Below are 46972 nucleotides of genomic sequence, written 5' to 3' on the forward strand. Positions count from 1 at the left end.
TCAGCGAGTCGTCCCGCTTGTTGGCCACCAGCTTGACCATGCCCGTCGCCTGCTCCATCGCCTTGGCGCGGCCGTTGGGGGCGAAGGGGAAGGTGCCGACCTTGTAGTCGATGCCTGCTTCCTTCGCCTGGGCCTCGGTCTTGCCGACCCAGGCGATCTCGGGCGCGGTGTAGATCACCGAGGGGATCACGTCGTAATTGACCTCGGCGATCTTGCCGGCGATCAGGTCGGCGGCCATGACGCCTTCCTCGGTGGCCTTGTGCGCGAGCATCGGCCCGCGCACGAGGTCGCCGACGGCCCAGGTATTCTTCACGCCGGTCCGGCACTCGTGATCCACCTTCACGAAGCCGCGCTCGTCAACTTCGACCCCGGTGCCCTCGGCCAGCAGGCCCGCTGAGCAGGGGCGGCGCCCCACGCAGACGATGACCTTGTCGAACTTGAGCTCATGGGTCCCTTGCTGATCCTCGTAGCTCAGGGTCACGCCGTTCTTGCCCGCTTTCGCCCCCTGGACTTTCGCGCCCAGGCGGATATCGAGGCCCTGCTTCTTGAACTGGCGCTGGGCCTCGCGGGCGATCTGCTCGTCCGCCATCCAGAGGAACTTGTCCATCGCTTCGAGGATGACCACCTCGGCGCCGAGCCGCTGCCAGACGCTGCCGAGCTCCAGGCCGATGACGCCGGCGCCGATCACCCCGAGCTTGCCCGGCACGGCGTCGAACTCCAGCGCCCCCCAGGAGTCCACGATGCGCTCGCCGTCAAACGGCACGCTCTTGAGCTCGATGGGCTGCGAGCCCGCAGCCAGGATCACGTGCTTCGCCGTGAGGGTCTGCTGCTTGCCGTCGGGGTCGGTGAATTCCACCTTGCCGTCGCCGAGGAAGCGGCCCCGACCCTGCATCCCGGTGACCCTGTTGGCCTTGAACAGCTGCCCGATGCCGCCGGTGAGCTGCTTCACGATCCCGGCCTTGCGCGCCTGCATCTGCGCCAGGTCGAACTCGAGCCCGCCGGTCTTGATGCCGTGGGCGCCGAACTCGCCCTGGGCGCGGTGGTACAGCTCGGATGATTCCAGCAACGCCTTCGACGGAATGCAGCCCGCGTTCAGGCAGGTGCCGCCGAAGGCGCGGCTGCCGTCGTAGTTCTGCCAGTCGTCGATGCAGGCCGCCTTGAGGCCGTGCTGCGCGGCGCGGATGGCCGCCGGATAACCGGCGGGGCCGCCGCCGATGACGATGACGTCGAAGCTGTCGCTCATGCTTGCACCTTTGTCAAAGCTGGATCAGCAGCCGCGCCGGATCCTCGAGGCTTTCCTTGATGCTGACCAGGGTCTGCACCGCCTCGCGCCCGTCGATGATGCGGTGATCATAGGTGAGCGCGATGTACATCATCGGGCGCGCCTTGATCTCGCCGTTCACCACCATCGGGCGCTCCTGGATCTTGTGCATCCCGAGGATCGCGCTTTGCGGCGGGTTGATGATCGGGGTCGACATCAGCGAGCCGAACACGCCGCCGTTGGTGATGGTGAAGGTGCCGCCCGTGAGCTCGTCCACGCCGATCTTGCCCTCCCGGGCGCGCCCGGCGAAATCGCCGATGTTGCGCTCGATATCGGCGAAGCCCATCAGGTCGGCGTCCCGCAGCACCGGCACCAGCAGGCCGCGCTCGGTCGACACCGCCACGCCGATGTCGTAGTAGTCGTGGTAGATGATGTCGCCGTCCTCGACCGAGGCGTTGACCACCGGGAACTTGCGCAGGGCCTCGATCGCGGCCTTGACGAAGAAGCTCATGAAACCGAGCTTCACGCCGTGCTTCTGCTCGAAGCTGTCGCGGTAGCGCTTGCGGATGTCCATCACGGCGCCGAGGTCCACCTCGTTGAAGGAGGTGAGCATGGCCGCCGTCGCCTGGGCATCGACGAGCCGCTCGGCGATGCGGGCGCGCATGCGCGTCATGGGCACGCGCCGCTCCTCGCGCGCGCCGCGCGCGGCAGGCGCAGTCGCGGCTGCCGGCGCCGCCGGGGCCGCCTTGCCGCCCTCGCCCTGGCGCTCCAGGTACTCCATTACATCGCCCTTGGAGATGCGGCCGTCGCGCCCGCTGCCGGGAATCTCCGCCGGGTCCAGGCCATGCTCCTCGACCAGCCGGCGCACCGAGGGGCTCAGCCGGCCCGCGGCCTTGCCCGACTCTTCGGCGGGCTCCTCGGCCGGAGCCGCCTCGGGGGCGGCCTTGGACTCGGGTTCGCCCGGCTCCGGGCCGGCTGCGGACGCCCCGGCGCCCTCTTCCAGGATCGCCAGGATCTCGCCGGCGGTCACGGTGGTGCCATCGGTGATGCGGATTTCCTTCAGGACGCCGGCGGCGGGCGCCGGCACCTCGAGGACGACCTTGTCCGTCTCCAGGTCCGCGAGGTTCTCATCGCGGCTGACAGTGTCGCCGGGCGACTTGTGCCACGCGACGAGCGTCGCGTCCGCCACCGATTCCGGCAGCTGGGGCACCTTCACTTCGATGGTCATGCTTTCTTCCTGGTCGCTTCGTTGCTGTTGCTGGTGACTTTCTTGCCGGTCGCGCCCCGCCCGTGGGTCTTGTTGCCGCTGAGGGCCGCATTCACCAGCGCCTCCTGCTGTTGCTGGTGCAGCTTGTAGTAGCCGGCAGCCGGCGCCGCGGCGCCCTTGCGCCCGGCATAGAACAACTGGTGCCTGGCGTGCAGGGGTTCCTGGAGCCGATGGCGGATCTGGTACCAGGCGCCCTGGTTCTGCGGCTCCTCCTGGCACCACACGACATCCTGCAGGCCGGGGAACTCCTCGATCAGGGCGGCGTAGCGCCGGATCGGGAAGGGATACAGCTGCTCGATCCGCACGATCGCCACATGGTCGAGGCCCTGCGCCCGCCGCGCCTCGAGCAGGTCGAAATACACCTTGCCGCTGCAGAGCACCAGCCGGCTCACGGCCTCGGGCGCAATCTCGTCCACTTCGGGAATGATGCGCAGGAAACGCTCTTCCGACAGCGCCTGCAGCGGCGAAACCGAGAGCTTGTGCCGCAGCAGGCTCTTCGGCGTCAGCACGATGGTCGGCTTGCGGAAAGGCCGCAGCATCTGGCGCCGGATCAGGTGGAACATCTGCGCCGGCGTGGACGGCACCACGACGGACATGTTGTGCTCGGCGCACAGCTGCAGGAAGCGCTCCAGCCGCGCCGAGGAATGCTCCGGCCCCTGCCCCTCGTAGCCGTGAGGCAGGAACAGCATCAAGCCGCAATAGCGGCCCCACTTGGTCTCGCCGGAGCTGATGAACTGGTCGATCACCACCTGGGCGCCGTTGGCGAAGTCGCCGAACTGGGCCTCCCAGATCACCAGCGTGTCCGGGTTGGTGGTGGCATAGCCGTACTCGAAACCCAGCACGGCTTCCTCGGACAACAGCGAGTCGGTGACGACGAAACGCTTCTGGTCTGGCGTCACGTGCTGGAGCGGCACCCAGGGCTCGCGGCCCTGCTGGTCGTGCAGCACGGCGTGGCGGTGAAAGAAAGTGCCGCGCCCGCTGTCCTGGCCCGTGAGGCGGACGTCGTAGCCGTCCGCCAGCAGGCCCGCATAGGCCATTGTCTCGGCGAAGCCCCAGTCCATCGGAATCTCGCCCGCGGCCATGCGGCGCCGGTCGGCCATGATGCGCTCGACGCGGGGGTGCAGCTTGTGGTCTGCCGGCACGTGGGTGATGGCGGCCGCATACTCGGCGACGTGCTCGGGACTGAGGCGCGTCCGGATGGGCTGGCTGAAGTTGACTTCGTCGAAACGGGTCCAGTCGACGGTGAACTTGTTGCCGACGAAGCCGACCGAGGCCGACACCACGCGGCCCTCGTCGAGGCCCTGCCGATAGGTCTCCACCATCTGCTCGGCCTCGCCCGCCCCGATCACGCCGTCGGCCTGCAGGCGGTCGGCATACAGCTTGCGGGTGGTCGGGTGGTTGCGCACCACGCCGTACATGGTCGGCTGCGTGGCGGCCGGTTCGTCGGCCTCGTTGTGGCCGTGGCGCCGGTAGCAGACCAGGTCGATGACCACGTCCTTGCGGAACTTCATCCGGTAGTCGAACGCCAGCCGGCCGACCAGCGCCACCGCGTCCGGGTCGTCCCCGTTCACGTGGAAGATCGGGGCTTCGATCATCTTGGCGACGTCGCTGCAGTACGGCGTGGAGCGCGCGTCCTCCGGATGGCTGGTGGTGAAGCCCACCTGGTTGTTGCAGATCACGTGCACGGTCCCGCCGGTGGCGAAACCGCGCGTCTGCGACATCTGAAAGGTCTCCATCACCACGCCCTGGCCGGCAAAGGCGGCGTCACCGTGGATCAGCACGGGCAGCACCGTGGAGCCCGTCCGGTCCCCGCGCCGGTCCTGGCGCGCCCGCACCGAGCCCGTGACCACCGGGTTGACGATCTCGAGGTGCGAGGGATTGAAGGCCAGCGCGACGTGGATGTTGCCGCCCGGCGTGCTGATGTCGGAGGAGAAGCCGAGGTGGTACTTGACGTCGCCGGAGCGGCGCTGCAGCGGATCGTAGGACGCGCCCTCGAACTCCGAGAACAGGTCCTTGGGGGGCTTGCCGAGCACGTTCACCAGGACGTTGAGACGGCCCCGGTGGGCCATGCCGATCATCACCTCTTCCATGCCCTGCGCGCCGGCCTGCTGGATGAAGTCGCCGAGCAGCGGGATCATGCTCTCGCCGCCTTCCAGCGAGAACCGCTTCTGGCCGACGTAGCGCGTGTGGAGGTAGCGCTCGATGCCCTCCGCGCCGGTCAGGCGCTCGAGAACGTGCCGGCGCTCGGCCGCCTCCAGCCGGCCGCCGGCGGCGGCGGCCTCGAAGCGGCGCTGCAGCCAGAGCCGTTCCTCGGTGTCGGTGATATGGCCGAGCTCGGCCGCAATGGTGCCCGTGTACACCTGGCGGAGCTTCGCCCGAATCTCGCTGAACCGGAGCCGCTCCGCGCCGCCGAATCCCGCCGTGGCGAACACCGTGTCGTCGTCGCCGGCACCGAGGCCGTGGAACGCCGGGTCCAGCTCCGGCAGTGGCTGGGGCCGGGCCAGCCCGAGCGGGTCGAGCTGCGCCATGCGATGGCCGCGGAGCCGGTAAGCCTCGATCAGCCGCAGCACCGCGGCCTGCTTGTCGAGCGCCGCATCCGGTAACGCCGCGGCCGCCGCGGCGCGCGGCTGCCGGGCCCGGTCCGCGAAGTCCCGCTCGATCGGGCCGCGCGGCACCTCGGCGGCGCCGTTGGCGATGCCGTCGAACCACTGCCGGATCGCGGGCTCGACCGACCGGGGATCCTCGAGGTACTGCTCGTAAAGGGCTTCGACGTAGGGGGCGTTGCCGCCAAACAGGGGACTGGAGGCGTAGCGTTCCTGCAGGGACTTGCTCATGGCGCGGAGCGGGACACTCGTGGCGGGTCAGTAATTTTACGCATTCTAAGCCATGTCACCCGTGGTTGGAACGCGAACCACGTCTAGTTGCGGGGGCCGCCGCGCCTGCCTAGCATGCAGGGTAACGCCTCGAGGACCGCGCCATGCTGCAACGGACCCGATTCCTGGCCCTCCTGCTCCTCGCCTGGAGCGGGGCCTTCGCCCAGGACTTCCTGCCCCTGGATCACGGGCTCGGCTACACCGGCAAGGAAGGGATTCGCCCGGTGCAGGTCGAAATCACCCTGCGGGAGCAGCTCGACGGCACCCTCGAGTATGTCGAGTGGACGATCCCGCGGGGCTGGGCCCGCTGGGTGACGGGCACCCGGGTCCGCCGCGCCACGCTGGCTTACGACGACGGACAGCTCCGACCAGTGGCCTTCGACCCGGGCGACGGGGCCGTGGCGGCGCCTGCCGACCTGCCTGCCGGGACCCTGGACGAGCTCTCGGTCCGGCTGCGCGCCCGGGCGGACATCGCGCAGGGCCGGCGCTCGGCCGAGTACCCGGTCTGGCGGGCCGACGGCACCGTCGAGCGCTGGACGCTGGAACTGGGCGAGGCGGACACCATCACCACGCCCGACGGCAACTACCAGGCGCTGCGCTTTCGCCTGGGCACCGCGGACGAATGGCTGGATGGCTGGTCGGTCCCCTTGCTGGTGTTCCATTTCGCGCAGCTCGAGCACTGGCGCGACGGTGAACGCGTGAGTGCGCTGGCGCTGGAGGAGAAAGAGCTCTAGGCCCGGCGCAGGCGCTCGAGCTCGATCATGTCGCCCGGCCCGGGCAACGTCACCCGGGCCCCGGCGGCGCGCCGGAGCTGCCGGCCCAGCGCCGCCCGCGCCTCGTCCTCGCCATGCACCAGCCACACCGGCGGCGAGCCGCGGATCGCCCGGTACCAGTCCACCAGGCCCTGCTGGTCGGCATGCGCGGAAAACCCGCCGAGGGTATGGACGGTCGCCTTGACGCGGACCGGCTCGCCCCACAGCGACACGTAAGCGGCGCCGTCCACCAGCTTGCGGCCGGTCGTGCCACGTGCCTGGAAGCCGACGATGATCACGTGGGTGCGGGGTCGCCACAACAGGTTCTTGAGGTGGTGACGGACCCGCCCCCCCTCGCACATGCCGCTGGCCGCAATGATGACGAGGCCGGAGCGCGCCCGGTTCAGCGCCCGCGACTGCTGCGGCGTGCGGATCATCTCGAGCTTGGCGGCGAGCCGCAGGCCGGCCTCGCGCTGCAGCTGCAGCGTCTCCCGGTCGTAGAGCTCCTCGTGCTTCCCATAGACCTCCGTGGCCCGGATGGCCATCGGGCTGTCGAGGCATATGCGCCAGTGGTCGAGGCCCCAGTCGTCGTAGTGGCGGGCGAACTGGTACAGCAGCTCCTGCGTGCGGCCCACGGCGAAAGCCGGAATCAGGATGTTGCCGCCCTCGGCATGGGCAGCCGCGAACACCTCGCCCAGCTCAGCGATGCTGTCGTCGCGGGAGCGATGCAGCCGGTCGCCGTAGGTGGACTCCAGCAGCACGGCGTCGGCCTCCTCCACCACCGCCGGGTCACGCAGGATGGGCGTGCCGCGCAGGCCCAAATCACCCGAGAACACCACTTTCCGGCTGCGATCCTGTTCGCGCAACCAAAGCTCCACGATAGCCGAGCCGAGGATATGGCCCGCGTCCCGCAGCCGGAGCTCGATGCCGGGCAGGATTTCCGTGCGCGCGTCGTAGGCGAGCGGCCTGAATTGCCGCAGCGCCCGCTCGGCATCGCGCATGGTGTAGAGCGGTTTGAGCCGGCGCAGGCCGCGCCGGGCCCGCTTGCGGTTCTCGGTCTCGCTGTCTTTTTCCTGCAGGTACGCAGCATCGCGCAGCATGATGTCGCACAGGTCGACCGTCGCGCGGTGGGTATAGATCGGGCCGTCATAGCCCGCCGCGACCAGCATTGGGATGCGTCCCGAATGATCGATGTGCGCGTGGCTGAGGACGACCGCATCCAGCGATCCGGCCGGCACCGGAAATGGCGCACGGTTGGCCTGGCGCGCGTCGTCGCCGCCCTGGACCAGGCCGCACTCGAGCAGGACGCGTCGCGCCCCGCATTCCAGCAGATAGCAGCTGCCGGTGACCCCGCCTACCGCGCCGTGAAAGCCAAGGCGCATCGAGCCGGCCTATTCGGCGGGCAGCGGCGCCGCGGCCGGACCCGAGTAGAACTCGGCCAGGGCGTCCAGCTGTTCCGGGGTGAAGCCCCGGATCGGTTCTTCCATGGCCGGGATGCCGATGACGCGGCGCCCCTGGTGGAAGTCCTCCAGCGCGGTACGCAGGTAGACCTTGCGCTGCCCGCGCAGCATGCTCGCGTCGTCCCGCGGGTCGGAGCCGAGCCGGGTGTGGCAGATCTCGCACTCCCGATCGTGCAGCTCGCGGCCGATCGCCGCCAGCTCTGCGTCATAAGGGTCCTGGTGCGGGGGAAACGGCTGCCCGCCGTACCAGTCGGCCAGCTCTTCCATCTGCTCGTCGTCCATGGCAGCGACGATGTCGCACATGCTCATGTCCGGACAGCGGCCGTCCTTCGAGCAGGCGGAGACCCGGCAGGGCCGGTAACCATCGCGATAGTCCGTCAGTGACGCCAGGATCACGCCTGCCGGCAGGCCATGGATCGTGGGGACGCCGAGGAAGGGGCTCGGGCCGGTGTCACCGTGACATACGCTGCAAAGCCCGATGATCGCGGGTGGCCCGTCCTCGTCCGCGCCGGCGGCCTGTGCCGCGAGCAGGCCAAGCAGGATCGCCCAACAATATCGCCCTGCTCGCATCGGTCCACTCCCCTCGTTGGCGAACCTGGTCAGTCGCGCGGGCTGAGGTAGAACTCCACCAGCGCAGCCACCTCCTCCGCGGAAAGTTCCTGCAGCATCACGTGCATCTCGGCGACGGCGATGCGGCGTTCCTGACGGAAGTCCCCGATAGCGTTGACCAGGTAGTCCCTGGGCTGCCCGCGCAGGATGCTGGCCTGGTCCTGGGGCCGGCTGCCGCCGCCCCCGTGGCAGTTCTCACAGCGCGCGGCATGCAGCAGCGCACCACGCGCCGCCAGGCCCGGGTCGTACTCCTGCGGCAGCGGGACGTACTCGCGGCCGGCGTACCACTCCGCCAGCACGGCGATGTCCTGATCCGAGAGCCCGGCGACGATGCTGCAGAAATCGAGCGGCGGGCAATCGGAGGGTTCGTCGCAGCCCGGCTTGCGGCAGGGGCGGATGGTCGCGCGGTAATCGTACAAGGCGTTCTCGATCACCAGCTGGGGCATGCCGTGGATCGTGGGCACCCCCGGCAGGAGACTGGGCGCCTCGACGCCGTGGCAGGCGCTGCAGGACGCGGCCTGGGCCGGCGGATCGGCGGCGGGGAGCTCGGCAGCGCCGAGCAGCAGCACGGTGGCGGCAGCCACCAGAAGCGCGCTCCTGAACATGAGCCTTCTCCTTGTGACAAGCCGAAAATATCACAGCGGGAAGGGTCGTGCTCGGCGGCTCCGAGCAAGGTGGCGCCCCGGGCAGGAATCGAACCTGCGACCTACCGCTTAGGAGGCGGTCGCTCTATCCCCTGAGCTACCGGGGCATGACTTGGCTAGCCGGGAATTGAGAAGTATGGTGGAGCCGATCGGAGTCGAACCGACGACCTCCTGGGTGCGATCCAGGCGCTCTCCCAACTGAGCTACGGCCCCACGAGAAGCCGAGAATTCTATTGCATGGACATACTCGTTCGCAATGCCGAGGCGACCGACTGGGCGACGATCGCCGAATTCAACCGCGCCTTGGCCGCCGAGACCGAGGACAAGGCCCTCGACTGGGCAGTGCTGAGCGCCGGCGTCCGCCGCCTGCTCGCGGACCCGGCCAAGGGTCGCTACTTCGTCGCCGAGACCGGCGGCCGGATCGTCGGCACCACCATGATCACCTACGAGTGGAGTGACTGGCGGGACGGCTGGATCTGGTGGATCCAGAGCGTCTACGTCCATCCCGACCTGCGCGGCCGCGGCGTCTTCGGCCGGCTGTACCGTCATGTCGTGGGGCTGGCCGATAGCGAGAATGTGCGCGCCGTGCGTCTGTACGTACTGAAGAGCAACGAGCGGGCGCGCGCTACTTACCTCAAGCTGGGCATGCAAGAGACCGGCTACACCGTCCTGGAAGCTGGGGACAGTCCCCAGGGAGCGAACGATGCTTGACCGTGGCGACCGCGCCCCCGATTTCACCCTCCCCGACCAGGACGGCCGCGAGGTTTCCTTCCACGCCCTGCTGCGCGAGGGACCCGTGGTGCTCTATTTTTACCCGGCGGACTTCACGCCCGGCTGCACCAAGGAGGCCTGCTCGATCCGCGACATGCACGACGAGATCGCCGCCGCCGGGATGCGGGTGGTCGGCGTCAGCCCGCAGGACGCGGACAGCCACGCGCGCTTCCGCGACAAGCATGGCCTGCCCTTCACGCTGGTGGCCGATCCGGACAAGGTCGCGGTCAAGGCCTACGGCGTCGACGGCCCGCTCGGCATCGGCGTCCGGCGCGCCACCTTCCTGATCGGGCCGGACGGAGTGATCCGCGACGCGGTCGTGGCCGATCTGCGGGTCGGGCGCCACGAGGATTTCATCCGCCGGGCGATCGCGGCGGCGGGCCAGTCAGGCACCTGAAAGACTCAGCACGACGCCCGCCCCGACCGCCAGCCCCAGCACCGCCAGCATGCTCCAGCCGCGCCAGGCCAGCAGCGCCAGCGCCACCACCGCAAAGGCGAGCGCCGCGAGGTCCAGCGTGGCGGGATCCGGGAGCAGCAGGCGGACGGGACCCGCATACGAGGCCTCGATGCTGCGGAACAGCACGTGCAGCCCGAACCACAGCGACAGGTTCAGCACCGCGCCGACCACCGCCGCGCCGACACCGGCCATCGCCCCGGCCAGCCGCGGCTGGTAGAGGAGCCGCTCGATCCACGGCGCCCCGGTGAAGACCCAGAGGAAACACGGGACGAAAGTCACCCAGGTGGCCACGATACTGGCCAGGAGCCCGGCCAGCAGCGGGTCGAAGGGCACAGCGTCGCGCCAGGCGGCGAGAAAAGCCACGAACTGCAATACCTGGATCAGCGGTCCCGGGGTGGTCTCGGCCAGCCCGAGCCCGTCCACCATCTCGGCAGGGCTGAGCCAGCCCTGTGCCTCGACCGCATGCTGGGCGACGTAGGCCAGCACCGCGTAGGCGCCGCCGAAACTCACCACCGCCACCTGGCTGAAGAACAGGCCGACCTGGCTCAGCACATGGGCGGGCCCCAGCCAGAAGACGATCATCCCGAGGGGCAGGAACCAGGCCGCCAGTCCGACCGCCGCAGTGGCGGCCGACCGCCGGATCCCGCCGGGGGATGCCGCCGGCGCGGGCGGGGCCTGCCGGCCCCGCACCTGCCACAGGCCCAGCGCCGCCGCAGCGAGAATCACCAGCGGGAACGGCAGCCGCAGGAAGAACATCGCGACGAAGGCCCCGAGGGCGATGGCAACGCGAAACCCGTCGCGAAGTATCCGCCGGCGCAGCTGGTTGACGGCCACCAGCACGATCGCGAGGACGGCGGCCTGCAGGCCGAACAGCATCCCCGCGACGGCCGGCGTGTCGCCGAGCAGCACGTAGACATAGGACAGCGCCAGGATCGAGAGAAAGCCCGGCAGGACAAACAGCGTGCCGGCGATCAGCCCGCCCCGCAGCCCGTGCGTCATCCAGCCGACGTAGGTCGCCAGCTGCATCGCTTCCGGGCCGGGCAGCAGCATGCAGAAGTTGAGCGCATTGAGGAACCGCCGCTCGTCGATCCAGCCCTTCTCCTCCACCAGCACGCGGTGCATCACGGCGATCTGGGCCGCCGGCCCGCCGAAAGACAGCAGGGCGATGCGGGTCCAGGCCCACAGGGCCTCGCCGAAGGCCGGCGCGGGCTGGCTCAAGCGCCTTGCACCGTGACCGTGATGCGGCGGCGGTGCGGAGCGTGCCGGTGCTCGTAGAGATAGATTCCCTGCCAGGTGCCCAGGGCGAGCCGGCCGCCGGTCACCGGCACCGACAGACTGCAGCCGGTCAGCATGCTCCGGACATGCGCCGGCATGTCGTCCGGGCCCTCGGCGTCGTGCTCGAATTCCGGGTCGCCGTCAGGCGCCAGTCGCGCCAGTACCCGCTCGAGATCGCGGTGCACCGCCGGGTCGGCGTTCTCGGTGATCAGCAGCGAGGCGCTGGTATGGTGGACGAAGACATGTGCGATCCCGGTGCTGACGGCCGCCTCCCGCGCCGCCTCGGTGACCTGGCCGGTGAGCTCCAGCAGCCCGCGGCCGCGGGTGGCGATCTCGTAACTGGCCTGGTACATCGCGCCCCTCCCAGTGCGGCTGCCGGAAGCCATCAGTGTAGCGTCCGGCTGGGCTGCCTTGGGAAAACCCGCATGGCCGCGCCGGCGCCCGCAGGGCAGGATGGAAACATGGGGAAATCTATGGAGACGCCGGCATGACTTCCGTACTCGTGCTGTACATGAGCCAGGGGGGACACACCGCCCGCATCGCCCGCCGCATCTGCGAGAGCATCGAGCGGACCGGCGCCAAGGCCGACATGATGAACCTGGTCGAAGCCACCAAGGAAGGCGTGGACTGGGCCAGGTATGACGTGGTCGCCTTCGGCGCGCCGGTCTACTACGGCACCTACCAGAAGCCGGTGTTCGAATTCATCGAGGATCACAAGGCGGAACTGGCGGCCAAGCCCAACAGCTTCTTCAACGTCTCGGTCGTCGCCCGCACGCCGGAGAAGGCGACGGTCGAGGGCAACCGCTACATGCAGAAGTTCCTCGAGCTCTCGCCCTGGAAACCCAGGGACCTGAAGGTCATCGCCGGCAAGGTGGACTACCCGTCGTGGGGCTGGCTGGACACGATCATGATCCAGATGATCATGAAATTCACCAACGGCCCCACCGACCGCAAGACCGTGATCGATTACACCGACTGGGACGACGTGGCGGAATACGGGCGGCACCTGCTGACCCTCGCCAACCAGGCTCAGGCGTAACCGATCCGCACCGCGACCACGAGGGCCAGCGCGCCCGCCGCCATCAGCTTCAGGAACAGCGGCCAGGCGAAACGCATCCAGCGGTCGTAGGGCACGCCGACGACCCCGAGGATCGCCATCAGCACCACGTTGGTCGGCACCACCAGGTTCGCGAAGCCATCCCCGAACTGGAAGGCCAGCACGGCCACCTGGCGGCTCACGCCTACGAGGTCGCCCACCGGCGCCATGATCGGCATGGTGACGAAGGCCTGGCCGCTGCCGGACGGCACGAAGAGATTGATCACGGCCTGCACCAGCATCATGCCGACGGCGGACAGCTCCGGGCCGAGCTGCTGCAGCGGCAGCGAGATACCGTGCACGATGGTATGCAGCACCCGGCCGTCTTCGAGAATGACCCCGATGCCGCGGGCGAAACCGACCAGCAGCGCCACTACGGCCAGCGATGCAGCGCCGGCCGCGAAGTTCCGGGCCGTCCCGTCGGCGCCGAGTCGGCCGAGCACCCCCGCCGCCAGCGCGAGGCCCAGCCACACGCCGCCCACTTCCACCAGGTACCAGCCCCGCGCCAGGATGCCGTAGACCATGCCGCCCAGGGCCAGCGCCGTGAGCCCGAGGATCGCCCAGTGGCGTGGCTCGACCGGCGGATAGGCCGGCGGCGGCGCCGGCTGCGCCTCCGGGATGTCGGCCACCAGGCTGTCGGCCGGCGCCCGGCGCACCCGCTGGGCGTAGCGCCAGGTGTGGTGGACGCCGATGGCCACGAAGGGGAGGAACAGGGCCAGGCGATAGCCGATGCCCGAGGCCGGCGGCAGCTCCGCGATCCCCTGGGCGACGAGCACGGTGTAGGGATTGAGGGCCGCCACGCCGTAGCCGATGCAGTAGCCGCCGATCATGATTCCCATGGCCGTCATGGCATCCAGGCGCATGGCCACGCACAGGGCCACCAGCATGGCGGCGAAGGGGATGTACTCGGTGGATACGCCGAGCGTGCCCGAGCCGAGCGCGAACAGCGCCAGCCCGATGCCGATGAGCAGCGCCGGGCTGTGGCCGATGCGCCGCAGGATGGCGCCCAGCAGGGCGTCCATGGCGCCCGTCGCCTGCAGCACCGCGATCGTCCCGCCGACGATGAAGAGGAAAAAGATGATCACCTGGGCATCGGCCAGGGCCCGCGGCACGGCGGTGAAGATGGCCCAGGGCGGCAGCCAGACGCGCTCCTCGGCGAGCGTGAAGGTTCCCGGGACGACCATTGCCCGGCCCTGGTCGTTCAGCGCGGTCGCGAACTCGCCCTGCGGCAGCGTCCAGGTCATCACCAGCGCCAGCACCATCATCGCGAACAGCAGCGCGAGGGTATGGGGCACGCGCATGGCTAGTAGCGGAGTGCGAGCAGTCGCGTCCCGCGCAGGCGGGAGTACGTGATCACCCAGAGACCGGAATATTCCTCGGCCTCGATGACACCGATCGGCGCCCCCAGCCCATCGGCGATCAGCGGCACGGTGTTGCTGTGCCCGACCACCAGCACGACATCGCCGCGATGGCGCCATTTCAGCCGGCGCACGAGCCGCCCATGCCGCGCCGCCGGCATCACCTCTGCTTCCACGCCCGTCCGGCTGGCCACCGGCGCCGCCGTCTGCTGGGTCCGCCGGGTCTCGCTGGCGTAAATCGCGTCCAGCCCGGTGCCCTCCAGCATGTCCGCCAGGCGCTCGGCGCGGGTCTGCCCAGCGGGGGAAAGATCCGCATCGCGCGACTCGCTGACGCGTTCCGCATGCCGCACGAGGATCACCGTGGTCGTGCCCCAGGAGGCCACCAGCCAGGCCCCGAGGACCAGGGCGACCAGCACCGAGACCACCACGATGCCCAGCGGGGTATAGAGCGGCCGGCGCCGGAGGCCGCGATGGTCCTTCTTGAGTGCCGTCACCTAGCCATTCTCTCCATCCGGGCGCTGGCCGTCAGGGCGCTGGGGGTCCCGCCGTCCCTCGCTCATCACACGGTACTCGCCCTCGATGACATCCTCGCTACCCCGCTCGCCGGGTCGTCGCGCTGTCGGCTGCTCGCCCCGGCGCATGGCGGCTTCCATCTGCCGGCGAAGCCACCACAGGCGGATGGACACGACAATGGTCGCAATGACGAAAAAGCCCAGCGCGGCGAGGAAGAACACGGCGCCCAGGAAAGCAGCCGAGGCCAGCACGATGACCGCCACGATGCTCAGGAGAATGCGGGCCAGCAGGCCCGGCGGCTTGCCCGGCCCTCCCCCTGGTCCCTGGATCTGGATACGTACCTGTTGCATGCGGCGTGGCGGCGGTTGGTTCGGCTCGACTCCCCGCCATCATACCGGGCCATGCGGCTTCCCGCGCGCCGGCCGCGACCCGGTTGCTTGCAGCGGCCCCGGGCACCCATGGACAATGCCGCCCTCGGAGAGGTGGCAGAGCGGTTGAATGCACCGGTCTTGAAAACCGGCAAGGTGGCGACACCTTCGAGGGTTCGAATCCCTCCCTCTCCGCCACCCCAGAGCCACGGGGCTAGCCAGGATTCGAACCCTCGAAGTAATGAATGATGGGTTCGAAGCCGAAGGCGGCGGTGCGAAGCGCCGCCTCATCCCTCCCTCTCCGCCAGATTCCAACCCCGTACCCGGCCGGGGATTCGAACCCCCGAACCAATAAATAGCGGGTTCGAAATCGGAGCCGGCGCCCGCCGGCGGAGATGCCGTCCCGCAGGGACGGCCCATCCCCCCCTCTCCGCCACCTGGAACTGCACCGGCGCCGGCGCGAAGCGCCACCGAATAGCCACAATGCCGCAACAATCGCCGCCTATAAGGTGGGACATGAAAGCTTCGAGATCCCGCCGCCTGGCGCTCGCTTCGGCGGCGCAGAACCGCAGGCTGAGGCTCAACCGCGCGGCCCGCTCCGTGCACTCGCGTCGCTGCGCGAGCATTCCCCTGCCGGCGCCGCGCCAGTAAAGCAGGCCGCCGGTGGTCGCTCGGGGATATACGAACGGAACTTCAGGCTTCCCGCCTGGTCTGGTAGACTGAGTCCAGTTTTCACCAGCCATCATTCCGGAGAGGCCGAAACGCTATGGAACCTGTTCGCACGACCTACACCTCGATCGCCCAGCCGGGCGTGCTCGAGACCAACAAGGTCCTCAAGAACACCTACCTGCTGCTCGCCGCGACGCTGCTGTTCAGCGCCGCCACGGCCGGCATCGCCATGTTCACGGGCATGCGGCCCCTGAATCCCTTTATCGTGCTGGCGGTGTACTTCGGCCTGCTCTTCGCCACGGCCAAGACGCGCAACAGCGCCATGGGCCTGCTGTGGGTGTTCGCCCTGACCGGCTTCATGGGCCTGACGCTCGGGCCGATCATCAGCCTGTATCTCACCGTCGTGCCGAACGGCAGCCAGGTGGTGATGACGGCGCTGGGCACCACGGGTGCCGTGTTCCTCGGCCTGTCGGCTTACGCCGTCAAGTCCAAGCGCGACTTCAGCTTCATGGGCGGGTTCCTGTTCGTCGGCATCCTCGGCGCCTTCATCCTCGGCATCGTGGCGCTGCTGTTCAACATGCCGACGCTGTCGCTGGCCGTCTCGGCGATGTTCGTGCTGGCCATGGGCGGCCTGATCCTCTACCAGACCAGCGAGATCGTGCGCGGCGGCGAGGACAACTACATCATGGCCACCGTCACGCTGTACGTCAGCATCTACAACCTGTTCACCAGCCTGCTGCACCTGCTCGGGGTGTTCAGCGACGAATAGGTCAGCGCGGTCCCGATAAGGAAGGGGCGCACCCTCCGGGGCGCGCCCCTTTTGTTTGCGGCATAGCGCCGTCGCTACTTGTTCAGGCCCTTCTTGCCGTTATTGCTCTTTGGTGCCTTCGGCTTGCCACCGCCGCCGCCGCCGCCGGCCACCGCCTGCACGTCCACGTAGCTGAGATTGAGATCGTGGTCCACCACCGGCGTCGCCGCACCCTCGTCGCCATCGTCCGACTCGGCCGCCGCCGGTTCTTCGGGCGGCACGACGCCGAAGTCGCCGTAGTTGCCGATCGCCGCCGTCGCAAGGCTCATGCTCGTCTCGACAGGGCTGTAGAAGGTGATGCGGTAGAACCCGGCGCTGGCCGGCTTCCAGCCGCCCTGGGACCCGCCGAAGATCAGCTTGCCCCCGACGTTCAGCTCGACGGCGAAGGAGATCGGCACGTCGGCGCAGGAGCTCGCCGGTGACAACCACATGCTGGTCGCGGTATCCCAGTAAAGATCGCCGGGCACCTCGCTGCCGCAATACTGCACCCGCAGCTTCCACAGGTCGGACACGACCGTGGCGAAGTTCCCTTCGTAGGTCGCTGTATTGGTGCCCTGCAGCTCGTTCGCGCTGCTCGGGTACTCGAGTTCGGCCATGACGTAGCCCGTCATGGTCATGCCTTCCTCGATTTCGGCCAGCCGCTTGTAGAGCTGGATTTCCAGCCGGAAGGGCCGGCGAACCTTGGGATCGACGGCCTCGATATTGTCGCCCCAGTCGACGTAAGACACCTCGACTGGCAGCCCGACGAAATACTCGGCCTGCCAGGTATTGCCTTCCGTCTTCTGGGCGTACCAGGGACCCCCGGCTTCGCGCTCGGCGATTTCTTCCGGTGTCAGGCCGGGGTACTCGCCGCTGTATACGACGTCGAAAGTGGTTGTCTCGACCTCGGCGATTGCATAGCCATCCACCGCGAAAGCCGGGAACGACAGGTTGTTGCCCTGTGTTTCTTCACCGCCTGGTGGCCGGTTGCCACCGCCACCGCCAACGCCCGCCGGGGGCGCTGCCCAAACCATCGCGCTGAAGAGCATGGCGCAGCCGAGCAGCACCATCCTGCCCATTGTTTTCATCATGATGTTCATGGCCTGCCTCCTTGAGGCTCAGGATCAGTCCGTCCACTCCGAAGAACTGCCAGCAGCGATAAGAACATCGCGCAGGGCCATCGGAACGGTGCCAGGGGTAAAATCCACCCCTGTCATCAGGCTAGTCGCCTCATGTCAGAGTTAAATGGGGCGAACGCCCTATGCCAACGGACCCGGGAGCAACATGGACCGCTTCACCCGCAAGGAACTCAAGCATGCGCCCGCGCCGCGCCCCGACGGCTCGGCGCTGGCCGAAACGCCCTGGCGCCGGGACGAGCGCCGCGAGCGTTTCGCCAATCCCTATTTCAGGATCTTCGAAGACCAGGCCTGGAACGGCCGGGCCGGGCGGCATTTCGATTACGGGATCATCGCCTTCCGCAACCGCGCCGTCGGCATCCTGCCGCTGGAGCCGGACGGCCGGGTCTGGCTGGTAGGCCAGCACCGCTATGCCGTCGACGAATTCACCTGGGAGCTGCCGATGGGCGGCGTGCCGCTCGAGGCCAACCTGCTCGAGGGCGCCCAGCGGGAGCTCCGCGAGGAGACCGGGCTGACGGCGGCGCACTGGGAGCTGCTGCTGCCCGAGGTCCAGCTCTCCAATTCGGTCACCGACGAAGTCGGGACCGTGCTGCTCGCGCGGGAGCTCACGCCGGGCGCCATGGCGCCCGAGGCCAGCGAGGAGCTGTGGGTGATCACCGTGCCGTGGCAGGAAGCGGCCTGGGCGGCGCTCGACGGCCGGATCACCGATTCACTGACAGTCGCCGGCCTACTCGCGCTGGCGGCCCGGGCCGAAGACTTCGGCCTGGCACCGCTGGCGGGCGGGGCCGGCGGCGGGCCGGGTTAGCGGCGCCAGCAGTCGTTCCCCAGCGAGCCGGTCGCCGTCTGGACGCCGGCCTGGGTCAGCGAGAAACTGGTGCAGCGCGTGTCCCCGGCCTGCACGCCGCCCGCTACCGGCGTCGCCGTCAGCGTGAACTGCGTGGCGTTGCGCACCGGGGCCGTGATCTCGTAGTGCCCCTCCGGCGAGTTCTGCGGAAACGCCACCCCGCAGTTGGCATTGTTGTAGGCCGCGAACTGCGTGAAACAGCGCTCGAGCTGCTGTGACACATTGAGCAGCCCCGCGGTCGCATCCGCCCGCCGCGCCTGCCGGACCTGTTCCGTATACGCCGGGAAAGCGATGCTGGCGAGGATCGCGATCACGACCACCACGATCATCACCTCGATCAGGGTGAAGCCGCGCATGCCGGCGCCGGCAGTGGCCTTGGCCTTGATGCTGTTACTCATTTGTCTGCTCCGCATCGACGGGCGCCTCACCGCAACTGCTGCCATGACTGGCGTCCACCGAGCCCTTCCTCACCGAGGCCGCGCACGAACTCGCCCTCGCCGGTATAGATGAACTCGGGCGGCTCGCCAGCGGCATCGGCGGGCGTAAGCGTCAGTGCCCGCTCCCCCTGGCCCCAGTTCAGCCCCGAAATGACGTCACCGCCGAGCTTGTCCAGGTCGTCGTACATGCTGTCGCGGTTCAGGTCGAACACCGCGTACTGCGTCCGCCCGCCAGCCACGATATCCAGGTCCATGATGAAACCCCGGCGCCCAGTGCCGCAGGGATCGTAGTCCGGGATCAGTGTACTGAACCGCACGCGCCGCTGCTGCGGGCCCGTCGGGAAAGTGGCCTCGCTGATCACGCGTTCTCCATCCTCGAAGTCCAGGTCGATATACCAGCCGTCGTGCAGCGAACGGTCGAACACGTTCTCGGACACCACGCGCACGACCACAGGCTCACCGCCGAAAGTCTCGAGCGACTGGGACTCGATCTCCTGCTCCAGGAGGTCGCCGCGCAGCACGCCCGGCGTACCCGCCACGGTGTCAACGATGCCATACAGGCTCTGCACCGGCGCGCCCGGCATGTCCTGGTCTCCGACCCGGAAGTAGCTGCCGGTCCCGAAGGACAGGATTACTTCGTCCTCGTTGATCGGGCTCAAAGCGATAATGGGCTTCGACGTGATCGGTTGGGGGTTGCCCATGGGCCCGGTCGCCGCAAACATCCGGGTGATATTGGTTGCGTTGTTCCAGGTGCCGGGCGAGCCGCCGATATTGAAGCGCCACATGTTGCCCAGGAGGTCACCGGCGTAGACGCGGTTGGCTCGCAGATTGCTGACCGGCCAATCGGTGACGATCGGGGCGGCCAGGCCATTGGGTGTTGCGCCTGAGCCTTCGCCCGTATCGATCTTCTCGATCAGCGTACCCGTCTCCAGGTCAACAACGAACAGCATGGCGCGGTCGTTGTCCGAACTGTAGCCATTGCCGAACACGGCCGCGACCCGGCCGTCGCTGATCTTGACGATCGCCGGCTGGCCCACGTTGTAACCCAGGTCCGGATCGGTGAACTCCCACAGCACATCCGCGGTACCGAAACTGGCCGGGTTGCTGACGTCCAGCGCAAAAACTGTCCGTCCACCCGCGCCCATGGTGCCCACCAGCACGGTCCGGTCCACCCCCATGAAGCTGAGGTCCTCGACGGCCACGGTACCGTCCATGAAATAGCGATGGGCATAGTTAGGATCCGGCAGGCGCGACAGCGGCGCGAAATCCTGGCCGGGCTCGGGCTGCAGCAGCATGCTCGGGATATAGGCAAACAGTTCTTCGCCGGTCGCGGCATCAAAAGCATGCAGCATCCCGTCGTTCGCCCCGACGTAAAGAACACCCTGCTCGAACTGCGGATTCGAACTCACGATGTCGCCGAGCAGCCGCGGGCTGCCGGTGGAAGAACGATCCCGGAAGGAGGCATGGGCGCTCTCATCGCCCTTCAGCCAATCCACGCGCTGTGCACCCAGGCCGTCCGATGTACCGTCCGGCGCGTAGTCGAGCGCATTTTGCTGCGCGACGCTGAGATTGGTGAAGCTGAAGCTGACCGCTGTCCCGTCCTCACGACTGGTGAAAATATTCCGTGTGTACGGATTGCGCAGGGCCAGCTTGCTCTCTGCATCCCACGCCAGGATTCCGAGTGAGCCGTCGGCGTTGACGACGCGCGCATCCAGCCGCCCCGACCAGTCGGTGCTGCGGAAACCTGCAGTGTAGAGCAGCGTATCCGTCTGCAGCACCGCCGAGCTCGTCGCCGCCGACGTCGCGGAAGCTTCTATCCTGGCGCCGATCGAGGCCAGCACCTCGCCGAAACGCTGGCCCAGCAGGGCCGGCACCTCGACATCCAGCAGCTCGCCCCGGCTGTTCAGCGTCGCGTGCCACAGGTCGTCGACGTTGACGGGATTGCGCTGCGGGAACGCGGTAGGCCAGCTCGGCGGGTTGGTGTAGGGGTCGTCGGTGGCATCCTGGTCGATCTTGAATATCGTGCCGGGCGCTCCAAGCGTCACGGCAAACAGGTTGGCATGCAGGTCGGTGTTGCAGTCCAGCCGCGGGTCCGGATTCGGGCTGTTGCAGCCTGACGGCACGGGAACCTGGCCGACCGGGAGGTCCGGACGCAAGTTGGTCAGGTACATGGCCGCCGCGATATCGGCCATGGTATTCGACACGGAGTCGGCAAACGGGGATCCCATCCCGCCGTCGGCGTTGCCCACACCGGGGTTGTAGGGATTCGAGTAACCGTCGGTAAACAGCACGCCGAAGTTCATCTGGCAGGACTGGATGATCGGCGCCCCCGAGTCGGTGCGCTGGAATTGCCCAATCATGTGCTGCACGGCCTGCTTGTTGGGCGTGCCGCCGGCGTTGATGAAGTTGGTATAGATGTCGAAGAAAAAGTCGTCGCGATCCGCGCTCACCAACAAGTCCCGCATATTCACATTGATGCGGTTGTTGATGCGATAAGCACCGACCCGGAAGCCCTCCAGCGGCGCGAAGGCTTCGCCGATGGCGCCGCGCGCAGCAATGTGGCGCTTCCGGTAATAGGTGAACCAGTTGGCGAAATTCTGGATGGCCCGGTCGTAGGCCTCGGGCGTGACGAAGTTGCCCGGCTGGATCTCGTAGCGGACCAGCGGCGAGCCGTCCGGGGCCTCACCGTCGATAATGACGTCCGGCCCGCCTTCCATGCGCGCCGGGTCGTAGCCGAAATCCGGCGGCAGCGGCGTACCCACCGGGAGATAGAACGTAGCGGGGAAGTAGCTGATCGGCACGCCAATACCACCGTTGTTGTCGTCCACCCCCGTGACCACGATATCGCTGGCCGCGGTGGTCCAGGTGCTGGTGTTCCAGTCCCGGTAACGCGTGCCCGCCGGGATCACCATGCCGTTGAAGAAACGGAACACCTGGTTGGCGCCGGTGCGCTCCTGGAGAACCGTCAGGTTTAATACCTCGCTGCCCCGCGTTGGGTCGGTAGGTGCCGCCGTGGGGTCGGAGTCGGTGAACGTATAACCCCCGAGATCGAGCCAGGGATCGTAAGTGATGGCCGGATCGAAATAACTGAAGTTGAATGCCGGCGACCGTACATACGCGTATGGCCCGACCGGCGGAACCGCGAAATGATCGTGGCGGGAGTCGGCGTAAGCCCGGCGGCCGTTCGTGAGCCCCGTTCCATTGGGGAAAAGATAGACGAACTTCTTCCACGTGTTGTTGGCGCCACCGTTGATGTTGAAGTTGATAGCCCCGAACTCAACCGCATCGCTCTGGTTGCGCCCGGTGAAGGACTGGTCGCCGGTGTTCCACCAGGCAGCGCCATCGTTGGCGCGCATCAGGATCTCGGAATCCATTGAGCCGGAGTCGTCCACCGCCAGCAGCAGCGCCGGCGTCACCGGCTGCAGTACGAACAGCGGCGAGGTCGCGATGTTGACATCTGCCTGTGCGGTGCTCGCAGCAAACAGTGCCAGGGCGAAGGCGCTCACGCCGGAGACGGTGCGCTGCTTCCATTTGCGAAGGGTGTTCATTGCGTTCATTCCACTATCCTCGGCGCCATCGGCGGGCATCAGGCCGAAAGCCGGTTTGGGTTCGCCACTCACTGCGGCGGCTCGAAAGTCGACTGCAACACCACGACCGAAACGTCGGAGGCGCCTTCGCCACGCGCGGTCACGGGATAGATGCGCCGGAAGTCCGGCGGCAGCTGGATGCCGACCCGCCGCAGGCTGGGCGGGCCGACGTAAAAGTCGGGGTCATCGGCCAGCTGGGCGTCCAGCGCCGGGACAGTGCCTGTCGGCACCGGCGCCGTGCCGTCCCAGTTGGCCGGGTTTACGGTGTCGGTGATCGGGTTGTTCAGGTCGGCGGCCTGCTGGTTGGCCAGCCCCAGCAGCCAGGTTTCCCCGGCCCGCAGCGCCGCCTCCGCCGACTGGAAAGCCATGTTGCGGTCCCGCAGGTTGCCGGCCATGCGCTCCTGCATGTTGCTGCCGCGCATTGCGGAGACGCCCAGCAGGGTCATCAGCAGCAGGAAAATCAGCGCGATGGCCAGCGCCGAGCCACGCTGGCGCGACCTTGCGATCGACTTTTGGTGAATCGTGTTCGTCATGCCTTGGAGCCTCATGGAAGTCTGTTGCGCAGGCCGATCGTGGTGGTCAGCACCTGCCGGTACCGGCCGTCCGCCGGCGCCACGGCCGCGCCGCGGAAGTCCACTGGCTGGGGCCCGCCGGTGACGTTGTCCTCGTTGCTCACCAGCAGCAGGGCGATGCGCACGCTGCGGATCCGGCTCCAGTCGATGACGGCGCCCGCATCGACATACGCGTCCGGCGCACCGTCATTGTCGAGATCCTCGCCGTAGCGCACCCACAGGTCCTCGACCCCGTCGACCAGCTCCGTGTCGACGCCGTCGTCGCGCCGCCAGAGGGCGAGGTCGCCGCTCGCGCCGGGCGCGACGAAATAAGTCACTTCGCGGTACCGGCTCAGCTCGGCCCCGGTCACGTAGGCGACGCGCAGGGGCGCGTTCGGCGTCACCGTGACAGGGCCCGCGCCGGCAACGGCGTTGACGGTGAAGAGGTCGACGTTATTACAGTCCGCCACGCCCACCACGTCACCGACCTGCACGCCCTGCAGGTTGGCCGGGACAGTGACGACATCGCCGGGGTTCAGCATGTCGACATTCAGGCGCATCGTCGCCGGCTCCAGCATCCGCAGGGTCAGGCTGTCGGTGCCCGGCGCCTGGGTCGCCGGCGCGCCGCCGGTCGGCACGGCCGCGATATAGGTGTCGCGCGTGTAGTCGACGGCCAGCGGCGGCACCGGGTTCGGCGTCACGCTGATCAGGGTGGTGCAGCCCACGAAGCCGGCCAGCCGCACGTCGCGGCTGATGGTCTCGGCCGCGAAGCGCCCGTTCTCCTGCACCCGCGCCAGGGCGTCCTGGAAGCGGTAGGTCTGGCGGGTGCCGACGAAAATCTGGATCACGCCGGCGATGAGAATCAGGCTGATGAGGATCGCCACCAGGATCTCCACCAGCGTCAGGCCCTGCTGCCGGGCAGGGCGACCGTGGTCGAACATGCTGCTCATCCTCATAGCACGGTCTCGACGCGGAAGCCCATGGTGCCGCCGCACTCGGCCGGCGCGCCCGCCACGCCCTCGCCGCGCGTGTCGTCCCAGCAGACGATGACCGTCAGGTTGTTATCCACGGCGTTCACCGCGACGCCGCCGGTTCCCGCCGGCAGGCTGTTCTGCAGCGCCGTGCGCCACTCGTTGAGGTCGGTCTCCGCCAGCGTGCCCGCCGCCGGGGTGGCGTCGGCGACGGCCAGGTTGTAGGCCCCGACGTTGATGGCCGCGCGGCGGTTGGCGCGCACGCGGTCCGCCATGTCGTAGGCCAGGTTGGTCGCCTGCGAGCGCAGGTAAGCGCTGTTGTTGAACTGGAGCGCCACGCCCTGCAGGCTCGCCAGCCCGATCAACCCGATCGAGAGCACCAGCACGGCGATCAGCACCTCGACCATGGTGAAGCCGCCCTGCCCCGCACGCGGGGCGGCGGCGCCGTTCGAATTCATGTCCAGACCAGCCATGTCAGCAATCCACCCTGGTGACGAGCGCGCGGCCCGCCTGGTTCACGGTGATGTCCCGGCCCTCGCCAGCCCCACAGGCCGGCAGGCGGTGCTCAAACGGCGCGCCCGGCGGGACGGCATTGATCACGTCGCCCAGCGGCCGGAAGCGCACGTTGACGGGCCCGGTTAGCGCGGCGTTGCCGCCCAGTGGCGCCCAGACCCGGAGCGGGTCGCCGCCGACGACCGGCGGCGACGCGTCGTTGGCCGCAGTGTCGAGGAACACGATCCAGCCGTCGGCCCAGTCCGTCCCGCCGGTGCAGGAGGCCTGGTCGGTCGAAGGACACAGCGAGACCCGGGCACCACGCCGCACCGCCTCGCTGCGCGCGAGACCGAGCGCGGCCACCAGCTCGTTGGACTGGGTCGCCGCGCGGTTGTTGCGGATGATGTCCTGGAAGCCGGGTACGGCCAGGGACAGGATGATCGCCGCCAGCGCCAGCGTGATCATCAGCTCCACGAGGGTAAAGCCACGAGATCGTTTCATGAGCGTGATCCTGGGGAGGTGAGAACGGAAAATCACGGCTTTCCCGACGAACGGCCAGTTTCGGGGGATAACCGGTCGATTTCGGGCCTTGCGCGGCCGCGAATCGCGCTCAGGCAGGCGCGATGACCTCGACATCGCCCATCCAGGGCCGCAGCGCCGCGGGCACCAAGACCGACCCGTCGGCCTGCTGGTAGTTCTCCAGCACGGCCACCAGCGCGCGGCCCGCCGCCAGGCCGGAGCCGTTCAGGGTGTGCACCAGTTCCGGCTTGCCGGTCTCGGGGTTGCGCCACCGCGCGAGCATGCGGCGGGCCTGGTAGTCGCCGCAGTTGGAGCAGGAGGAGATCTCGCGGTAGCGCTGCTGGCCGGGCAGCCAGACTTCCAGGTCGTAGGTCTTCAGCGCGGCCTGGCCGGTGTCGCCGCTGCACAGCAGCATCACCCGGTAGGGAAGCTCCAGCAGCTGCAGCACCCGCTCGGCGTGGCCGGTCAGCTCCTCCAGCGCCGCCATCGAGTCAGCCGGGCGCACTACCTGTACCAGCTCGACTTTCTCGAACTGGTGCTGGCGGATCATGCCCCGCGTGTCCTTGCCGTAGCTGCCGGCCTCGGAGCGGAAGCACGGCGTATGGCCCGTCATGCGCAGCGGCAGCTGGTCGGCCGGCAGGATCTCTTCGCGCACGAGGTTCGTCACCGGCACCTCGGCCGTGGGGATCAGGTAGAAGTCCTGCTCGCCCTCGAGCGCGAACAGGTCGGCGCGGAACTTGGGCAGCTGGCCGGTGCCGACCAGGCTCTGGCCGTTGACGATGTAAGGCGCGTAAATCTCCGTATAGCCATGCTCGCGGGTATGCAGGTCGAGCATGAACTGGATCAGCGCCCGGTGCAGCCGCGCCACCGCCCCCCGCATCACGGCGAAGCGCGCCCCCGAAATCTTGGCCGCTGCCTCGAAATCGAGCAGCCCGAGGTCGACATGATCCTGCGGCGCGAACTCGAAGCTGCGCGGCTCGCCCCAGCGCCGGATTTCCACGTTGGCGCTCTCGTCGGCGCCGTCGGGCACGCTCGCATCCAGCAGGTTCGGCAGGTCGTACAGGGCCGCGTCCAGCTCGGCCTGGACTTCCGCCAGCGCGGCGCCCGCGGTCTTCAGCCGGTCGCCGAGATCGGCCACCTCCGCCAGCAGCGGCGCCACGTCCTGCCCCGCCGCCTTGGCTTGCCCGATCGCCCTGGACCGGGTGTTGCGCTGGTTGCGCAGCTCGTCGGCCTGGACCTGCAGCGCCTTGCGCCGTTCCTCCAGCGCCGCGAAGCGCGCCGTGTCGAGCTCGTAGCCGCGCCGGGCAAGCGCCCGCGCGGTGCCTTCGAGGTCGTTCCGCAACAGCCTGGGATCGAGCATGTCAGTCCTTCTTCTCTTCCGGCGGGCCGCGGCGCCGCAGCGCGGCCGTGGCCGATTCCTTGCGCAGCTTGGCGAGCTTCTCGCCGATCTTCAACTCCAGCCCGCGCGGCGGCGGCTCGTAGTAGCGGCGCGGCGCCATCTCCTCGGGAAAATAGTCTTCGCCCGCCGCGAAGCCGCCGGCCTCGTCGTGGGCATAGCGGTACTCCCGGCCGTAGCCGAGTTCCTTCATCAGCCGGGTCGGGGCGTTGCGCAGGTGCAGCGGCACCGGCAGCGAGCCGAGCTTCTCCGCATCCGCCCGGGCCTCGCCCCAGGCGCGATACACCGCGTTGCTCTTGGGCGCGCAGGCAAGATAGGCCACCGCCTGGGCCAGCGCCAGCTCCCCCTCGGGGCTGCCGAGCCGCTCGTAGGCGTTCCAGGCGTCCAGCGCCAGCGCCAGGCCGCGCGGATCGGCGTTGCCGATGTCCTCGCTGGCCATGCGCAGGACGCGCCGGGCGATGTAGCCGGGATCGCAGCCGCCGTCGAGCATCCGGGCCAGCCAGTACAGCGCCGCGTCGGGGTCCGTGCCGCGCACCGACTTGTGCAGGGCCGAGATCTGGTCGTAGAAGGCCTCGCCCCGCTTGTCGAAGCGCCGGTGGCCGCCCGCCAGCAGCCCGGCGAACGTCGCCTCGTCCAGCGTTTGGGGACTGTCCCCGGGACTGTCCCCACCAGCGAGGTCGGCGGCGAGTTCGAGCAGGTTCAGCGCCCGGCGGGCGTCGCCGTCGGCGGCCTCGGCGATGGCCGCCAGTTGCTCTTCGGTCAGCGCCGGGGCCCGCGCGCCCAGCCCGCGCTCGGCATCGGCCAGCGCCTGGCGCAGGATGGCCAACAGCGCCTCCTGCGACAGCGCCTTGAGCACGTAGACGCGCGCCCGCGACAAGAGCGCGCTGTTGAGTTCGAAGCTGGGATTCTCGGTGGTCGCGCCGATGAAGGTCAGGGTGCCGTCCTCCACCCAGGGCAGGAACGCATCCTGCTGCGCCTTGTTGAAACGATGCACCTCATCAAGGAACAGCACCGTGCGCCGGCCCTCGCCCTGCAGCGCCTGGGCGCGCTCGACCGCGGCGCGGACGTCCTTCACCCCGGCCAGCACCGCCGACAGGGCGATGAACTCGGCCTCGTACTGGCCCGCCACCAGGCGCGCCAGCGTGGTCTTGCCGCTGCCCGGCGGGCCCCACAGCACCATGGAATGCAGGCCGCGCCCCGCCACCGCGTGCGCGAGGGGCCGCCCGTCCCCGACCAGGTGCGCCTGGCCGGCGAACTCGCTGATAGAGCGCGGCCGCATGCGATCGGCCAGCGGCCGCCCTTCAGCCCCCGGCGCGTTCACGGCTCGACCCCCTCCGGCCGGCCCAGCAGCCGGTCCAGCCGCGTGCGCCAGGCATGCGGCACCGCCATCGCGACGACCAGGCCGGTGGCGATACCCCCCAGGTTCGCCGCCAGGTCGACCCACTCCGCGCTACGCTGTCCCGGCAGCCACCATTGCAACAGCTCGATCACCGCGCCGAAGACCGCCAGGCGGGCCGCGATGCCGAGCCAGTGGCGCCGGCTGAAGGCGGCGGTGAACGCCAGGGCGAGCAGCATGTAGCCGAGGAAATGGAGCAGCTTGTCCGACACTGCCACCACCCCCCCCGGCATGCTCGGCAGCAGGCTGCCGACGGCGATCGCGAGCGCCATGCCCCAGGCGAGCAGGCGCCAGGCCAGCACCACGCGGGGATTCACCTCAGGGCCCTTGGTCGCTCAGGACGTCGGCCCCGGGCGGCGGCACGAACTGGAACAGCGCGGGATCCACGGGCCCGTTGACGGTCACGTCGTCGAAGCGGATGACGGTGGTCTGGCCGAGCGCGTCGACCAGCTCCATCGCTGCCAGCCGCTCCGCCACGAAGCCGACCCGCACCCCGGCGAAATCGGCGCTGTCGGCCAGCGGCGCGAGCTCCACCCAGTCGAAGCCGTCTTCCTGGTAGGCCGCGCCGATACGGAAGGTATCGTCGAGGGAACCGTCGCCGGACAGCAGCATGGCCGGCGTACTGGAGAGCCCGTCGTCCAGCCGCCGCACCGTGACCTGCTCCAGGTCCGGGTCGTACAGCCAGAGGTGCTCGCCGTCGGCCACCACGAGATGCGTTACCGGCTCCCGGTAGTCCCAGCGGAAGCGCTGCGGGCGGTGCAGGTAGAAGCGCCCGGTGCTGACCTGGGCGTGCGCGCTGTCAGCCTCCAGCAGCACCTGGCTGAAGGACGCCTCGAAGGTCACCGTCTCGGCCAGGAACGCCCGCAGCAGCTCGGGCGCCCGCCCGGTCGCGGCAGGATCCTGCGCCAGCGCCGCGCCCGGCGCGGCCACGCCCAGCGAGGCCAGGGCGAAGAGCCCGGCCATCCAGCAGGAATGCAGGAGACTGCGCATCATTGATTCGACTCCCACCGGCCGGAAAAGCTCCCGGCTCAGTCCTCCGGCGGCGGCGGCGCCAGCACTTCGCGGCTGCCGTTCGATTGCAGCGGCCCGACCAGGCCGGCCTCTTCCATGGTCTCGACCAGCCGCGCGGCGCGGTTGTAGCCGATCTTCAGCCGCCGCTGGACGCCGGAAATGGAGGCCTTGCGGGTCTCGGTGACGATCCGCACGGCCTCGTCGTAGAGCGGGTCCTGCTCGCCGTCGTCGGGCAGGCCGCCGCCCGCCTGCGGCGACAGCCCCGGCACCGGCTGGGAGGGCCCTTCCAGCACCTCATCGAGATACACGGGCGGCCCCGAGGCCTTGAGATGCTTGACCACGCGATGCACCTCGGCGTCCGAGACGAACGCGCCGTGCACACGCTGCGGCACGCCGGTCCCGGGCGGCAGGAACAGCATGTCGCCGTGGCCGAGCAGGCTCTCCGCGCCCATCTGGTCGAGAATTGTGCGGGAATCGACCTTGGCCGAAACCTGGAAGGCAATGCGCGAGGGGATGTTGGCCTTGATCAGCCCGGTGATCACGTCCACCGAGGGGCGCTGGGTGGCGACGATCAGGTGAATCCCCGAGGCCCGCGCCTTCTGCGCCAGCCGCGCGATCAGCTCTTCCACCTTCTTGCCGACCACCATCATCAGGTCGGCCAGCTCGTCGATCACCACCACGATGAACGGCAGCGGCGCCAGCAGCGGTGCCTCGGTCCCCTCGACGTGATCTTCCGGGCGGAACAGCGGGTCGCGCAGCGGCTCGCCGCGCTGCTCCGCCTCCTTCAGCTTCCGGTTGAAGCCGCCGACGTTGCGCACGCCGAGCGTGGCCATCAGGCGGTAGCGCCGCTCCATCTCGCCCACGCACCAGCGCAGCGCGTTCGCGGCCTCGTTCATGTCGGTCACGACCGGCGCCAGCAGGTGCGGGATGCCCTCGTAGACCGAGAGCTCCAGCATCTTCGGATCCACCATGATCAGGCGGACCTGTTCCGGCGTCGCCTTGTAGAGCAGCGACAGCACCATGGCGTTGATGGCGACCGACTTGCCCGAGCCCGTGGTGCCGGCGATCAGCAGGTGCGGCATCCGCGCCAGGTCGGCCACGGTCGGCAGGCCGCCGATGTCCTTGCCCAGCGCCAGCGCCAGCGGCGACTTCATCTCGTCGTAGGCCCGCGAGGTGAGGATCTCGCCGAGCGTCACCAGTTCGCGCACTTCATTGGGGATTTCCAGCCCGACCGTGGGCTTGCCCGGGATCACCTCGACCACGCGCACCGCGATGGCCGACAGGGCCCGGGCGAGGTCCTTGGCGAGGTTGCTGATCTGGCTGACCTTCACCCCCGGGGCCGGCGCCAGCTCGAAGCGGGTCACGACCGGGCCGGGATGCACCGCCACCACTTCGACCTCGACCCCGAAGTCCCGCAGCTTGAGCTCCACCAGCCGCGACATGGCCTCGAGCGCGTCCTCGGAATAGCCGCCGGCCTTCGGCGGCGCCTCGTCCAGCAGGCCGAGCGGCGGGATCTCGCCGGGGGCCGGGGTCTCGAACAGCGGCACCTGCCGCTCCTTTTCCACCCGCTCGCTTTTCTCCATCGGCGCGATCACCGGCTCGATCCGCGGCGGCGACTTGCGCACCACGCTGCGCTTCTTGCGCTCCACGGCCTCCTGGCGGGCCTGGGCCGCCTTGCGGCCGGCCAGCCGGTCACGGAAACTCTCCACCCCCTGCTGGGCCGCCGCGACTGCCGCCAGGGTGAGCCGGCCGACCCGGTCCATCACCGCCAGCCACGACACCCCGGTGAACAGCGACACGCCTGCCAGCCACAAGGCCAGCAGCAGCAGGGTGGCGCCCAGGAAGCTCAGGACGGCGGCCAGGCCCAGCCCCGTCAGCTGGCCGAGAATGCCGCCGGCCGTCTCGGGCAGCCCGTTGCCCGCGAAATGCAGGGTGGCGAGGCCGCAGCTGGCCGCCAGCGTCACCAGGAAGCCGGCGCCACGCAGCGCCAGGACCTTGCTCTCCGGCAGGTCCGAGGCCGAGCCGCCCCGGGAGATGAACCAGCCGGCGCCGGCCAGCAGCACGGGGAACAGGTAGGCCGGATGACCGAACAGGACGTACAGGAAGCTCGCCACCCAGGCGCCGACCGGGCCCGCGGCGTTGCGCACGGTGTCCCCGGCGCCGGTCGAGGCGAAACCCGGATCGGCCGGATGGTAACTGGCCAGCGCCCACAACAGGATCAGCGCCAGGGCCCACCCGATCCAGAGCGCACCCTCCCGTGCGGCCCGTCCCACGGACAGGCCCATCAGGCGGGGCTTGGTCTCAGTCGCCTTGGCCAATCGATGAATCCACGTGAGGTATCAGTTACAACTAATTGTTTTAAAAGCCAGAGACTACTTGAAAAGCGCCGGATGGACAACCTTGCCGCCATCCACGTTGATGCCCTTCACCAGCGACGGCACTTCGCGCCAGTTGCCCGCCGCCAGCCGCATCGCATAGGGCGCGATCGCCGCCGACAGGGCCTGCGACGAGGTCCGGGGCACGGCGCCCGGCATGTTGGTGACGGTGAAGTGCACCACCCCGTGCTCGATGTAGGTGGGGTCTTCCCAGGTCGTCGGCCGGGTCGTCTCCACGCAGCCGCCCTGGTCCACCGAGATGTCGGCGATCACGCTGCCCGGCTGCATCGCCCGCACCATGTCCGCGCTGATCACGTGCGGCGCGCGCTCGCCGGTCACCAGCACCGAGCCGATCACGATGTCGGCCTGGGCCACGGCTTCCCCGACGTCATGGGTGTGGGGGTACAGGCCGGTCACGTTCGGCCCGATGGCGCGGGCCGCGACCAGCTTGTCCCGGTCCATGTCGAAGATGGTGACCTCGGCGCCGAGGCCCGCGGCGATGATCGCCGAGTTGCTGCCGGCCACGCCGCCGCCGAGCACCACCACCTTGCCGCGCTTGGCCGCGGGCACGCCGCCGAGCAGGATGCCCTTCCCGCCCTGGGGCTGGTGCAGCAGGTGGGTGGCGACCTGCATCGACAGCCGGCCGGCGATGTCGCTCATCGGCGCCAGCAGCGGCAGCCGGCCGCGCTCGTCCTCGACGGTCTCGAAAGCGACGGCGGTGCAGCCGATCTGGCACAACCGCTCGGTCAGTTCCGGCAGCGCGGCCAGATGGAGGTAACAGAACAGCAAATGATCCTTGCGCAGGTGCACCAGGTCGCCCTCGATGGGCTCCTTCACCTTGACGATCATCTCGGCCTTGCCGTAGACGGCCGCCGCGTCCGGCAGGATCTCGACCCCGACGGCCGCGAAGGCCTCGTCGGCGTACCCGCTCTTCACGCCGGCCGAGGTCTGGATGAAGACCTCGTGACCTGCCCGCACCAATTCAGCACACGCAGCCGGGATGAGCCCGACGCGGCCCTCCAGCGGCTTGATCTCCCGCGGCACACCGATACGCATGATCGACTCCTGGCTAGTGGCGCTTGCACCCGCCGGCACGCTTGGCCGGGGGCTGTCGCTTCTCATACCATAGGGGAAACTTGCAAGGGCGGAATTATACATGAGCGATCCCAAGCACTGCCGGGTCCTGATCCTGGGTTCCGGCCCCGCCGGCTATAGCGCTGCGGTCTACGCCGCGCGCGCCAACCTGCGTCCCGTCCTGGTCACCGGCGTCGAGCAGGGCGGCCAGCTGATGACCACCACCGACGTGGACAACTGGCCCGGCGACGACGCCGGCGTGCAGGGTCCGGAGCTGATGGAACGCATGCGGCGCCACGCCGAGCGCTTCGACACCGAGGTCGTGTTCGACCACATCCACACGGTGCACCTGCAGCAGCGTCCCTTCCTGCTCGAGGGCGACAGCGGCAGCTATACCTGCGACGCGCTGATCATCGCGACCGGCGCCACCGCCCGGTACCTCGGGCTGCCCTCGGAAGAGAAGTTCAAGGGGCGCGGGGTGTCGGCCTGCGCCACCTGCGACGGCTTCTTCTACCGCAACCAGGCGGTGGCCGTGATCGGCGGGGGCAACACCGCGGTGGAAGAGGCGCTGTACCTGTCCAACCTGGCCTCGCACGTGACCCTGGTGCATCGCCGCGACGCCCTGCGCGCGGAAAAGATCATGCAGCAGAAGCTGTTCGAGAAAGCAGGCCCCGGGGGCAACGTGACGCTGCTCTGGGACCACATCGTGGACGAAGTGCTGGGCGACGACAGCGGCGTCACCGGCGTGCGCGTGCGCAGCACCAAAAGCCCGCAGGAGACCCGGGACCTGGCCGTGACCGGCATGTTCGTCGCCATCGGGCATACGCCCAACACGGGAATTTTCGACGGGCAGCTGGAGATGGAGCACGGCTATATCCAGGTCGTCGGAGGCAGCCGGGGCAACGCCACCGCGACCAGCGTTCCCGGGGTCTTCGCGGCCGGCGACGTCTCCGACCCGATCTATCGCCAGGCCGTCACCTCGGCCGGGTCCGGCTGCATGGCCGCGCTGGATGCCGAGCGCTGGCTCGAGACCGCCGCCGAGGCGCCGCCCGCGGAGGTGGCGAAGGCCGGTTGAGCGCGCCGATGCGGCTGCGCGTGCTGGAATCGCTGCTGGCGGTGGACCAGGCCGACTGGGACGGCCTGGTCCCCGACGGCAATCCCTTTCTCCGTTTCGCTTACCTCGCTGCGCTCGAGCGCAGCGGCGCCGTGAGCGCAGCGACGGGCTGGCACCCCCGGCACCTGCTGCTCGAAGCGGCGGGCCGGCCGGTCGGCGCCCTGCCGCTGTACCTCAAGGACCACTCCTGGGGCGAGTTCGTGTTCGACTTTGCCTGGGCCGATGCCTACCGGCACGCGGGGCTGCCCTACTACCCGAAGCTCGTCGCGGCCGTACCCTTCACGCCGGTTCCCGGCCCGCGGCTGCTCCTCGGCCGGGGCGTCGACCCGGCCGCCGCTGCCCATCGGCTGCTGGACGGCGCGCGGGCGCTGGCCGGGGAGCTCGAGGCCTCCTCGCTGCATGTCCTGCTGCCGCCCGATACCCAGCTCGACGCCCTCGGGGAGGCCGGCCTGAGCCTGCGCCAGGACTGCCAGTTTCACTGGTTCGACGAGGCTTACGGCGATTTCGAGGGTTTTCTCGGCGCCCTCACCGCCGACAAGCGCAAGAAGTTTCGCCGCGAGCGGCGGCGCGTGCGGGAAGCGGGCATCAGTTTCGACTGGCTGCGCGGCGGCGAGATCGATGCGGCGCTGTTCGCGGAGATCTACCGCTTCTATGCCTCGAGCTTCCTGCGCCGCGGGATGGCGCCCTACTTCCCGCCCGCCTTCTGGGAAGAAGTGCTGGCGACGATGCCCGACAGCATCCGGGTGGTGCTGGCGCGCCGCGAGGGCGCGGCGGTGGCCGCGGCCATTTTCTTCCTCGGCGGCGAGGTGCTGTACGGGCGCTACTGGGGCTGCGACGAGGACTACCACAGCCTCCATTTCGAGACCTGCTTCTACCAGGGTATCGAGCTGGCGCTGGCGGAAGGCTGCCGGCGCTTCGAGCCCGGCGCGCAGGGCGAGCACAAGCTGCGTCGCGGCTTCCGGCCGGTGCCGACCTGGTCGGCCCACTGGCTGGCCCATCCCGCCTTTGCCCGGGCCATCGGCGCCTGGCTGGCGCGCGAACGCCAGCATGCGGCCGCCTACCTGGAGGCCGCCCGGCAGCACCTGCCCTTCCGGCAGGACGACGGCGCCCGGTGACGCGCGCCTTGCACTGGCTGGGCCCGGCCGGCAGCCCGATCATGTTCCCGCCCCCGGCGGCGGCGCTGGCCGAGCCGAACGGGCTCTTGGCCGCCGGCGGCGACCTGGCCCCCGAGCGGGTGCTCGCCGCCTATCGCCACGGCATCTTCCCCTGGTACGAGGAGGGCCAGCCGATCCTGTGGTGGTCGCCGGACCCGCGCACCGTGATCCTCCCGGCCGAGCTGCACGTCTCGCGCCGTTTCCGTCGCGAGTTGCGGCGCCGGCCCTTCGAGGCCTCCTTCGATACCGACTTCGCCGCAGTCGTCCGGGGCTGCGCGCGGCTGGACGAGCCGCTCGCCGGCACCTGGATCACGCCCGACATGATGGCCGCGTACCAGCGCCTGCACGAGCTGGGGCACGCGCACTCGCTGGAAATCTGGCAGGCGGGACGCCTGGTCGGCGGGCTCTACGGGGTGGCGCTGGGGCGCGCGTTCTTCGCCGAGTCCATGTACAGCCGCGTCAGCAATGCCTCCAAGGCTGCGCTGGCCCACCTGGCCGGCGTGCTCGGCGCGAACGGCTTCCGGCTGATCGACTGCCAGCTGCCCTCGGCCCATCTCGCCCGCCTGGGCGCCCGCGAGCTGCCGCGGCGGCAATTCCTGGCCCTGCTGCGGGAGGCGGTGGACGCCGGCGCACCCCCCGCGGGGTGCTGGTCGCGGGCCCGCGTCCCGGCGCTGCCGGGGTGCTCAGATTGAAAAGGGACCGGCCTTTCTGCACAATGCGCGCGGTCACCGCACCGGAGTTCCCGATTACCGCATGGCGAAGGAAGACGCAATCCAGATGGAAGGCAAGGTCATCGAGACCCTGCCCAACACCACGTTCAGGGTAGAACTGGACAACGGTCATATCGTGACCGCCCACATCTCCGGCAAGATGCGCAAGCACTACATCCGGATCCTCACCGGCGACAAGGTCACCGTGGAGCTGACGCCCTACGACCTGTCGAAAGGCCGCATCGTCTACCGCGGCCGCTGAAGGGCCCTCCCGCCTAGACGGCCTCTTCGGCCTCCAGCGCCTCGGTCTCCAGCACCAGCTGGTTGCGGTCCGCATCCAGCCGCACGCGGATGTGGCCGCCGGCCACCAGCGAACCGAACAGCAGTTCCTCGGCCAGCGGGCGCTTGATGTGCTCCTGGATCACCCGCGCCATCGGCCGCGCCCCCATCTTCGGGTCGTAGCCCTTGGCGGCGATCCATTCGCGCGCGTCGTCGTCGAGCTCGAGCGTCACCAGTTTGTCCTGCAGCTGGGCTTCCAGCTCGACCACCAGCTTGTCGACCACGCGGCTGATGGTGTTGGCGTCCAGCGCCTGGAACTCGATGATGCCGTCGAGGCGGTTACGGAATTCGGGCGAGAACAGCCGCTTGATCGCCTCCATGCTGTCGGTGGCGTGGTCCTGCTCGGTGAAACCGATGCTGGCCCGGCTCGCCTCCTGGGCACCCGCATTGGTCGTCATCACGATGATGACATTGCGGAAATCCGCCTTGCGGCCGTTGTTGTCGGTCAGCGTGCCGTGGTCCATGACCTGCAACAGCAGGTTGAACACCTCGGGATGGGCCTTTTCGATCTCGTCCAGCAGCAGCACGCAATGCGGCGACTTGGTGACCGCTTCGGTGAGCAGGCCGCCCTGGTCGTAGCCGACGTAGCCCGGCGGCGCGCCGATCAGCCGCGACACGGTATGGCGCTCCATGTACTCCGACATGTCGAAGCGGACCAGTTCGATGCCCAGCGCCATGGCCAGTTGCCGGGTCACCTCGGTCTTGCCGACGCCGGTCGGGCCGGCGAACAGGAAGCTGCCCACCGGCTTGTTTTCGTCACGCAGGCCGGAGCGCGCCATCTTGATCGCGGACGCCAGCGTCTCCACGGCCGGATCCTGGCCGTAAATGACCAGCTTCAGGTTGCGCTCGAGGTTCTTCAGCAGGTCCTTGTCGGAGGCCGAGACGCTCTTGGGCGGGATGCGCGCCATCTTGGCCACGATCTTCTCCACCAGCTCCACGTCCACCACCGCATTGGCCGGGTCGGGCGTCTGCAGGCGCAGGCTGGCGCCGGCCTCGTCGATCACGTCGATGGCCTTGTCCGGCAGGTGGCGGTCGTTGATATGGCGCGCCGACAGCTCCGCGGCGGCCTTGATGGCCTCCTCGGAGTACTTCACCCCGTGATGCTCCTCGAAGCGCGACTGCAGGCCCTTCAGGATCTCTATCGTCTCGGGCACGCTCGGCTCCGGCACGTCGATTTTCTGGAAGCGCCGCGCCAGGGCGTGGTCCTTCTCGAAGATGCCGCGGTATTCCTGGTAGGTGGTCGAGCCGATGCAGCGCAGCTGGCCGTTGGCCAGCACCGGCTTGATCAGGTTGGAGGCGTCCATCACTCCGCCCGAGGCGGCGCCGGCGCCGATCACCGTGTGGATCTCGTCGATGAACAGGATGGCGCCCGGGTTCTTCCGCAGGGCGGCGATCACGGCCTTCAGCCGCTTCTCGAAGTCGCCCCGGTACTTCGTCCCGGCCACCAGCGTGCCCATGTCGAGCGCGTAGATCACGGCGTCGCTGAGCACGTCGGGCACCCGGCCTTCCTCGATCATCAGCGCCAGGCCCTCGGCGAGCGCGGTCTTGCCCACGCCGGCCTCGCCGACATAGAGGGGGTTGTTCTTGCGCCGCCGGCACAGGATCTCGACGGTGCGCTCGATCTCGAGCTGACGGCCGATGAGCGGGTCGATCCGGCCGTCGGCGGCCAGCTTGTTCAGGTTGGTGGCGTACTTCTCGAGCGGGTCGGCGTCCGCCTCCTTCTCGATCTCCGTGCCCTCGGGCGCTTCCTGCTTCTCTTCGGGCTCCTCGCCGCTGCGGGTCAGGCCGTGGGAGATGTAGTTCACCACGTCGAGCCGCGAGATGTCCTGCAGGCCCAGCAGGTAAACGGCATGCGACTGCTTCTCGCCGAAAATCGCCACCAGCACGTTGGCCGCAGTGACTTCCTTGCGGCCGCTGGACTGGACGTGGAACACGGCCCGCTGGAGCACCCGCTGGAAGCCCAGCGTGGGCTGCACGTCCTGCTCTTCATGGTCGCCGAGCCGCGGCGTGGTCTCGTCGATGAACTCGCTGAGCTCTTTCTGCAGCCGCGTCAGATTCGCGCCGCAGGCCTTCAGGATATCGATGGCCGCGGGCACGTCGAGGAGCGCGAGCAGCAGGTGCTCCACGGTCATGAACTCGTGGCGTTGCTCACGGGCGCGGCGGAACGCCTCGTTGAGACAGAATTCCAGTTCGCTGCTCAGCATGTTTCAGGCCTCTTCCAAGGTGCACATCAGCGGGTGCTGATGCTGGCGGGCGTAATCAGTCACCTGGACCACGCGGGTCTCGGCGATGTCGTAGGGGAACACGCCGCAGACGCCGCGTCCCCGGGTATGCACTTCCAGCATGACACGGGTCGCGCGGTTCCGGTCGAGCCCGAAGAACTTCTCCAGCACCTCGACCACGAACTCCATCGGCGTGAAGTCGTCGTTCAGCATGACCACCCGGAACAGCGGCGGCCGCTTGACCTTCGGGCGGGCCTCCTCGAGGGCCGTGCCGTGATCGGGCTTTTCACTGGGGTCAGACATACGATTCGTGCGCTGGGTTCCTGCAAACTGCGTGTTCCTCTGGAGGCTTCGCTTCGACCTCCCCTCCGGCTTCATTTATAGGGACGGCTCGCGGGACTGACAACCCCTTGACTTTCGGCTATCCACGATACCGCCGCAACGACGCGGGCCACCTCCGGCAATTTGCTTGAGACTGGCTCCATCCACCGCGTATTATCGGCCGATGCGCGCAGACACATTAATGTGCCCGCGAACCGGCATCTCCAGTAACGGGGTCTCGTGGCTGCTCTAATCGACCGCGTCAACCAGTGGACACGCCTGCCGCCGGCCCAGCTTTGGGCGGAGGCCTCGCGCGTGCTGCCGCCCTGGGTGGTCCTGTTGCTGGTGGTCGCCATCGGCTGGCAGCTGGCCCGCGTGGGATGGCTGCTGGTGCCGGGGCCGGCGACGCCGGAGCTCCCGCCGGTCGCGGCCCAGGCCCGGACCGCGCAGCCGGCCGCGGGGGGCGCGATCAACGTCGAGCGCGTGATCGATGCCCACCTGTTCGGCGTCCCGCGGGCCGACGACGAGTCCGTCGCGCTGGTCGAGCAGGAGGATGCGCCGGACACGCAGCTCAACCTGGAGCTGCGCGGCACCATCGCCGCCACCGAGGAAGAGCGGGCCCTGGCGATCATCGCCCAGCGGGGCGGCGCCGAGAAAGTGTATTTCGTCGGCGACGCCGTGCCCGGCGGCGCAACCCTGCATGCCGTGCAGTTGGACCGCGTGCTGCTGCGCCGGGCCGGCCGCCTGGAAGCGCTGCGCCTGCCGCGCAGCGAGGACGGCCCGGCGCCGCGCCGCGCCGCCGCCCCGCCGCCGAGCCGCACCCCGTCGCTGTCCCCGCAGGCCGCGACCACGATCCAGCAGGTGGTGAGCCAGAACCCGGCCAGCCTGACCGAGATCATCCGGCCGCAGCCGGTGTTCAAGGACGGGCGCCAGCAGGGCTACCGGGTCTACCCCGGCCGCCAGCGCCAGCAGTTCGCGGAGCTGGGCCTGCGCCCCGGCGACCTGGTCACCCAGATCAACGGCATGGCCCTCGACGACCCCGCCCGAGGGATGGAGATTTTTCGCGGCCTGGCGGACGCGACCTCGGTCACGCTGACGATCGACCGCAACGGCCAGGTCGAAATGCTCACGCTCAATACCTCGGTCCTGCAGCAGAGCCTGCAGAACGCCAACGAAGGGACACCCCCCGATGATTAACTCGAGACCTCCCCGTGGCGCCGGACGGCGCCTGGCGGCACTCGCAGGCGCGCTCGCGCTGGCGCTCGCGGCCACCGTTGCGCCGGCCCAGGAACCGACGATCACGCCGAACTACAAGGAAGCTGACCTGCGGCAGATCATCGAGGCGGTGAGCGCCATCACCGGCCGGAACTTCATCGTCGATCCCCGGGTTCGCGCCCAGGTGACGCTGCTGTCGTCGCAGCCGATGAGCCCGGATGCGTTCTACGAGGCCTTCCTGTCGATCCTCGAGGTCCACGGCTACGTGGCCGCGCCGGCCGGCGACCTGATCAAGATCCTGCCCGATGCCAACGCCCGCCAGGTGCCCGGCCGGGAATCGGCCGCCGGGGCGCCCGGCGGCGCCGACGAAATCGTGACCCAGGTGATCACGGTGCGGAATGTGGGCGCGGCGCAGCTGGTGCCGATCCTGCGGCCGCTGATCCCGCAGTACGGCCACCTGGCGGCGCACCAGGCGTCCAACATGCTGATCATTTCCGACCGGGCCGCGAACGTGAACCGGCTGCTGCGCATCATCCAGCGCATCGACACCGGCGCCGACGCCGAAATCGAGGTGATCCCGCTCGAACACGCGTCGGCGAGCGACGTGGTCCGGGTGGTCACGGCGCTGCAGCAGGCCGCCTCCGGCGGTGAGACCGGCAAGCCGCTGGGGCTGGTGGCGGACGATCGGACCAACAGCGTCCTGATCAGCGGCGACGGCACGGCCCGCCTGCGCATGCGCGCCCTGATCTCGCATCTCGACACCCCGCTGGAAGACGGCGGCAACACCCAGGTGGTCTACCTGCGCTATGCCGACGCCGAGGATCTCGCGCAGCGGCTGCGCGACCAGGCCTCGGCGGCTGCCATGACGACAGCCGGGGGCGAAGGCGCCGGCCAGCCCGGCGCACCGTCCCGGGCCCGCGAGGATGCCGTGATCTGGGCCGACCCCGGCACCAACGCCCTGGTGATCACCGCCCCGGCTGAAGTGATGCGCAGCCTGCGCATGGTGATCGACAAGCTCGACATCCGTCGTGCCCAGGTGATGGTCGAGGCCTTCATCGCCGAGGTGGCCTACAACCGCGCCGCCCAACTGGGGGTGACCTGGGCCATCGACGGCAGCAACGACAACAGCATCATCGGCCTGACCAAGCTCGGCACCGGCGGTATCGTGGACATCGCCGGCGCGGCGCTGGGCGGCGATGCGGCGATCGGCCAGGCGGTGGCCAACCTGCCGCAGGGTATCCTGCTGGCGGGCGGCCGGATCGACAGCGAATCGGGGACTAACTGGGCCGTGGCCTTGCAGGCGCTGCTGAGCGACTCGGACACCAACGTGCTGTCGAACACCTCGATCGTGACCATGGACAACGAGGAAGCCGAGATCAAGATCGGCCAGGAAGTGCCCTTCGTCACCGGCCAGTTCACCAATACCGGCGCCGCCCAGGGCTCGGTCAACCCCTTCCAGACCGTCGAGCGCAAGGACGTCGGCCTGACCCTGAAGGTCACGCCGAAGATCAACGAGGGCGACGCGGTGGTGATGAACGTCTCGATCGAGACCTCGAACATCGCCGGCACCGCCGGCGGCGCCGTGGACCTGATCACCAACCAGCGCACCATCACCCAGCGGGTGCTGATCGAGGACGGCGACCTCCTGGTGCTCGGCGGCCTCGTGTCCGACGACCTGATCCAGTCCGAGCAGAAAGTGCCGCTGCTGGGCGACATCCCATTGCTGGGCCAGCTGTTCCGCTCGCAAAGCGCGACCACCGAGAAGCGCACGCTGATGATTTTCCTGCGCCCGGTGATCCTGCGCGACGGCGTGCAGTCGAGCATGGAGACCAACGCCAAGTACCGGCTGATGCAGGACGCCCAGTCGGAGGCCGCCGGCCGCAACACCCAGTTCCTCAACCGCAACGTGCCGCCACCCGTCATTCCGGACATCGAAGATTTGCGGCCGGCCTCCGAAGGCTACGAGCCGCCGCCGCCGGAGCCGGAGGACCGGGAGCGCGCGTCGGAGCGGCCCGACTGACCATGGCCACCGAGAGCAGCGACATCACTGCGGCCGCGGTCGCCGAGGCAGGCGGGGCGGCGGAGCCGGTCGCACCCCGGACCCGGGGCGGGCGCGGGCGCCTGCTGCCCTTTGCCTTCGCCAAGCGCCACGGCATTCTCATCACCGTGCTCGAGGACGAGCGGGGCGAGGCCGTGTGCCGGCCCGACCTGAAGCCGCTGAGCCTGGCCGAGGCCCGCCGCTTCGCCCGCGTGCCGCTGGCGCTGCGCGAGGTCAGCGAGGAAGAGTTCGACGAGCTGCTGAACCGCGCCTACGAGAGCGGCTCCAACGCCGCGATGCAGATGGCCGAAGGCCTGGAAAGCGAGACCGACCTCTCGCAGGTCGCCCAGGAGCTGCCCGAGCCCTCCGACCTGCTGGAGAGCGAGGACGACGCCCCGATCATCCGCCTGATCAACGCCATCCTGACCCAGGCGGTGAAGGAGAACGCCTCCGACATCCACATCGAGCCCTTCGAGAACCGCCTGGTGGTGCGTTTCCGCATCGACGGCGTGCTGCGCGAAGTGGTGCAGTCCCGCCGCGCCGTGGCGCCGCTGGTGGTCTCCCGCATCAAGGTGATGTCGCGGCTCGACATCGCCGAGAAGCGGGTGCCGCAGGACGGCCGGATCTCGCTCAAGGTCGCGGGCCGCGCGGTGGACGTGCGCGTCTCCACCATCCCCTCGGGTCATGGCGAGCGGGTGGTGATGCGGCTGCTCGACAAGCAGGCCGGCCGGCTGGACCTGTCCAGCCTGGGCATGGATCCGCAGACCGAGAAGCTGATGGGCCACCTCATCCATCGGCCGCACGGCATCATCCTGGTCACCGGCCCCACCGGCTCGGGCAAGACCACGTCCCTGTACGCCGGGCTGGAGCGCATCAACCGCGCCAGCCGCAACATCATGACGGTCGAGGACCCGATCGAGTACTACATCGACGGCATCGGCCAGACCCAGGTGAACACCAAGGTGGGCATGACTTTCGCCCGCGGGCTGCGCGCCATCCTGCGCCAGGACCCGGACGTGGTGATGGTGGGCGAGATCCGCGACCTCGAGACCGCGGAGATCGCGGTGCAGGCCTCCCTGACCGGCCATCTCGTCCTCTCGACCCTCCACACCAATACCGCCGTGGGCGCCGTGGCGCGGCTGCGCGACATGGGCGTGGAGCCCTTCCTGCTGGCCTCCAGCCTGCTCGGCGTGATGGCCCAGCGGCTGGTCCGGGTGCTGTGCACGGACTGCCGCCGGCCCGCCGCACCGAACGAGAGCGAGCGCCGGGTGCTCGGGATCGAGTCCGGGGCCGATGTCAGGATCTACCACGCGGTAGGCTGCCCCAGCTGCAACGCCAGCGGCTACCGCGGCCGCACCGGCATCTACGAACTGATTCCGGTGGACGAGCACATGCAGGCCATGATCCACCAGGGCGAGAGCGAGCAGGCCCTCGAGCGCTACGCCCGCACCCTCAGCCCCGGCATCCGCGACGACGGCGTGCGCAAGGTGCTCGAGGGCGTCACCACCCTGGAAGAGGTCGTGCGCGTGACGCGCGACGACTGAGGCCGCCCAGCCCATGGGAGCTTTCGAATACACCGCGGTCGACCAGGGCGGACGCCAGCACAAGGGCGTGGTCGAGGGCGACACCGCCCGCCAGGTCCGCCAGCTGCTGCGCGACCGCGGCCTGCTGCCGACCCAGGTCAACGAGATCATGGAGCGCCAGCGCCGCAGCGCCGCCGCCGGCCGGACCAGCTTCAGCCTGCGGCGCGGCATCAGCGCCGGCGACCTGGCGCTGGTCACCCGCCAGCTGGCCACGCTGCTGCGCTCCGGCATGCCGCTGGAAGAGACCCTGCTCGCGGTCGGCCAGCAGGCCGAGAAGCCGCGGCTCAAGAGCATCCTGCTCGGCGTGCGCTCGCGGGTCATGGAAGGCCACACCCTGGCCTCGGGCCTGGGCGAGTTCCCGCAGGCCTTCCCCGAGATCTACCGCGCCACCGTGGCGGCGGGCGAGCAGTCCGGCCACCTCGACCCCGTGCTCGAGCGCCTGGCCGACTACACCGAGAACCGCCAGCAGCTGCGCCAGCGCGTCTCCCACGCGCTGATCTACCCCATCATCCTGGTGAGCCTGGCGCTCCTCATCGTCAGCGCCCTGCTGGTCTACGTGGTGCCCAAGGTGGTGGGCGTGTTCGAGAACACCGGCCAGGAGCTCCCGGCGCTGACCCAGGCGCTGATCGCCAGCAGCGACTTCCTGCGCGAATACGGCGTGGTCCTGCTGGCGCTGCTCGGCCTCGGCGTGTTCGTGTTCACCCGCCTGCTCCGCCGCCTCGAGTTCCGCCGGCGCTGGGACCGTTTCCTGCTCCGGCTGCCGCTGGTCGGCAAGCTCACGCGCGGCGTCAACACCGCCCGCTTCACCCGCACGCTCAGCATCCTCGCCGGCAGCGGCGTGCCGGTGCTCGATGCGCTGCGCATCTCCGGCGACGTGGTCGGCAACGTGCCCATGCGCGAGGCGATCGAGGAGACCGCGGTGCGGGTGCGCGAGGGCGCGCCGCTGGGCCGCTCGCTGGGCGCCAGCCGCCTGTTCCCGCCCATGACCATGCACCTGATCTCCAGCGGCGAGGCCAGCGGCGAGCTGGAGAACATGCTCGAGCGCGCCGCCGACAACCAGGAGCGCGAGGTCAACAGCCTGGTCGGCGCCCTGCTCTCCATCCTCGAGCCCGTCCTGATCCTGGTGATGGGCGTGATCGTGCTGGCCATCGTGCTGGCCATCCTGCTGCCGATCTTCCAGCTGAACCAGCTCGTCGCCTGACGGCCGCCGCGCGGCCTCGCTGGCGTTCGCCTGCGGGAACGTGGCGGACCAGCGCATGCCTCCCGCTTGGCTCAGATGCCGGCGCGTGAGACATGCGCTGCCCCCGCCACTGCCACCAGGGTCCCTCCAGCGTCCCGCCCGGCGCCCACACCGGGCCGAGATCCGGGCCTGGCGCCTCCGGGCGTTCGGCGGCCCCGAGACGTAGCCAGGCCGCGGATTGGGAAACTGGGTATTGCTCCGGCCGGCAGGTCGATGTATATGTCGCGCCCTAGGAACCCCCTGCGGGGAATTTTTTGGACCGTCCCTGGCCGGAAGTTATGAAAACGGACACCGACGACACCAACGACGACATCGAAGACTCCTTCGATGCGGAAGAGGACGAAATGGAAGAAGAGGAGTTCCCCAGCCTCCTCGAGGACCTGCCCTCCGGCACCTCCTCGCGGCACGCCGGCGAGAACGCGCGCCGGCGCGTGGAGGAGTACCTGGAAATGAAGCGCGCCGCCAAGGAACTGGCCGACCTGGACAGTTTCGACTTCGAGTGACGGCGCGCGGCAACCTGCCGCCAAACATGCTCAGCAGACCGGGCCGCGAGGCCCGGTTTGCGTTTCAGCCCCGCGCACGGACCCGCCACTTGCCCCGCCCCGGGGACCGCGCCCTGACCTCGGCATGTTCCCTCTTGGCTCAGATGCCTGCGAGTGAACATGCCGAGTCCACGGCGCTGCCAATCAGGATTCCGGCGGGGCTCCGGCGCTGACGCGCAGGTCGATCACCAGGCCGTGGAAATCGCCCGTCGAGGTCTCATTGCCGATTCGGATAGAGGCTTCATCGCGCAAAACTATCCGGGGCTCCGCCAGAATCTCTCCGTTCCGCTCAAGCCTCGTGGCGAGGTCAACAGTTCCGTCATCGAGCTGAACGGCGGTCCATCGCGTATCCCAGGACTGCCCTGCATATTCGAACCTCTCTTCGTGCGGAACCCCTGGGACCACCACGATGCGGATGTCGCGAACGGGCTCCTTTCCCATCTTCACCGCCAGCTCAAGCAGCAGCTTGCCAGGCGGCACTGCAGCCGGATCACCGGGTTGTGTTGCCCATGCCGTCGCGGCCGCTGAAGCGACCAACATTGCGACCGAGAACCAGCCGAAAAGCCGGCGCGCTGGAGAATGCGAGGGGCGGGACAACATGGCAAGTCGCTCCTTGGCCAGATGAAACCCGAACCAGTGACAGCCGAGCGGCAAGGGTTGGTCTGCAAGCTGGGTCTTGAGCAAGGCTCTGGCGTAGCTCTGACGCTGATGCGGGAATCGACGCAACACGGCGGCGTCGCAGGCCAGTTCCTGGTCGTGCCGGAACCAGCGATCGGCAGTGTGCATAACGGGGTTGAACCAGAACAGGCAGCGCAGCAGCACCGCAACCAGGCTCGCTGCGAGATCGCCCCGGCGTAGATGCTCGTGTTCATGCGAGAGCACGAGTTCGCGTTCCAAGGGGCTGTAACGCTGGACGAAATCACCGGGCAGCACGATGCGCGGCCACCAGCCCACCACCGCGGGCAAGCCGCGCGTCGCCACGCTCTGGTAGTAGCCATCCGGGCGCCGGCGCAGCGGACCGAGACCAGCCATGAAACGGTACTGTTGCCAGCTAAGGATGGCGGCCATGGTCATGGCGCCGCTGGCCCAAACCCAGATCAACCACGCGAAGTCGTATCGGCCCTGATCCGGTAAGGATGCCGACGGCGTCATGGCATCAAGCAACTGGGCAGCGCCTCCCTGAGCGGGAAACATCGGCGCGACGGCCGCCGGCAGTAGTACTCCCAGGATCATCAGGGGCACCATCGCCCAAAGACCGTAGGCGACGCCTGCGCCGAAGGCGTGCCGGACAGGGCGTCGCAGTGCCAGGACGAGCAAAACGGCAACGGTCGTCGCCAATGTGGTTTCGGCCAACAGAGACCAACTTTCACCGGCCGTCATCGAGCTTCTCCAGGATTGCACGCAGCTCCGCGAGGTCTTTCTCGGTCAGCCGGCCGCGCTCGCTGAAATGCGCGACCATCGGACCAACTCGTCCACCGAACAATCGATCAAGCAGGTTCTCGCTCTGCTGGGCCAGCCAGGTATCCCGGTCCAGGACCGGGCTGTAGAGAAACCGCCGGCCCTCGCGCCTGGCCTTGATGGCCCCTTTTTTCAGCAGGCGATTCAGCAAGGTCTTCACAGTCGGGGCCTGCCAGTCTTGGTCCTCTGCCACGGCCGTGACGACATCTTCTGCCGTCAAGGGGCTCGACTGCCAAAGAGCCTGCATTACCACGGATTCCGCTTCACTGATCTGCATGTCGATTACACCCGTAATTTTTCTGGAAGATTACGCGTGTAATCGCCAATGTCAAGCCGGTATAAAAGCGCCGGACAGCCGCCCCTGCAGATGGGGCAGGGCCGGCTGCCACCGTCGTGATACTAAACGTGGGCCTGGCGGCTTCGTTTCCCTGATGTAGCGGCAGCGGACGCGCACGCCTCACGCGCCAGGCATCTGAGCCAAGCGGGAGGTGTGCGCGGCCGCTGGCGCGGTCAGGTAAGGGGATCGCAGCAGTCGGTGGTCAGTGAAAGTCCCGCGACCTGACGTCCAGCTGCCCCAGCAGCGCGCTGCGATCCCGCATCCGCTCGGCCACCAGGTGCACCACCTGCCCCTCCCGCTGCACCCGCCCGGTCACTTCCAGCAGCCGCGCGCCGAGCAGCGGCTTGCGCCAGGCCTCGGACACCTGCTGCCACACCACGATGTTGGCCTGGCCGGTCTCGTCCTCGAGGGTCACGAACATCACGCCCCTGGCGCTGCCGGGCCGCTGGCGATTGATCACGATGCCGGCGCAGGCGGCGTGCGCACCGTTCGGCGCCCCATTGAGCTCGCCGGCGCTGACCAGGCCGTCGTCGGCCAGCCGGTCCCGGAGCAGCGCCAGCGGGTGGCGGCCCAGTGTCAGGCCGGTGCTGCGGTAGTCGGCAACGATGTCGCGGCCCTCGGTCGGCGCCCGCAGCAGCGGCAGGCCCTCGCGGATGGGCGCATCCTCGAGCAGCGGCAGCGGCGCCTCGATCCCGGCCACGGCCCAGGCCGCGCGGTGGCGGTGCCCGGCCAGGCCGCGCAGGGCGCCGG

44 protein-coding genes and 3 tRNA genes (1 of these 47 cut by a window edge) are annotated in these 46972 nt (G+C 69.0%); 16 read left to right on the forward strand and 31 right to left on the reverse strand.

The features are described from left to right. The 3 genes in view from lpdA to G6N75_RS14840 are tightly spaced (at most 13 nt apart) and all read right to left on the reverse strand, a layout consistent with a single transcriptional unit that may run on beyond the window. Positions 1-1243, reverse strand: partial view of a dihydrolipoyl dehydrogenase gene (gene lpdA / locus G6N75_RS14830; RefSeq protein WP_165349122.1) — the 5' portion only. 185 nt of this gene lie to the left of the window's left edge; only the first 1243 of its 1428 coding nucleotides appear in the window; it begins with the start codon at positions 1241-1243; its stop codon lies beyond the left edge, outside the window. A gap of 13 nt (positions 1244-1256) precedes the next feature. Further along, on the reverse strand, positions 1257-2489 hold the full coding sequence (gene odhB, locus G6N75_RS14835; protein ID WP_165349123.1) for a 2-oxoglutarate dehydrogenase complex dihydrolipoyllysine-residue succinyltransferase: 1233 nt from the start codon (positions 2487-2489) through the stop codon (positions 1257-1259). Beyond that, entirely contained in the window at positions 2486-5362 is a 2877-nt protein-coding gene (locus G6N75_RS14840; protein ID WP_165349124.1) for a 2-oxoglutarate dehydrogenase E1 component, read from the reverse strand. Before G6N75_RS14840 ends, odhB begins: the two co-directional genes overlap by 4 nt. Positions 5363-5505: 143 nt before the next feature. Here G6N75_RS14840 and G6N75_RS14845 point away from each other — a divergent pair, with 143 nt between their 5' ends. Next, complete coding sequence (locus G6N75_RS14845) at positions 5506-6135, forward strand: DUF3108 domain-containing protein (protein ID WP_165349125.1); 630 nt, start codon at positions 5506-5508, stop codon at positions 6133-6135. Here G6N75_RS14845 and G6N75_RS14850 read toward each other — a convergent pair. The 5 genes from G6N75_RS14850 to G6N75_RS14870 all read right to left on the reverse strand — a co-directional run bounded on the left by G6N75_RS14850 (position 6132) and on the right by G6N75_RS14870 (position 9079). After that, positions 6132-7535: an MBL fold metallo-hydrolase gene (locus G6N75_RS14850; RefSeq protein ID WP_165349126.1), complete on the reverse strand. Its 1404-nt coding sequence runs from the start codon at positions 7533-7535 to the stop codon at positions 6132-6134. The two genes, G6N75_RS14845 and G6N75_RS14850, sit on opposite strands and share 4 nt — an antisense overlap. 9 nt (positions 7536-7544) lie before the next feature. Further along, positions 7545-8183, reverse strand: coding sequence for a hypothetical protein (locus tag G6N75_RS14855; protein WP_165349127.1), 639 nt, complete (start codon positions 8181-8183; stop codon positions 7545-7547). A 29-nt stretch (positions 8184-8212) separates the two neighbouring features. Further along, entirely contained in the window at positions 8213-8806 is a 594-nt protein-coding gene (locus G6N75_RS14860) for a c-type cytochrome (RefSeq protein ID WP_206203142.1), read from the reverse strand. 91 nt (positions 8807-8897) lie between these two features. Continuing rightward, positions 8898-8973: transfer RNA gene (locus G6N75_RS14865), tRNA-Arg, on the reverse strand. A gap of 30 nt (positions 8974-9003) precedes the next feature. Continuing rightward, positions 9004-9079: transfer RNA gene (locus tag G6N75_RS14870), tRNA-Ala, on the reverse strand. 24 nt (positions 9080-9103) lie between these two features. On the opposite strand from G6N75_RS14870, the gene G6N75_RS14875 reads away from it, so the two are divergent. Beyond that, a complete protein-coding gene (locus G6N75_RS14875) occupies positions 9104-9577 on the forward strand; it encodes a GNAT family N-acetyltransferase (protein ID WP_165349129.1) in 474 nt (157 codons plus the stop codon). Next, complete coding sequence (locus tag G6N75_RS14880; protein ID WP_165349130.1) at positions 9570-10034, forward strand: peroxiredoxin; 465 nt, start codon at positions 9570-9572, stop codon at positions 10032-10034. Before G6N75_RS14875 ends, G6N75_RS14880 begins: the two co-directional genes overlap by 8 nt. Here the strand turns inward: G6N75_RS14880 and chrA are convergent. Beyond that, positions 10023-11312, reverse strand: coding sequence for a chromate efflux transporter (gene chrA / locus G6N75_RS14885; protein WP_165349131.1), 1290 nt, complete (start codon positions 11310-11312; stop codon positions 10023-10025). The genes G6N75_RS14880 and chrA overlap by 12 nt on opposite strands. After that, positions 11309-11722 (reverse strand): secondary thiamine-phosphate synthase enzyme YjbQ, encoded by a 414-nt coding sequence (locus tag G6N75_RS14890; protein WP_206203143.1) that lies wholly within the window; start codon positions 11720-11722, stop codon positions 11309-11311. The genes chrA and G6N75_RS14890 overlap by 4 nt, the downstream gene beginning before the upstream one ends. 134 nt (positions 11723-11856) lie before the next feature. Here G6N75_RS14890 and hemG point away from each other — a divergent pair, with 134 nt between their 5' ends. Further along, complete coding sequence (gene hemG / locus G6N75_RS14895; RefSeq protein WP_165349133.1) at positions 11857-12408, forward strand: menaquinone-dependent protoporphyrinogen IX dehydrogenase; 552 nt, start codon at positions 11857-11859, stop codon at positions 12406-12408. On the opposite strand, the gene G6N75_RS14900 is transcribed toward hemG, so the two are convergent. Genes G6N75_RS14900 through G6N75_RS14910 form a run of 3 tightly spaced genes read right to left on the reverse strand, consistent with a single transcriptional unit; the run spans position 12399 to position 14686 of the window. After that, complete coding sequence (locus G6N75_RS14900) at positions 12399-13766, reverse strand: AbgT family transporter (RefSeq protein ID WP_165349134.1); 1368 nt, start codon at positions 13764-13766, stop codon at positions 12399-12401. The two genes, hemG and G6N75_RS14900, sit on opposite strands and share 10 nt — an antisense overlap. Before the next feature lie 2 nt (positions 13767-13768). After that, positions 13769-14317 carry a phosphoglycerate mutase family protein gene (locus tag G6N75_RS14905; protein ID WP_165349135.1) on the reverse strand — a complete coding sequence of 183 codons (549 nt, stop codon included), beginning with the start codon at positions 14315-14317 and terminating at the stop codon, positions 13769-13771. Next, on the reverse strand, positions 14318-14686 hold the full coding sequence (locus G6N75_RS14910) for a hypothetical protein (RefSeq protein ID WP_165349136.1): 369 nt from the start codon (positions 14684-14686) through the stop codon (positions 14318-14320). Positions 14687-14812: 126 nt separating this feature from the next. Here G6N75_RS14910 and G6N75_RS14915 point away from each other — a divergent pair. Both G6N75_RS14915 and G6N75_RS14920 read left to right on the forward strand, forming a co-directional pair. Next, positions 14813-14902, forward strand: a tRNA-Ser gene (locus G6N75_RS14915). 568 nt (positions 14903-15470) lie between these two features. Continuing rightward, the gene (locus G6N75_RS14920) at positions 15471-16142 is read left to right on the forward strand and encodes a Bax inhibitor-1/YccA family protein (protein WP_165349137.1); all 672 of its coding nucleotides are present in this window, start codon (positions 15471-15473) and stop codon (positions 16140-16142) included. A gap of 74 nt (positions 16143-16216) precedes the next feature. Here G6N75_RS14920 and G6N75_RS14925 read toward each other — a convergent pair whose 3' ends face one another. Continuing rightward, positions 16217-17260 carry a hypothetical protein gene (locus tag G6N75_RS14925; protein ID WP_165349138.1) on the reverse strand — a complete coding sequence of 348 codons (1044 nt, stop codon included), beginning with the start codon at positions 17258-17260 and terminating at the stop codon, positions 16217-16219. Positions 17261-17444: 184 nt separating this feature from the next. Here G6N75_RS14925 and G6N75_RS14930 point away from each other — a divergent pair, with 184 nt between their 5' ends. Further along, positions 17445-18101: an NUDIX hydrolase gene (locus G6N75_RS14930; RefSeq protein WP_165349139.1), complete on the forward strand. Its 657-nt coding sequence runs from the start codon at positions 17445-17447 to the stop codon at positions 18099-18101. Here the strand turns inward: G6N75_RS14930 and G6N75_RS15515 are convergent. The 12 genes from G6N75_RS15515 to ald all read right to left on the reverse strand — a co-directional run bounded on the left by G6N75_RS15515 (position 18098) and on the right by ald (position 31931). Continuing rightward, positions 18098-18538 carry a type IV pilin protein gene (locus G6N75_RS15515; protein WP_276611313.1) on the reverse strand — a complete coding sequence of 147 codons (441 nt, stop codon included), beginning with the start codon at positions 18536-18538 and terminating at the stop codon, positions 18098-18100. The genes G6N75_RS14930 and G6N75_RS15515 overlap by 4 nt on opposite strands. 26 nt (positions 18539-18564) lie before the next feature. After that, positions 18565-22134: a PilC/PilY family type IV pilus protein gene (locus G6N75_RS14940; protein ID WP_165349140.1), complete on the reverse strand. Its 3570-nt coding sequence runs from the start codon at positions 22132-22134 to the stop codon at positions 18565-18567. A 59-nt stretch (positions 22135-22193) separates the two neighbouring features. Further along, on the reverse strand, positions 22194-22697 hold the full coding sequence (locus G6N75_RS14945) for a PilX N-terminal domain-containing pilus assembly protein (protein ID WP_165349141.1): 504 nt from the start codon (positions 22695-22697) through the stop codon (positions 22194-22196). Between the two features lie 11 nt (positions 22698-22708). Then, positions 22709-23656: a PilW family protein gene (locus G6N75_RS14950; RefSeq protein WP_165349142.1), complete on the reverse strand. Its 948-nt coding sequence runs from the start codon at positions 23654-23656 to the stop codon at positions 22709-22711. An 11-nt stretch (positions 23657-23667) separates the two neighbouring features. After that, positions 23668-24159 carry a type IV pilus modification protein PilV gene (gene pilV / locus G6N75_RS14955; RefSeq protein WP_240901142.1) on the reverse strand — a complete coding sequence of 164 codons (492 nt, stop codon included), beginning with the start codon at positions 24157-24159 and terminating at the stop codon, positions 23668-23670. A gap of 1 nt (position 24160) precedes the next feature. After that, complete coding sequence (locus G6N75_RS14960; RefSeq protein WP_165349143.1) at positions 24161-24679, reverse strand: GspH/FimT family pseudopilin; 519 nt, start codon at positions 24677-24679, stop codon at positions 24161-24163. Between the two features lie 109 nt (positions 24680-24788). Next, a complete protein-coding gene (gene serS / locus G6N75_RS14965) occupies positions 24789-26057 on the reverse strand; it encodes a serine--tRNA ligase (RefSeq protein WP_165349144.1) in 1269 nt (422 codons plus the stop codon). Between the two features lies 1 nt (position 26058). Further along, the gene (locus G6N75_RS14970) at positions 26059-27372 is read right to left on the reverse strand and encodes a replication-associated recombination protein A (protein ID WP_165349195.1); all 1314 of its coding nucleotides are present in this window, start codon (positions 27370-27372) and stop codon (positions 26059-26061) included. Positions 27373-27410: 38 nt separating this feature from the next. Then, positions 27411-27806, reverse strand: a complete 396-nt coding sequence (locus G6N75_RS14975; RefSeq protein ID WP_165349145.1) for a VanZ family protein — start codon at positions 27804-27806, stop codon at positions 27411-27413. A 1-nt stretch (position 27807) separates the two neighbouring features. Further along, positions 27808-28482: an outer membrane lipoprotein chaperone LolA gene (gene lolA / locus G6N75_RS14980; RefSeq protein ID WP_165349146.1), complete on the reverse strand. Its 675-nt coding sequence runs from the start codon at positions 28480-28482 to the stop codon at positions 27808-27810. Positions 28483-28517: 35 nt separating this feature from the next. Continuing rightward, positions 28518-30785, reverse strand: a complete 2268-nt coding sequence (locus G6N75_RS14985) for a DNA translocase FtsK (RefSeq protein ID WP_165349196.1) — start codon at positions 30783-30785, stop codon at positions 28518-28520. A gap of 87 nt (positions 30786-30872) precedes the next feature. Continuing rightward, positions 30873-31931, reverse strand: a complete 1059-nt coding sequence (ald, locus tag G6N75_RS14990) for an alanine dehydrogenase (protein ID WP_165349147.1) — start codon at positions 31929-31931, stop codon at positions 30873-30875. A 100-nt stretch (positions 31932-32031) separates the two neighbouring features. Between ald and trxB the strand changes: the two genes are divergently transcribed. The 4 genes from trxB (at position 32032) to infA (ending at position 35189) form a co-directional block, all read left to right on the forward strand. Continuing rightward, positions 32032-33024: a thioredoxin-disulfide reductase gene (trxB, locus tag G6N75_RS14995; RefSeq protein ID WP_165349148.1), complete on the forward strand. Its 993-nt coding sequence runs from the start codon at positions 32032-32034 to the stop codon at positions 33022-33024. After that, positions 33021-34178 carry a GNAT family N-acetyltransferase gene (locus G6N75_RS15000; protein ID WP_206203144.1) on the forward strand — a complete coding sequence of 386 codons (1158 nt, stop codon included), beginning with the start codon at positions 33021-33023 and terminating at the stop codon, positions 34176-34178. The genes trxB and G6N75_RS15000 overlap by 4 nt, the downstream gene beginning before the upstream one ends. After that, positions 34175-34909, forward strand: coding sequence for a leucyl/phenylalanyl-tRNA--protein transferase (aat, locus tag G6N75_RS15005; protein ID WP_346765543.1), 735 nt, complete (start codon positions 34175-34177; stop codon positions 34907-34909). The genes G6N75_RS15000 and aat overlap by 4 nt, the downstream gene beginning before the upstream one ends. A 61-nt stretch (positions 34910-34970) precedes the next feature. Continuing rightward, positions 34971-35189, forward strand: coding sequence for a translation initiation factor IF-1 (infA, locus tag G6N75_RS15010; RefSeq protein WP_165349149.1), 219 nt, complete (start codon positions 34971-34973; stop codon positions 35187-35189). Between the two features lie 13 nt (positions 35190-35202). On the opposite strand, the gene clpA is transcribed toward infA, so the two are convergent. Then, complete coding sequence (gene clpA, locus G6N75_RS15015) at positions 35203-37470, reverse strand: ATP-dependent Clp protease ATP-binding subunit ClpA (protein ID WP_165349150.1); 2268 nt, start codon at positions 37468-37470, stop codon at positions 35203-35205. A 3-nt stretch (positions 37471-37473) separates the two neighbouring features. Then, complete coding sequence (gene clpS / locus G6N75_RS15020; RefSeq protein WP_165349151.1) at positions 37474-37791, reverse strand: ATP-dependent Clp protease adapter ClpS; 318 nt, start codon at positions 37789-37791, stop codon at positions 37474-37476. Positions 37792-38049: 258 nt separating this feature from the next. Here clpS and gspC point away from each other — a divergent pair, with 258 nt between their 5' ends. From gspC to G6N75_RS15045, 5 genes are all read left to right on the forward strand, one after another. Beyond that, positions 38050-39006 carry a type II secretion system protein GspC gene (gene gspC / locus G6N75_RS15025; RefSeq protein ID WP_165349152.1) on the forward strand — a complete coding sequence of 319 codons (957 nt, stop codon included), beginning with the start codon at positions 38050-38052 and terminating at the stop codon, positions 39004-39006. After that, the gene (gene gspD / locus G6N75_RS15030) at positions 38999-41044 is read left to right on the forward strand and encodes a type II secretion system secretin GspD (RefSeq protein ID WP_165349153.1); all 2046 of its coding nucleotides are present in this window, start codon (positions 38999-39001) and stop codon (positions 41042-41044) included. Before gspC ends, gspD begins: the two co-directional genes overlap by 8 nt. Before the next feature lie 2 nt (positions 41045-41046). Next, positions 41047-42606, forward strand: a complete 1560-nt coding sequence (gene gspE / locus G6N75_RS15035) for a type II secretion system ATPase GspE (protein WP_165349154.1) — start codon at positions 41047-41049, stop codon at positions 42604-42606. 13 nt (positions 42607-42619) lie between these two features. Beyond that, a complete protein-coding gene (gspF, locus tag G6N75_RS15040; RefSeq protein ID WP_165349155.1) occupies positions 42620-43846 on the forward strand; it encodes a type II secretion system inner membrane protein GspF in 1227 nt (408 codons plus the stop codon). A gap of 317 nt (positions 43847-44163) precedes the next feature. Further along, positions 44164-44388 (forward strand): hypothetical protein, encoded by a 225-nt coding sequence (locus G6N75_RS15045; RefSeq protein ID WP_165349156.1) that lies wholly within the window; start codon positions 44164-44166, stop codon positions 44386-44388. Between the two features lie 183 nt (positions 44389-44571). Here G6N75_RS15045 and G6N75_RS15050 read toward each other — a convergent pair whose 3' ends face one another. The 3 genes from G6N75_RS15050 to G6N75_RS15060 form a co-directional block, all read right to left on the reverse strand. After that, on the reverse strand, positions 44572-45807 hold the full coding sequence (locus G6N75_RS15050; RefSeq protein WP_165349157.1) for a M56 family metallopeptidase: 1236 nt from the start codon (positions 45805-45807) through the stop codon (positions 44572-44574). Continuing rightward, positions 45794-46162, reverse strand: coding sequence for a BlaI/MecI/CopY family transcriptional regulator (locus tag G6N75_RS15055; protein ID WP_165349158.1), 369 nt, complete (start codon positions 46160-46162; stop codon positions 45794-45796). The genes G6N75_RS15050 and G6N75_RS15055 overlap by 14 nt, the downstream gene beginning before the upstream one ends. A 262-nt stretch (positions 46163-46424) precedes the next feature. Continuing rightward, a partial coding sequence (locus G6N75_RS15060; protein WP_240901143.1) for an OB-fold nucleic acid binding domain-containing protein occupies positions 46425-46972 on the reverse strand: 548 nt, incomplete at its 5' end.

The organism is Thioalkalivibrio sp. XN8 (assembly GCF_011058255.1).
GTDB lineage: Bacteria > Pseudomonadota > Gammaproteobacteria > Steroidobacterales > XN24 > XN24.

Bases quoted from the DNA above. Each gene is read 5' to 3' on its own strand.
- odhB (WP_165349123.1), bottom strand. From the start codon at position 2,489: ATGACCATCGAAGTGAAGGTGCCCCAGCTGCCGGAATCGGTGGCGGAC.
- G6N75_RS14840 (WP_165349124.1), bottom strand. From the start codon at position 5,362: ATGAGCAAGTCCCTGCAGGAACGCTACGCCTCCAGTCCCCTGTTTGGC.
- G6N75_RS14845 (WP_165349125.1), top strand. From the start codon at position 5,506: ATGCTGCAACGGACCCGATTCCTGGCCCTCCTGCTCCTCGCCTGGAGC.
- G6N75_RS14850 (WP_165349126.1), bottom strand. From the start codon at position 7,535: ATGCGCCTTGGCTTTCACGGCGCGGTAGGCGGGGTCACCGGCAGCTGC.
- G6N75_RS14855 (WP_165349127.1), bottom strand. From the start codon at position 8,183: ATGCGAGCAGGGCGATATTGTTGGGCGATCCTGCTTGGCCTGCTCGCG.
- G6N75_RS14875 (WP_165349129.1), top strand. From the start codon at position 9,104: ATGGACATACTCGTTCGCAATGCCGAGGCGACCGACTGGGCGACGATC.
- G6N75_RS14880 (WP_165349130.1), top strand. From the start codon at position 9,570: ATGCTTGACCGTGGCGACCGCGCCCCCGATTTCACCCTCCCCGACCAG.
- G6N75_RS14890 (WP_206203143.1), bottom strand. From the start codon at position 11,722: ATGTACCAGGCCAGTTACGAGATCGCCACCCGCGGCCGCGGGCTGCTG.
- hemG (WP_165349133.1), top strand. From the start codon at position 11,857: ATGACTTCCGTACTCGTGCTGTACATGAGCCAGGGGGGACACACCGCC.
- G6N75_RS14900 (WP_165349134.1), bottom strand. From the start codon at position 13,766: ATGCGCGTGCCCCATACCCTCGCGCTGCTGTTCGCGATGATGGTGCTG.
- G6N75_RS14910 (WP_165349136.1), bottom strand. From the start codon at position 14,686: ATGCAACAGGTACGTATCCAGATCCAGGGACCAGGGGGAGGGCCGGGC.
- G6N75_RS14920 (WP_165349137.1), top strand. From the start codon at position 15,471: ATGGAACCTGTTCGCACGACCTACACCTCGATCGCCCAGCCGGGCGTG.
- G6N75_RS14925 (WP_165349138.1), bottom strand. From the start codon at position 17,260: ATGAACATCATGATGAAAACAATGGGCAGGATGGTGCTGCTCGGCTGC.
- G6N75_RS14930 (WP_165349139.1), top strand. From the start codon at position 17,445: ATGGACCGCTTCACCCGCAAGGAACTCAAGCATGCGCCCGCGCCGCGC.
- G6N75_RS15515 (WP_276611313.1), bottom strand. From the start codon at position 18,538: ATGAGTAACAGCATCAAGGCCAAGGCCACTGCCGGCGCCGGCATGCGC.
- G6N75_RS14940 (WP_165349140.1), bottom strand. From the start codon at position 22,134: ATGAACGCAATGAACACCCTTCGCAAATGGAAGCAGCGCACCGTCTCC.
- G6N75_RS14945 (WP_165349141.1), bottom strand. From the start codon at position 22,697: ATGACGAACACGATTCACCAAAAGTCGATCGCAAGGTCGCGCCAGCGT.
- G6N75_RS14950 (WP_165349142.1), bottom strand. From the start codon at position 23,656: ATGTTCGACCACGGTCGCCCTGCCCGGCAGCAGGGCCTGACGCTGGTG.
- pilV (WP_240901142.1), bottom strand. From the start codon at position 24,159: ATGGCTGGTCTGGACATGAATTCGAACGGCGCCGCCGCCCCGCGTGCG.
- G6N75_RS14960 (WP_165349143.1), bottom strand. From the start codon at position 24,679: ATGAAACGATCTCGTGGCTTTACCCTCGTGGAGCTGATGATCACGCTG.
- serS (WP_165349144.1), bottom strand. From the start codon at position 26,057: ATGCTCGATCCCAGGCTGTTGCGGAACGACCTCGAAGGCACCGCGCGG.
- G6N75_RS14970 (WP_165349195.1), bottom strand. From the start codon at position 27,372: ATGCGGCCGCGCTCTATCAGCGAGTTCGCCGGCCAGGCGCACCTGGTC.
- lolA (WP_165349146.1), bottom strand. From the start codon at position 28,482: ATGATGCGCAGTCTCCTGCATTCCTGCTGGATGGCCGGGCTCTTCGCC.
- G6N75_RS14985 (WP_165349196.1), bottom strand. From the start codon at position 30,785: ATGGGCCTGTCCGTGGGACGGGCCGCACGGGAGGGTGCGCTCTGGATC.
- ald (WP_165349147.1), bottom strand. From the start codon at position 31,931: ATGCGTATCGGTGTGCCGCGGGAGATCAAGCCGCTGGAGGGCCGCGTC.
- trxB (WP_165349148.1), top strand. From the start codon at position 32,032: ATGAGCGATCCCAAGCACTGCCGGGTCCTGATCCTGGGTTCCGGCCCC.
- infA (WP_165349149.1), top strand. From the start codon at position 34,971: ATGGCGAAGGAAGACGCAATCCAGATGGAAGGCAAGGTCATCGAGACC.
- clpA (WP_165349150.1), bottom strand. From the start codon at position 37,470: ATGCTGAGCAGCGAACTGGAATTCTGTCTCAACGAGGCGTTCCGCCGC.
- clpS (WP_165349151.1), bottom strand. From the start codon at position 37,791: ATGTCTGACCCCAGTGAAAAGCCCGATCACGGCACGGCCCTCGAGGAG.
- gspD (WP_165349153.1), top strand. From the start codon at position 38,999: ATGATTAACTCGAGACCTCCCCGTGGCGCCGGACGGCGCCTGGCGGCA.
- gspE (WP_165349154.1), top strand. From the start codon at position 41,047: ATGGCCACCGAGAGCAGCGACATCACTGCGGCCGCGGTCGCCGAGGCA.
- gspF (WP_165349155.1), top strand. From the start codon at position 42,620: ATGGGAGCTTTCGAATACACCGCGGTCGACCAGGGCGGACGCCAGCAC.
- G6N75_RS15045 (WP_165349156.1), top strand. From the start codon at position 44,164: ATGAAAACGGACACCGACGACACCAACGACGACATCGAAGACTCCTTC.
- G6N75_RS15050 (WP_165349157.1), bottom strand. From the start codon at position 45,807: ATGACGGCCGGTGAAAGTTGGTCTCTGTTGGCCGAAACCACATTGGCG.
- G6N75_RS15055 (WP_165349158.1), bottom strand. From the start codon at position 46,162: ATGCAGATCAGTGAAGCGGAATCCGTGGTAATGCAGGCTCTTTGGCAG.